Genomic DNA, 57,671 nt, shown 5'->3' on the forward strand with positions numbered 1-57,671 from the left:
CCTGTTTGGGGTTCGCCGGCCCCCCCCACGATCGCCTGCACCCGTTTACCGAGCGGGGCGAGGTCGAGATCGAGGTCACCGACCACCGTCACGCCGGTTTGCTGCTGGTATCCCGCCTTGAGCATGGCGCGGTAGGCACCCCACCGCAGCCGATGCCACACGCCCGGCTCTTCCAAGCCGACGCGCGGGAGGTGCCCCAGGAAGGCGGTCAGCACTTCGGACTCGATGTCGTGGCGCGCGGTGTTACTCGGTGTCGCGTATTCGCGTGCGGTTCGCGACAGCATCGGTGCGGCCAGTGCGGCGCACACCAGCATCGCGTCCTCGTCCTCGGCGCGGACTCGTTCAAGCAGCCACACCCAGATCGCGTCGACCTCATCCATCGGTGTCACCGGATCCCACAGCCGCTCGCGCAGCTGCGCCCACGTGCGCACCGGACCGGCGGCGGTGGCCTGCGCTGTTGGTACCGGGCGCGGATCGATGGGCAGCGCCTGCGCGGCGATCCGGTCGAAGCCCGCCCGGACTACTGCCAGCGGTGAGCCCGGCTTACCACCCGGTCCCGGATATTTCGCGACGTTCGAATTCGTCACCACAAATCTCCTTGCTCAATCGAAAACTTCCGACCTCGCAAGGACACCGGAGACCCATATCCAAAACGCACCCAAATCACCCCGAAACCACACCAGAAACACATCCGCATAACACCCAAAACGCACCCGCGCCGAGATGGCGAATATTTGGCTACCTGTCGCAACCCAATCACCACCTGAGTCGCCGCCGCCAAACGGAGGTGCATCTACCTGCGAATATGTATGCGCGGGTGTGGTTTGGGTGCGTTCCGGGTGTGGTTTGGGTGCGGCGCGGGTGCGGCTCGGATACACCTCCGTCCACCTTGGCAAACGGTCGTGAAAATTCTTGAAAAAAGTTTCGCCCAACCCTGATCCGGCGACCGTTTTCCGCTCAGGAAGTTCTCAGAAAATAATTGCTTTCGAGGTGTCCCGAAAACGGCTTTTTGGCGGAAGTAAGCGAGTACACACCGCTCTCTCGTCAGGAGGCCGTAATGACCCCCAGTTCCCGCCGACCCCGCTCCACCTCCGCGCCGGTGCGCGTCCCTTCGACCCTGTGGGCGCTCGGTCCCAAGCCGCTCGATCCCGACGACCGCTGGCCCGAACCGGTCCTGGCTCACACGATCGCCGAGTTCTCCGAGCCCGGTTCGCGGGTGATGCTGGTCGGTTGGCCTGCCCCCACCGCCCGAGGCAACCTCCGGGTGCTCGAGCCCGACACCGCTGCTGCTGTGGCCGAGATCGGTGATTTGGACCGCCACGGCCTCGACGCCCCCACCGACCGAAACCGGTCCGGGGAGCCGGTGGATCTGGTCATCGCGAGCCTGCTGGCCGAGCACTTCGACCCGATCGCCGCCGCCGAGCACGTCGCCGCACTCGCGACCGAGGTGATGGCGATGGGCGGTTTGCTCGTCGTTCTCTCCCGCTGCCGCCACAGCGACTCCGGAGTCCTGACCGACCCGGCCGGTTCGGTCGTGGCCGCCGCCCAGGCCGCCGACCTGCTTTACCTCCAGCACATCATCGCCGCGCCGGTCTCCGGGACCGCCGTCACCGCGCCGCCTGCCGACCCGGCTTCCTCCGGCACCGCGCCCCATGTCGTCGCGCACACCGACGTCTTCGTCTTCCTCCAGCCCGCCCATGGCTGAGCCGACACAACCCTCGCCCACCCGAACTCTCACGCGAAGGACGCCCGCATGACTCTCGATCCCGCCGCGACCAACACCACGAACCTCGACTCCGCGATTGCCCCACAGACCCCTCCGGCCGCGCGGCTGGTGTCGGTGTGGGCGACGGCCCAGAACGCCCCGGCCGCGCAGCGGCGGGGCCGCTATGTCCCCGACAGCGTCAAGCACCCGGCCAAGATGTTCCCGGCGATCGTGGCCCACGCCGTCGCCACCTACACCCGTCCCGGCGACCTCGTCCTGGATCCGATGTGCGGGATCGGCACCACTCTGGTCGAGGCCCTGCATCTAGGCCGCCGCGCGGTCGGCGTCGAATACGAGTCACGCTGGGCCGAGTTGGCCCGCGCCAACATCGCCCTGGCCCGTGACGCCGGGATCGATCTCGACGCGAACGTCTACCACGGAGACGCGCGCAAGCTGCCCGACTTGATCCCGGCCGAGTTGCGGGGCCGGGCGAGTCTGGTGATCACCTCTCCGCCCTACGGCGATTCCGTGCACGGCCACGTCCGCGCAAACCGCACGCAACCGGTGCTCAAGTCCAATCACCGCTACGGCGCGGTCCTGGACCGGGGCAATTTGGCCAACGTCGGACTCGGCCGCCTGCTCTCGGGATTCACCAAGATCCTCGCCGGGGCCGCCGAATACCTCGCCCCGGGCGGGTATGTCGTGGTCACCGCGCGGCCGTGGCGTCAGCACGCCGAGCTCGTGCCTTTACCCGCCCACTTGTTCACCTGCGCCGAGCTGGCCGGGTTGGTCCCGGTCGAGCGGTGCGTGGCGCTGCTCGGTCGCCTCAGCGAGGGCGAACTCGTCGCCCGCAGCTCGTTCTTCCAGCGCGACTTCATCGTCAAACAGCGCGCCGCCGGACTGCCGATGCACCTCATCGCCCACGAGGACGTCGTCATCCTGCGCAAGCCCGACACCACCGGTGTGGCTGAGCGGCGTCGCGCGAGCGGGGGGTTCCCCTTCGGCACCGTCGCGACGCTGCCGACCAGCGATGCCACCGGGACCGGATCGGTGGCCGCGTGAACACCACGCACAACCCCGAGCAGGGGTGGCTGGGCCGGGCGCTTCTCGCGCCCGGCACGGCCCTGCGCGATCTCACCGAGACGATCGAACACGCACTCGGGTCCGGCTCCGGGCTGGGCGTGATCGCGGCTGTGCTCGGGGTGCTCGCCGCGGTGCGGGTTCTGGCCCGGTGGCGTCGGCGCCGGCTGAGTGCGCGTGCTCGCCAGATCACCGTGCTCACCCCACCCGAGGTCGACGCCAAAGGCGCACTGGCCTTCTGGGCTCACCTGATCGGGCAGCTGCGCCCGGCCTGGGCCCGAACGCTGCTGGGACAGCCGCATCTCGGGTTCGAATACACCGTCACCCCGGAGGAGGGGGCCGCGATCCGGCTCTGGGTACCCGGCGCGATCCCACCCGGGCTCATCGAACGGGCCATCGCCTCGGCATGGCCGGGCGCGCACACCGACACCCTCGAACCCGCCCGACCTCCGCTACCGGCCCCAGTGAAGGGCGTGCGGCGGGTCGTGGCCGGAGGCGAGCTGCGACTCGGCCGCCGGGAGGGGTTGCCGTTGAGCACCGATCACTCCGGTGATCTCGTTCGGAACCTGATCACCGCCGCCGACGACCTCGCTCCCGGGCAGGCCGCGTGCGTGCAGATCCTCGCTCGCCCGGTCACCGGCCGCCGCGTCGCCCGAGCCACCCGCGCCGCGGCGAGCACCAGCACCCGGGCAGGCGTCGTGGCGGGGTTGCTGCGGGAGGCCCTGAATCTGCTCACTCCCGGCACGAGCACCGCCCGCGCCTCCCACACCGCCGCTGGTTTGGGAGGCGGGCGGGCCACCGACCGCCAAACCTCGCTGGAATACAGCGCCGCCGCCCGCGCGGCAGCGGCCAAAGCGCGTGGCGCGCACTGGGAAACGGTCGTGCGCTACGCCGCCTCGATCCCGGTCTCCACCGACCTTGACGACACCGACCCGAAAGCACAGGCGCGAGTCGTGGCACGCGGGCGCGCTGACGCGCTCGCCACCGTGTTCGGGGCGTGCACCGATCACAACTACTACCGGCGTCGGCGTCGCCTGCGCCTCGAGCGGTTGATCCGGCAGCGGCGTCTCGGGCGCGGGGATGTGCTGTCGGTGCCGGAGCTGGCGACGATCGCGCATCTGCCCACCGACGACGGGCTACCCGGCCTGCAACGCGCCGGGGCTCGCGCCTTGTCTCCCGCCCCGGAGATCCCTGTCGGCGGGGAGTTCACGAAACCATTGGGGATGGCCGACACCGGGACTCGCCGCCCGGTCGCGGTCAAGATCTCCGATGCCCGCCATCACCTGCACATTCTCGGCCCGACCGGTGTCGGCAAGTCGACATTGCTGGCTCGGACGATCCTCGATGATGCCGAGGCCGGGCGCGGGGTGATCGTGATCGACCCGAAGGGCGATCTCGTCACCGATGTGCTGTCGCGGTTGCCCTCGCGCATGGGTAAGCGGGTGGTGCTGTTCGACGCCGACTCTGCCGCCCCGCCGCCGTGCGTGAACCCCCTCGACATCGGCCGGATCGGTCGCGCGGGAATGGATCTCGCGGTCGACAACCTCGTGACGGTCTTTCACCGGATCTTTCACCAGTGGTGGGGGCCGCGCACCGACGACATCATGCGCGCCAGCCTGCTCACCCTGTGCGCCCAGCCAGGGACCGCAACCCTGGCCGATCTGCCCCGGCTGCTCACCGAGCCCGCGTTCCGGGCCCGGGTCACCCGCACTGCGAAAGACCCGGTCCTGCGGGGGTTCTGGGACAGCTACGAGACGCTGTCCGACACCGGCCGAGCTCAGCTCACCGGGCCGCTGCTGAACAAACTGCGGGCCTTCCTCTTGAGGCCGTTCGTGCGCTCGGCAATCGCGGGCGGCCCCTCGACGGTCGAGTTCGCCGACATCCTCGACAACGGCGGCATCTGCCTGGCCCGGCTGCCGAAAGGCTCACTCGGAGAGGAAACCTCGCGTCTGGTCGGGTCGCTGCTGGTGGCGCGGACGTGGCAGGCGGTGACCGCGCGGGCGCGGGTGCCCGCCGCCGACCGGCCCGACGCGGCACTCGTGCTCGACGAGGCGCAGAACTTCCTCAACCTGTCGACGCCGATCGAGGACATGCTCGCCGAAGCCCGAGGACTGCGCTTGTCGCTGCTGCTGGCGCACCAGAACCTCGGCCAGCTCTCCCGAGAGCTGCGCGACGGCATCTCGGCCAATGCCCGCAACAAGATCGTGTTCGCTGTCAGCCCTGATGACGCCCGGGACCTGGCCCGCCACACCGAGCCCTGGTTGTCCGAGCACGACCTGTCCCATCTCGACGCCTTCCACGCCGCCGCCCGCCTGCTAGTCGACGGCCGCAACGCACGCCCGTTCACCCTCACCACCCGTCCTCTGGACCCGCCGATCCCGGGTCGCGCCCGCGAGATCGCCGCCGCTGCACGCGCTCGCCTCACCACAGCACCGGGCAGCTCCCCGTCTCGTGGTGGCCCGTCCGACGACGACGGGCCGGACCCGGTCCGGCCGGATCCCCAGCTGCCCTAGCCCGAGATTTCCCGAGAAAGGTTCTTGCACCGATGATCTCCAATCCTGACCGGCAAGCCGACACCCGCACACCCCGCCCTGCCCGACCGCGAGACCCGAGCCCGGTAGTGCGGGGGTTGACCGGGCGTGATCGCTGGATTCTGCGGATGGTGCACGAGCACCGGGTCCTGACCACCGACCAGCTCGCCGCGCTGGCGTTCTCGACCGCCAAGATCGCGCGCCGCCGCCTGGCGATCCTGCACACCTACCGGCTCCTGGACCGGTTCCGGCCCCTGCGCATTCGGGGCAGCGCCCCCTACCACTGGACCCTCGCCCCCGCCGGAGCATCGATCCTTGCCGCCGAGGCCGGAACGAGCGTGCGCGAGCTCGGCTACAACCACCAAGCTGCGCTCTCGGTCGCCCACAGCCTGCACCTGACCCACACTCTCGGCGTCGCCGAATGGTTCACCGCCCTGGTCACCCACCCCCACGGCGGGCAGGTGTCGCGGTGGTGGTCCCAGACCCGATGCCAACGGCTCTGGGGCGACCTCGCACGTCCCGACGCCCACGGCCGCTACACCCACGGCGAGGACCTGCTCGACTTCTTCGTCGAATACGACCTCGGCACCACAGCCCTGTCCCGAGTCGCGGCCAAGCTGCACGGATTCGCCGAATTGGCCCGCACCACCGGGGTCATCACGCCGGTCCTGTTGTGGGTGCCGACGACCGCGCGAGAGGCCAACGCTCGCGCGGCTTTGCGCCGGACGTGGGAGCGGCTGCCCGATCCCGAGGCGGTGCCCGTCGCCACCGCCGCCGCCGAGTTCCTCGCCTCGGTCACCGCGGCGAGTCCGGCCGGTCAGGTGTGGCTGCCACTGGACACCGACTCCGGCCGCAGGCGCCTGCACGAACTCGCCGCCGTCTGGCCGAGGCGTACGCCGCCGTCCAGCGAGGTCGACCCGGAGCCGACCTGGGCACCGCTTAGCGGGGTCGTCGCCCTCGCCCCGCCCCCGCCCCAGCCACCGACCTCGGAATACCAGTGAGGTAGCGATGCTGGTCAAGGCACTCGGAGCGGGCTGCGCGGCGTTCGTGTTCTGCGTGGTCGTGATCGCGGCCGTGGTCAGCGCCGTCGTCGTGTTCGACCAAGCGCTCATCGCGCCCGCCCCGGGGACCTCGACCGGCACCGGCTCGACCCCGAGTGCCGAAGCGCAACAGGACATCCCGGCGGAGATGCTCGTGCTCTACCAGGCTGCCGCCGGGGACTGTCCCGGGCTGGACTGGTCGGTGCTCGCCGCGATCGGCAAGATCGAAACCGACCACGGCCGCTCCACCCTGCCCGGGGTGTCCTCCGGCGAGAACAGCTCCGGTGCTGGCGGTCCGATGCAGTTCCTGGCCTCGACCTTCGACTCGGTGACCGCGCGCCATCCTCTGCCTGCCGGTGGTGCGAGCCCGCCCTCGCGCTACAACCCCTCCGACGCGATCCACGCTGCCGCGTTCTACCTGTGCGACTCCGGCGCACCCGAGGACATGTACAGCGCGATCTTCGCCTACAACCACGCCGACTGGTATGTGCGTGACGTCCTGGACCAGGCGGCCCGCTACCGAGCCACCGACACCACCTCCGGCGGCGACTGCCACACCGCCTCACCACCGAACCCGACTGCCGCGCAAGTGATCTCCTTCGCCTGCGCCCAGCTCGGCCTGCCGTACGTGTGGGGCGGCAACGGACCCGAGGTCAACGGCGGCTGGGACTGCTCCGGGCTCACCCAAGCCGCCTACCGCGCCGCCGGAATCTCCATCCCCCGCACCACCTACGACCAAGTCCACACCGGCACACCGGTTTCCGAGGACCAGCTCGCCCCCGGAGACCTGCTGTTCTACGGCACCGATGCCGACGTCCACCACGTCGGCATCTACCTCGGCGGCGGCCAGATGGTGCACGCACCCACCTTCAACGAGCCCGTTCAGATCTCGTCCTACCGCTGGTCCGGCGACGACTACTACGCCGCCACCCGACCCACACCCGCCCAAAACGACTCCCGCGCCGCCCCGTGACCACCCGCCACGAGAACGGAGAAATCTCATGCACCGCAACCACACTCGAACCGCCCGCGCTCGGCGCGCCGCACACGCGGCACTGTGCGCGGCCATCGCCACCACCACCGTGACGGCCGGTGTCGCCGCCGCCGAACCCACCACCGGCCCGACCGGTACCCAGTGCCCGCGCTGGACCGCGCTGCTGGTACAGGGCACCTACGAGACAACTCCGACCACCGGCGAGGCTACCGCCGTGATCCTCACCCAGCTCGGGGAATCGCTGACCGCCCGCTACGGCAGCGACATCGAGGTCCGCACACTCGCCGCGCCGACCATAGGTGCCGGGTCCGTGAGCGGACAGGAGCTCACCGCGGCGGTCTCGGCGCTGTGCTCGGACACGCGAGTCGTTTTGGCCGGCTACGGCCAGGGCGCCGAGGTCGCCGGTGACCTCGCCACGAGCATCGGCAACAAGGCGGGCCCGATCCCGGCCTCGCGCGTCGTTGCCGTCGCGCTCGTCTCCGACCCTCGCCGAGACCCCGCCACCACCCAGCTCGGCACCCCGGTCTCGGGGCAGGGCGTCACCGGTCCGCGCCCGAAGAGCTTCGGCGACCTGACCGACCTGGTTCGTACGCTCTGCGCCGAGGGCGACAGCTACTGCTCGACCACCGCGGAGTCGTCTCCGGTGCTCGCCGCGGTGAGCCGCGCTCTCGCCACCGCCACCTCCGCCTCGGCCACATCCACCCCGGCCCCGACGCGGGCCTCGACCACGACCGCAGCCCCCACGACCTCGGCGAAGGTCCCCACCGCCACGACGAGCGCACCGGCCACGACCACCAGCACAACCTCGACCGGGCAGCTCAGTGCTTCGCAGGTTCTCGCGCAGGTGGTCACCGTGCTCAACGGGCTGGCCAGCTTCACCGCGAACGTGCCCGCGATCGTGGCCGACCTCGCCCAGCTGCCGGGCCTGCTCACCGCTGGGGACCTGCGTGGCCTGCACCGCGTCTCGGGCGACCTGAACAACCAGTTCGCCCCGCTGGTGCAGTTGGCGGCCGGACTCGACCTGCGCCTGGTGGCTCGCGCGCTGACGATCGCGGCCCCGCTGGACAGCTCCGGGGTCGCCACGATCGCCGCCGAGATCGTCGGTGTCCTGGCCGGTCTCGACATCACCCGCATCGCCACCGACATCGGCCACGCGCAGGAGATCGCCTGGACCGCCGCCGAAACCCTCGCCTACGGCGACCCCGTCGCCGCCGTCCTGGCGCTGACCGGACTGGCACCGATCGCCGCCGATCTCCTTTCGGCCACCGCCAGCGCGTTCACCGGCACCCAGTTCCCGATCCTCACCCAGACCTACAACACCGCCACCACCGCCGGGGCGGGCACCACCACGGGCACAGGCGTTGCTGCCCCGCAGAACGGCGACACGGCCGTGTTCCCGGCCACCGGCTACGACACCGCCGCGCCCGTGCTGACCCACTGGATCGTCGGGGCCATCGACCGCACGAAGTAGCCGCCGCACCGCCCCCGTACAGCGCACAGCGCACAGCGAAACGGCCGGTGGTGCCGAGCAATTCGCTCGGCACCACCGGCCGTTTCAGTGCGTGGGCGGGCTAGGAGATGAGCGGGGGCACGGTGGACCGGAACCGCCACGACGGCAACACCTTCCGCACCGCGTCGGTGTCGTCACTGGTGTCGCCCTCGGCGCGTCCGGTCACCGGGGCCGGGGTCGCGGCGACGACCGCGCGGGCGGCGGCATCGGGATCGGAGAACGAGGTGCCGGTCAGCGCCCCCGTCAGGATCCGCACCGAACCGGTGTAGGGGAAGAACTCGCCCTCGGTCCGGTGGAGCCGGTAGCGCAGCATCACCGGCACCCACGGCATCAGCGCCGGGGGAACGGGCATGCTGAGCTCACGCACGGCCACGTCGGCGATCTCGAGCCACAATGCGAGGCTGTCGGGTGCGTATGTGGAGTTGGCGAACACCTTGTGCAGGGACGAGGCCAGGATGGCCGGGGTGGGAGTGGAGTACATGGTCGGGCACCTTTCTCAGGAGATAGATTGAGTGGCGCGGTGTCGGACTCCCCGGAGGTAAGAGCTCCGGGGATTCCGGCATCGCCCCGTCGTCAGGACGCGAGGGTGAATTTCTTGGGGGCCGTGCTGGTCTGGTGAGCGGTCCCCTGCTTGGTCAGGGTGACCAGGGCGTTGTGGACCGCGCCGCTGGACCGGTCGAGGGCCTTGCCGATCTGGTGCGGGGTGAACTCCTTTCCGGGGTTGTCGCGCAGGAAATCCTCGACCTGTCCCCGCAACGCCCCGGCGGGCAACCGCTCCACCGCCGACTCCGCCTTGGCCGCTGCCGCGTCGTCGTCCGGGACCGGTGCCGCCGGGACAGGGTCGGCGGAATCGTCGCCCGTGGGGGCAGCTACCGCCGTCTCCGGCGCACTGTCCGGCACGGGGTCGGCCGGTGCCGCCTCCTCGGCGGAGGCGGCCGGTTCGGGCGAAACGGGTTCCGGCGCGGCGGGATCAGCCGGGGCGGGTTCCGGGGTGGCCGGTTCCGGTTCGGCGGGTTCGGGCGCGGCCGGTTCGGCGGCGGGTTCGGGGGCGGCGGATCCGGCGGTCCAGGTTTTCGCCGCCCGGGGCGATGCGGGGTCGGTGGCCGACCGCGCGGCCCCCGCGGTTTCCCACCCCGCCAGCACGCGCCGGGCAGTCGACACCCCGATGCCCGCCGCGTCGGCCAGCGCGGCGGGGTTGCTGCCGGGGTTGCTGCCCAGCGCCGCCCACAACGCCCGGTCTGTGTCGGTGCGCAGCACGGGCACACGCGCCGCCCCCGAACCGCTGTCCGGGGCAGCAGGGGCGGCATCCGGGGCGGGCGCGGCCGGTGCCGGGGGCGCGGTGGTGGTGTTCTTCTTTTTGGACATGGCGGATCCTTCCAACAATGGGTTTCGGTGAATTCGGTGATGTCCCGGTCGGGACGGAAACCACACCGATCGGGGCGTTTCCCCCGGGGGGTCGGTGCCGTTCCGGGTTCCATGGACGCTCGATACGGTGTGCGATGTCAAGCGGAACGTAGAAACAAATTCCGGCCCCGAATTCCTCTCGTCGAATTCCGGAATGCGAACAGCACGAGAGGAATTCGACTCGCGGGCAATTGTTGCGACAGTGCGAGGGCGACTCACGCCGGGCGGCCTCGCCGCGGGTCACGGCGGGCGAGCACACCGCGCAGAACGAGGGCGGTCGGTGGCGGTGTGCCGATCTGGTTCTGGCACACCGCCACCTCTCGCGCGGGTTGTGCCTGCCACGAGTCGGCCTCGGCGGTGTCGGCCTCGGCGGGCTGGGTACCGCCGGTGTCGGTTTCGGCGGTGTCGGCGATGGCGGGCGGTGTGTCGAGGGCTTTGCGCAGCCGTCGTCCGCCGCCGGTGAGGTCGTAGTGGACGTGGTGGTCGAGTTCCCAGCTGTCGGCGCACTCGACGCAGATGGTGTAGCCGTGGTTGCAGCGGTGGGGGTTCCACACCAGCAGGATCCGGCCGTAGGGGTCGTCGGTGTCGCGCAGCGTCACCATGACGTAGGCGTTGCCGCTGAGTTGGGCGTCGGGTTTGATCACGCCGTCCTCGTCGTGACTCTTGGTGTTCTTCATCGGGCGCATGTGGTTCGCCTGTTCGCGGTCCGGGTTCGAGTTCGGGTTCGGTTGTGTCGCTGGCGGGTTCATCGGGTCAGGTGCTCGTGGAGGGGGCCGGTGGTGCGGTCGAGCCACACGCTCACCGCGTGCCCGTGCCCGCCCCGGCGCATCCGGTCGACGGCACCGGTGGCGTAGGCGGCGATGTCGTCGGGGTGCACGAGGTGAATGCGCGGGGCGGTGTAACCGCCCGTGCCGCCGGTCACGTGGGCAACGGTGTACATGCCGCGCTCGTCGTGGGGGCCGGGGGCGTAGATGACGAACTGGTCGCCGGTTATGGCGTTGGCGATCACGTAGATCGAGTCGAGGGCGGCCGTGGTGGCGATCGGGTAGGCGGTGCCGGTCATGGTGTCGTTTCCTGTCGTTGCTGCCCCGGGTGGGGCGGGCAGTGGTGTTCGGTCCGGGTGCCGCCCCTCGCCGGTGGCCCGGGGCGGCACCCGGGGGGCTAGGAGGCGCGTACGGCGGCGGTGGCAGCGCGGCCGATGGCGGCGGCGGTGGCGGCCGGGTCGGTAACCAAGTGCAGGGTCACTCCGTCCAGCGGCTCCGGCTTTCTGTTGGCCGGTGCCAGCCACAGCACCGCGCATCCGGCCGCGCGCAGCGCGTTCACGCGGGCCTGGGCACGGCGACGGTTGCGGCCCCGGTATTGGCCGTCGGAGATGATCACCAACAGCCGGGTCGCGTCGGGCCGGGCCAGGTCGAGGGCACCGTCGAGGGCCTCGACAGCGGTATCGATGGCGTGGAGGTAGTCCGGGCAACTGAATTCGGTGACCCTCTTGGGCGCGGTGCCGGGGTAGGTGATCGGTTTGACCGAGGCCCCGAATGTCACGGTCGCGGTCGTAGCGGGCATGGTGGCCAGCTCGGCCGCGCGGGCGATGATCCACGCGGCCGAGGTCACCGGGGCGGCGTAGCTGCCCATCGAGGAGGACACGTCACACGCGACACCGACTCGCAACGGCGGCACCGGAGGGGTTTTGCGGGTGGTGCGGGTGAACGGTTCGGCGGTGGGGATCGCCCCGGCGGCGCGTTGGGCCTCCCGGGCCAGCGCGCCGCGCATCCGCAACCGGCCCGGCGGCAGCGCGGAAGTCGTTTTCACGGCGGTCCGTTCGCGGGTGGCGGCGGTGTTGAGGGCGCGGGCGAGCACCCGCGCGGCGGTGTGCTCCTCCGGGCGGGCGGTGCGTGTCCGTCGCGTGCTCGCGGTCCGGCCTCGGCCCGACCCGTCGCCGAACACCTTTCGTGCTTGCGTGGCAGCGTCTTTGGCGTCGCGTTCGGCGGCCCGCCGGGCGGCGGCGGCGATCTCGGCCGGGTCGGGGTCCACCGGCGAGGCGGCGACCGCGTTGCCGATGTTGGTCACGGTGTCGCCGATCGCGGCCCCCAGCGGCGAGGACGGCACGGGGTCGGTGTGGGGGTCGGGGCCGACGATATCGAGCCAGCGTTGCCCGAGCTCGAGCATGGCGGCGGCGTCGGTGTCGGCCAAGGTGTGGGCCTCGCGCCAGATGGCTCGCAACTGGTCGAGGGTGTCGGTGCCGAGGATGGCCTCGATCGCGGTGGCGGCGGGCGCGACCTCGGTCGCGTCGAGGATGCCGCCGTCGTGCCGTGCCAGGATGAGCGCGGCGTTGAGGGCGGCGTTGTAGGGAGTCGGGGGGATCTGGGCGGCGGCGATCGCGCCGCCGTTGTCCCCGATCACGATCTCGGTGGCGCTGGCGCGCAACCAGTGCCGGTCGTCGGGGCGGCGGCGAATCTGGGCGGCCTCGATGCGGGACTCCTCGAGCAGCATCGCGGCATCGACCACCTCCGGGTGCGCCACCGGCGGCGGGTCCCACGTCGAGTGCTTGGCGTGCGCGCATTCGTGTACCAGCGCGCCCCACACCGCCGGGTAGCGGTTGCGGTCGCTGTTGCGTTCGGGGTGGGCGGTGGCGGGGTCGATTTTCAGGCGGGTGCCGTCGATTTCGATGGCCGCGCGGCCCGGCATGAACACCGCCGGGTTCCCGAAAGCAGCGCCGGGGGCGATCATCACGGTCAAGTCCTCGCGGTCGGCGATCGGCGGGGCCTCGGCGGTCATGGCAGCCGAGAGCGTGGCCCACCCATCGGTGACAGGCACAGAGGCCGAGGCGGGGGTGGTCGTCGGGGCGGCGGGGGCCGGGGTGGTGATCACGTGGCCGGTCATGGCGGGTGGTCCCTTTCGTAGCGGGGTGGGTGCTCAGATGCGGGGGCCGAGGGCCAGCGGGGCGTGGTTGGTGCCGTACACGGTGCGCACCACGGCGGCCACGATGTCGCGGTCGTCCTCGGGTGCGGCCCCGATCAAATTGGCGGTGGCGGTGGCGGAGTCGGTGGCGGCGGCGATCTTGCGGAACGCCAACAGCTCGCGCAGCTGCGGTGCCCACCCGACCTCGCCTTTGGCCTGTCGGGCGGCCAGCTCCCGCGCCACCTTCACCGCCCCCCGTTCCACTCCGAGCTGGGCGGCGAGGTCGTAGTCGCTGCCCACCTGCACCTGGAACGCGAACCGGCTCGCCAACGCATCGGACAGGATCGCCCCGTGCACCCCCGGGTTGTGCCCGGCCACCACGAAAAACCCGGGCGCGGCTTTCACGATCTCGCTGCCGTGGGCTTTGATCACGATCTCGCGGCGGCCGTCCATGGCCGGGTACACCACCGACAGCACGGTCGGCGGGATGAGGGTCGCGTCATCGATGAACAGCACCCGGCCCTCACGCATGGCCCGGACCAGCGGGCCGTGCACGAAAACGAAAGTGCCGTCCGGGTTCTGGGTGTACTCGCCCACCAGATCGGCGACCGTGGTGTCCCCGTCGCCCTGCACGGTCAGCAGGTCACCGTAGGCGGCCTCGATGAGCGAGGTCTTCCCGGTACCGGGCGGGCCGTACAGCAGCACCGGCACCTCGGCCGCGCGCATGGTCTGCAACACATCGACATCGGCGCGCCCGGCCAACTTCCGCACGTGGTAGTCCTGTCCGTTCGGGCGGGCCACCGTGTTGCCGGTGCGCGCCGGGGCGGCCGGGGCGGTGGCCGCTTTCGGTGCCCGGCGGCGGCGCGGGGCCGGGTTCGCCGCCGTACCGGCCGCCGGGACCGCCGGGGCCGGGGCGGCGGTGGCGGCCGGGGCGGTGGCGGCGGTGGCGGTGGCGGCGTTGGCGCGGTAGCGGCGGGGGGAGGCCGAGGTGCGGTCGGCGTGCCCGGCGGCGGTCAGCGCCTCGAGGGCGTTGCCGACCGCACCGGACGAACGCACGAGGGTTTTCGCGATCTCCCGGGGGGACAGCTCCCGGCCCGCATTGGCGGCCAATTCGGCGGCCACCATGCGCCGCAATTCACCATTGCCCAAACGGGCACCGGACAAGGTCACCGGGGAAGTGCTGTTTGCCATTTCATCTCCTGAAACTACGAACCCAAAACGCAAAACCACGGCGGATCGTGGCATACGTGCGGCGAGGCTGCCAATGGGAATTCGGGGAATGTCCCGGCGATTTCCGGGAACGGCTCGACGCTAGCTCGACCGACAACGACCTCTCAACCCAATTCGCCGAAATTCCCCGAATTCGCCGCGAGTCCGCCTCGCGCGACAAGACAAGGCAGAAATGAAATGCGCACGACCCCGCCGAATTCACCTCGGCCTGGCACGCGACCAGCCGAAGCGTGAAGACAATTCAAAGAAATAGAAAGAGGAGAAAGAGGGGAACGGAACGATGGGGAGATAATGAAGCCGGAGCGAATGCCGAGTGAGACGATCGACCAGGACAACCGGCGGCGACGCATGTCTATATAGCTTTGTATATAGACAATCCTGGATGACACCCGGTCATGGGTGTGCCTTCCTAGCTGCGGGTATGCCTGGGTGCGGTGGGGCCTTTTGAGCGCCCCACGGATGGCCCTACACGTTTCCCCACAGAAAACCCCACGGATTGACCACGCCGAGATAGCCAACCGCCATCCGGCCGAAATAGAAGAGCACTCCGCACACTTCTCGATACGATTCGAGCCTCGCGGACATATTCATCGGAGACCGAGTAATTCGCATCGCCCGCCCGTGAATATCGCTGGCCGAATACGAATATTACCAGCAATGAAATGCATCGAATCCGATAACGCTGGCGATTTAGTTGCATTTCTCCACCGGGCGCGGTCAGGGGCCTGGCCGGGGAGTATTGCGGTCTTCTCCTCGGCGTAGGTATTCGAGGAGTTGGCGTGTTTCTCGGCTCGGGGTTTCGCCGATCTCGCCGAGTTTGCGGGTCAGGAGAGTGTAGGTGCGGGCGAGGGCGGCGTATTCGCCCAGGCGTGCGTGCTGGCGGAGGATGTCACGCCAGAGCGCTTCGTTGTAGGGGTCGGTTTGGGCGGTGGTCTCGAGGAGTTCGAGGGTGGCGCGGGGGTCGTGGTCGGCGTCGTGGGTGGCCAGCCATTGCAGGGCGTTGTGGGTGTCGCGGCGTGCCGATTCGCGTACCGGTTCGGTCCAGGAGTCGGTGAGGTCGGCGGCCAGGTCCGTGGTGGCGATCGCGGCGATCGCCCGGCACGCGGCGGTTCGCTCGCTGTCGTTGCTGGCGCGACGGCGCGCGGTGACGGCGGCGTTGAACTCCCAATAGTCGACACTCACCGCGGTCACGGACAGGCGGTAGTGCGCTCGGTCGTCGGCGAGGAGTTCGGTGATCTGGCCGCCGGTGGCCGCACCGAGGGAGGTGCGCAGTCGGCTCAGGGTGTTGGTGAGCACGCCTGATGCCCGCTCGATCGGGCGCTCGCCCCACAGCAGCTCGGTCAGCTGGCCTCGCGACAGCCCGTCCGGATGCAAGGCGAGCACCGCGACGAGTTCGCGGATGCGGGGCTGCAACTGCGAGGTGATCTCCACGCTCTCATCGGTTTCGGGCTCACGCCAGAAGATCCGTGTCGGCCCGAATACCCGCAATGCCAGGGCAGGTCCAGCCTGCTCCGGCATCGGGGCCGTTGGGGAGCCCGCGATCTCGGTCTCGGGGCGGAGGCTGGGCTCGGGCGCCGCAGCGAGGCCGCCCTCGCCGGGTTGGCCGGCATCCTCGGCCTCCACCACGAGCACAGGCTCAGAGGCGGGAGGCGGCGGGACGGGCTCTGCGGCTTCCACAACCACGGGCTCCGGTGTGCGAGGGCGTGGTGTGGGGACAGGCGGCTGCTCGATGCGGTAGATCCTGGGCCCGCCCTCGTCACGGCGTCTTGGGCGGTCCTGGCGGGCAGCGCGGGGTGTGGAGGGCTGGGCGAGGCGTTCGTGGCGGCCGTCGGCGCGGAGCTGGATTTCCACGGCGGTGGTGATGCGGCGGGCGGGCTGGGTCAGGTGCCGTCGTGCGCGGCGGCCCGTCAGCAGTGCCTGGGCTCCGGCGCGGGTGGCGGGCAGGGTGCCCACTACCGGGAACTTGATCGCGGCGACGTAGGCGCGGCTGCCGCCGATGACCACGATGCCCCGGGGGCGTCTGCGGCGGGTGAGGTCGAGGATGCGCTGTGCGGCGGGCTCGGGGTCGATGTGCTCGGCGCGCACGACGAACAGGGCGGCGTCGGCGGCGGCGATGACTGGATGTGCGGGCGAGTCCGGCTCGGGGACACCGCAATCGGCGAACACGGTCGCGCCGAGGGCTCGCCAGCCCGCGTGTGGATCGGTGAGCAGTTCGGCGGCCGGGAGGGCTTGCGTGGGGTCGTGGTGGGGTGGGGCGGCCAGAAGTGCCTCGCCTCCGGGTAGGTGCTGAACATGCTGGGCGAGCAGGTTCGGGGTGATGGGCTGGCCGGGGGTGGTCCGCCGGGCCAGGCTCGCCAGCCCGAGGTGGGGGTCCGCGCCGACCATGTCGGCGAGCTGTCCGCCTGCGGAGTCGGCTTCCACGATCAGGGCGGCTTCCGGGCCTGGCCAGGCGTGGGCGAGTGCAACGGTGGTCGTGGTGGTACCGGCGCGGGGACTCAGTCCGGCGACGGCGATCAGAAACGGCGCCTGCGAGCCTGTCCTCATCCTGATTCCTATCCCTGCTTCTGGAAGTTGGAGATCAGCAACGCGCTACCGGTATCGGCGGGGCGGGTGTTGATCAGCTGGAGGTAGTCGATCCGCTTGAGGTCCGGACGCACTTCGGCGATATGGACGTTCGCCGTGGTCGGGGTGATCGGGGTGATCGCCACGCAGTGCCGGGTGCCCGGCGGGATGGTCGCGATGCCCGCGGCGAGGCCCTCGGCGGTGATCCCGGTCTCGGGCGCAACCAACAACATCGCCTTCGAAGCGTCGCGGTCGATGTAGTAGGCCGCCTCGAAAGAAGCGATCACCCCGGCCAGGGTGGCGGGGTCCCCGGCGCGGTCGGTGACCACGGTGCCCGAGAGCCCGGCACACGGGCCCTGGGCTGTGGCGGTCGAGTTGGGTGGCGCGGCGGTGGCCTGCACATGCTGGGCGGTGCCGCCGGTGTCATCGGCGGCGACCACCACGACACCGATCAGGATGGAGATGGTGGCCCCCAGTGCGGCCCAGGCCCCGCCCGGCATCCGGTATCGGATACTGACCCACCATCGGGAGGGTGTGTCGGTGACGGACGTGTGGGGAGGCTCGGGGAACTGGAAGATCCAGTCGTCCTCGGGCGAGGGCGACTGGTCGGGATCGTTGACGTCGGGGCCGGTGCTGTGACCGAGGACGACCTGAAGGTCCGGCCGAGTCTGCGGCAGGTCAACCCATGCTTCGGCGTCGTCGTCATCGGACGGGTTGTTGTGGGGTACCTCGCCATTCATCTCGCCTCGGATCGGGTTGTCTCCGGGCCTGCCCGCACCCCGAGGGGGAAGGTGGGGGAGTCGCGGGGTGCGGGCAGGTTCCCCCGGAGGGGTCAGGGGTGGCTCACGCGCCCGGCCTCACCTCGGCGTCGGCTGACGCCGAGGTGGGTTGGGACACGGGGCCGTTGGCGATGTCCTCGGTGAGCCGGGCCAGGACATCGGAGAGGGCCCAGTGCGCGGTGCTGCGGTGATCGCCGTCGTACTCGTGCCAGTCGACCTTCGTGCCGCGTTGGCGGTAGGCGATGAGGGTGCGACGTCCCGCCGACACGGGAACGATGGTGTCGAGCCCGCCGTGGTAGAGGTGCAGCGGCATCCCGGGGCGGGTGTGGGCGAGGGTCTCCATCGCCAGTACCCGCCGCCACCAGTGATCGTTCCAGGGCTCGGGACGACGGCACCAGTGCGCCACCGGCTGCGGGAACTGTTGCAGCAGTTCGGCGGCGGTGAGGTGCTGGGCCTGCTCGACGGCGCGCGCCCCGTCCTCGGACAGCACCTGGCGCAGCGGCAGGTGCTCATAAGCGTGGGAGAGGCCGACCATGGCGGCGAGCCCGAGGCCGGTGGCCTCGCCGCGGTTGAACGCCGGTGCCAGGGCGGCGAGGTCGGAAGCCACGGCTCCGGCAGCGATACCGCACAAGTCCAGCTCCGGCGCATACCAGGGATGCAGCTCCCCGGCGGCGGCGACCGCCCGCCCGCCATCGGCGTATCCCCAGGCCACCACCGGTGCGACCGCGACACCGAGGTTCGCGCCCCGATACACCGCTCGCGCGAGGTCCAGCGCCACCCGGCCCCCGGCGCGCGCGGCGAGGAAGGTGTGCGGTCCGCCTCCGATGATGCCCAGGCCCTCCCCGTCGGGGATCGCCACCACCCACCCTCGCCGCAATGCGGCCTCGATCGCGGTGGTGTCGGGTTCGGCACCGATCGCCAGCAGTTGCGAGGGCGCACAGACACCGCCCAGGCCGCGAAACCCGGGGCAGTACACCAGGATCGCGGTCGTGCCCGGGGCGGCGACCGCCTCGGGGATTAGCACGATCCCCGAGGCGGCGATGGGTTCGGAGCGGGAATTGGCCGAGACGTAGACGACCTGCCACGCCCCCCGCGCCTGGCTCAGCTGGGCAACGAACACCGGCCGTGTGCGCACCAGGTCTCCGGGGCGGTGGCCGTCGAGGGTCGGCGGGTGGTAGAAGTCGCTGGTCATGGTTGGCTCCCGGCGAGGTCGTGGGCTAGTGCGGTCAGCCACGCGATGCCGCTGGCGAGTTGACCGGTGGCGGCGTAGCTGGTGTGGCGGCCGTTTATGTCGGCGTAGTTAAGCCACACAACGGGATTGGTCAGATCGGCGTTGTCGGCCATCAGCTGCCCCCAGGCACCCGAGAGTTGCCCGGCCAGTTTCGGCAAATGCCCGACCGGGTCGGAGGCCACGATCGCGGTGATCTGCCCCCACCGCGCTGAGGCGGCAGCGGTGGCGTCCGGGCCGGGTGGCGGGGTGCGGGGGTCGGAGGCGTCGATGAGGCGCTCGGCCAGACTCGCCGCGGGCGCGTAATCGACGAACCCGGCCCCGATCTGAAAGTCGTTGTTGACCACTGTGGTCCACGCCTCACCCAGCGCTCCCGACAGCAGGGTCTGGATCGAGCCGAGTGCGGCGATCGGATCACGTAGATCGGCTTGGGCGGCGAGCTGCGCGGCCATCCGGAGCAGGGCGGCGCGTTCGGGTGCCGCGCAGCTGAGGTCGCCTTCGACGCAGACGTCGGTCACCCGGCCGGTCAGCGCCCCGTACTCGACACCCGAACTGGTGGCGATCCCGCCGCCGGAGGCCGGGGCGGTGGTGATCGCCACCCCCGACACCGCCGCCCCGGACGTGCCCGGGGCCGGGTCGGGACTGAGTTGGCCTGGGCGGCCGGGGATCACCGGTGAGCCCGGGGCGCGGTCGGGATCGGAGTAGAGGGCGATCCCCGCTACCCGCTCGGGCGTGACGGGTCCCTCGCCCGCGCCGACAGCACGGGCGAATTCCGAGACCACCTGCGCGCCCTGGGAATACCCGACCACCGCCAACGCCGTGTCGGGGCAGTCAGCGGCGACCCTCTCCGCGGTCGCCTCCAGTGCGGCCAGGCCCTCGCCGACCGAGGACGTGTACGGGGCGCTGCCGCCGCCGGTGCCTACCGCGCCACCGAATGCTGCCGAGTACGGAATGTAGGTGCGTTGCACCAGATTCGGCACCGCCGCGACCACCGGGCCGAGTATCGCGCCCAGCATTCCGGTGTCGGCGGTCTCGGACGCGGCGGGGGAGGACTCGCCGGTGCCCTGCACCCCGAGGACCCACAACACCGGGCAGTCCGGCCCGGCCGGTGGTTGCGCCGACCCCGTGCCGGGCGCGCAGAGCGCGCTCATGCAGGCGGTCAGGACAGCGGCGGTCAAGACGTGGATGCGGATTCCGGTCACGGCTGACCCACCCCCACCCCGGCCCCGAAGCCCGCGCCCACGGTGCCACCGGCGAGCGCGCCGACCACGGCGGCGGGGACACCGGCGACCAATGCGCCCGCGACGGCACCGGCCGCTGCGCCGATCGCGGTTCCGGCGACACCGGAGGTGATCGTGCCGATGACCGGCACCGCCACCACCGTGCCGATCGCGGCACCGGCGATACCGCCGATCGTGCCCCCGGCCAGCCCGCCCACCACGGCACCGGCTGCCGCTGCCGGGGCACCCGCGAGCGCGCCGCCGATCGCGCCACCGGCCCCGGCCCCGGCGATCGTGGAACCGGCGACCCGGTCCGAGCGCCCGGCTGGGATCCCGACCGAGTCCAGGAACGTCGCCGCTTGGGCCTCGGCGTCGGCGGCGACGTCGTTGATGGTGTCGCGGACCTCCGGCGGGACCCAGTCCGGCGAGGGTGTCTGCCATTGGCCGATCCGGATCGTGTTGGGGGGTGGCTCGATCGGCGCGACCGGGGGCACGGGCTCCGGTGAGTGCAGCTCGATCACCTGGATCGAGGGGGCGGGACCCGGCTGGGGGGCCGGGCGCGGGGCCGGGCCGTTGCGGACCTCGGGCGGCTGCACCGCATACTCAGGCGGCTCGGGCGGCGGTGGGTCCGGTGGCGGGGGCGGGGCAGGAGCGGCGGTGCCGGGCTGGACCGGGGCGGTGACCCCGGGCTGGTCGGCGATCGGATCCAGCGTCACCGCAACGGCTTCGGGTGTGGTGATCATCATCACCACCGGTAGGACACCGGTAGCCAACATGCGGCCACCCCACAGCAGCCTCCCGCCGCACACCTGGCGGGAGTGACGGGTGTCTGGGCCGCAACCTCGCCCCGAAAGTGGGGCGGTCCGGGGTAGTTTCCCGTTTTCGGGCATGACGAATAACCCTTCGATCGAAGGAGAAAAAGGTGGGAGAGAAAGAGTCGGGGAATGCGCGTGAATATGTGTGAGAAATGCTGGGCGTCCCCGGCTGCCCGACCTCAGCCGGGGACCCGTGACCCTATTCCTCATCTGGAGAGGAATGGTGTGAGGTGTCAGAGGTAGGTCAGGACCAGACCCAGTCCCTGCGAGACGATCGTCAGCACGTTCGAGACCAGCGAGGCCCCGGCATCGAGTAGCGACAGAATGTTGTAGATATCCATGGGTTTGCCTTTCGGAGCAGGTGTGATTGCTCCACCATCACAGCCCCGAAAACCGCTGCCGCGCTACCCCTTCGAGGGGTAAGGATTGTGCTATCACTTTTCTTACCCCTCCGAATCGGTGCAGTGGCCTGCGCCTATGCGTGGAAGGGGTAAAGAAAGTGCTAGTCGAGAAAGTCTGCGGGTGCGTGTCCCCTCCGGCGGGCGAGCGCAGCGAATACTCCGCGCCGCCACCTTCGATGCCTTCGGCTATTCGTCGGCTAGCTCACGGAAAACGCTGTTTGCCGGGATGATCTCTCTCTGGTAGGAACGAATCATCTAGGGGGAGTGAACCTTTCACCGTACCCCACCCGGAGGGGGATACGGAATACCGTAGTAGGAGGGGATTTGGATGAACCCGACGACGAACCCGGCCCGCCGTCCACGACGACGCCGCCAGGACCGCACCGGGCCGGAGATACCCGACCTGGGCGGCTGGGCACGCCGGATCCGTGAGCGCCGCAAGCTTTCTCGCCCGCGCGCCGCCGCCCACCTCCACATCAGCAAGGAGCTGCTCAAGATGATCGAGCGCGGCGACGCCGGATGCACGGCGACAGTTCTGAACAACCTCGTCGCCACCTACCACCTCGATCGTGCTCAGGAACGCTACACCCGCGACCTCGCCCGCCCGCCGGTCCCGCTCTCACCGCTCGAGGAGCTGCGCGCCCGCACCCTCACCCCCGATCGCCGGGCGAAACTTGCTCGCCTGGACGACCGCGACGTCGCCGCCGCCTACATCGATCCCCTGTGGAACCTCGTGCTCGCGAACCAGCGTTTCCGCGCGGCTCTGCCCGGTGTCGAGCAGTTCGGCGACAACATCTGCTTGTGGTTCTTCCACCCCGAATCCGCCGCCCCGACCGCCGAACACCTCGTCGTCGACCACCACAGCGCCGCCACCTACCTCGTCGCGACCCTGCGCGGTGCACTCGGGCGCCACCGCGAGACCCCGCACGCCCGCACCCTCTTCCGGGATTTGCGCGGTTCAGCCCTGTTCAGCCAGATGTGGGACACCAGCATCGCGATCGCCTACGGCCGCCGCCCCGATGACCCCATCCACCTGCGCGACCCCACCACCGGCGAGCCTTACACCGCACGCATCCAACTCGGCGACGCCCCAGGCTCACCCGACGCCCGATTCTGCCTGTGCTACCGACAGCCCTACACCGGGCCTGAATCGCCCTGACCGCCCCGTCCCGATCCCCCAACCCGCACCACCGACAAGGAGTCCCCGATGCCAAGCAGTCCCCCCGAACACACCCGCCACCGCGACGTCGAACCGGCAGCTCGTCGTTCGCACGCTGGACAGATCGCACACGCGCTACCTCCGCACAGACGGGAAAGGTGAGATGCAGGAAGCACCCATCCTGGACGGGATGCCCGACTTCCACGACACGCTGGAATTCCTGCGCCTGCGCGATCGCCGCTCCCGCGCCGACGTCGCCAGAGTCGCCGACATCAGCACTTCCCACCTGGACAAGCTCGTCGCGAATCGAATCACCCCCGGCCCCACCAGCTTCGACAAGCTGACACATGCCTTCGACCTCGACCCCGACCAGCGCCGACACCTGCGCGAACTGTGGCAACCCTCCCGCGGCCTGCCACACGCCCACGAGCTACGCCAGCGCCTCACCAGCCAGAGCGTCCAAACCTACCTCGACGACCTCGACACCCGCGATGTCCTCGCCGTCTGCTTCGATCCCCTCCGGACCGTGCTGCAGGGCAACCAGATCTTCCACCGCACCGTGCCCGGCCTCGCCGAAGCCGACAACAACTACACCCTGTGGATGTTCTCCCCCGCCGCCCGCGACAACATCGACAACTGGGAGACCGAAATCCCTTACACCGTCGCCATCTTGCGCGGCACGCTCGGGCGATACCGAGACCTCCCCCGAGCACGATCGCTGTTCCGGAAACTGCGCGCCACCCCCGAATTCCCCCGCATCTGGGACTCCACCCCCATGCAGGTCGCCTACGAGTGCCGCCGCCTGGCCCCGATCAACCTGCACGCACCCTGGACCAACCAACCCCGCTCACTGAGCCTCGGGATCAGCGAATATGGCGAATCCCCCGACGTTCTCATCGGGTACGGCGTCTCCGACACACCCGCCATCGCCTGCTGAGAACACCACCCCCGGAACACAACCAAGACCAGGCCAGTCGCGGTGAGACCTGTGGGTTACGTATCCGAACGGTCTCACCGCACGACGCCGACGTCGACAAGGTCGTCGGCCGCACGGGGCGTGATCAGTAGGCTGAGCCGCGCCGCATAGTGCCGTGTCTCGCCGCCGCCTCGTTGCTGCCCCGGTGATTCTCGGATCCCACCAGTACCCGCACGCCGAGCCCACGCCGCACGGTGCACCTTCCCGACGCCTCCGGGGAGCCAGTTCGTCAAGCAGCCCTCCAGCTCACTGCCGAGGGCTGCATCTGTCAGTCCTGCCACACCGGATGGACACCTGCCCTGGAGGGGGCTGCCGGATTCCAGCGGCGGGTGTCCTGGAATGAACAGCCGGAGCCGGATCTAGCGGGGCGGATCCCGCCACAGCCATGGCGGCAGCGTGTACTGCTCGACCGCCTCGTCATCAGTCAGTTCCCCGTTGGGGCCGCGATATTCCGGCCTGTCGAGCATGATTGCCCGCAGCAGGCGCGCGAGCAACGTGCGGGTGCGGGCCAATACTGTTGGCTGCGAGGTCATTTGCCCTCCCCGCGCTGGGCGAGCCGCTGGTAATCGCGGAGCCTGTCGGCCAGCTGGACATCGAGTTCGCCGAACTCTGCCGCCGAAGACACGTCGGTGGCGGGCGGGTAGCCGTAGGCATCGTCGAGGGTGTCCAGAGCCCGGCCCTGGACCTGACATCGGGGTGGGCAGGCGTGATGCAGGCTCACTGCCGTGATCGCGGCGTCGGTGGTGAGTTCACCGGGATCGGTGAGGCAGTCGCCGAAGCCGGTCACCTCGTCGGGCTCTCGCGGGTGCCGGTGGGTCATGACACCACCTGCCCTACGCGGTCGTCTACGATTCGCCATCCACTCCATGGGCAGGGGCGGGCGTCCCAGGTCAGGTGTTCACGAATTCTGTTGTCGGCCACTGTGACCGACCCGCACAGCACGGCCGGGCATGCCACCGCAATCAGCCGGTCGGCGTCATCGAATCGCGCGCGTCCGCAATCGGCATACAGCCGCAGCCAGCTGGTCGCAGGCGGCAGCGCGGTGGCGGGGTCCGGGTGCGTGGGTGTGTTGAGCCAACGTCGCCAGTTCACGCGCGCACCGCCTCGTGCATCCAGTCGAGGAACCCGTCGTAGTCGACCTCGACGGACACCTCGATCGGTCGACCGTTGGGGTCGCGGTGCAGGCGGGCGTCGCGGCCGATGCGGATCGGTTCGCGGCCGAAGGTGACGAACGGCATTCCGAGGGCGGCGCTGAGGGTGAGCGGGTCGTGCATCCACGACCCGGGTCGGCGGGTGGACCACATGCGAAAGTGGGCCGCCAGCAGGCTCGCCCATGTCGGTGCGGTCGGTGCGGTCGGTGCGGACAGGCGGCGCACCAGCGCCCACTCGGGGGTGACGTGGATGAGTGGGGAGTTGGTGTGCTCGGACAGGACCAGCCGAGGCGCTGCCAGCATGCGCAGGGCGAGTCCCGCTGAGGTGGGGTCGGTGTGGAAGTTGTGCGAGGCGCGTGTCTGGTCGCGGTAGTGATCCAGCCATCCGCCCATCTGCGTCACCGTCAGACGCTCGGCCATGTCGGGGACATGGGAAAGGACGGCGTTGAGGTTGGACATCGGGCCCATCCCAACCCAGCGGATCGAGCCGGTCGCGGTCGTGCACAGTCGCGCGATGTCGTCGGTGAGCTGATCGATCCGGTCGTTGCGCTCCTCGCCCGTCGTGTCGGAATAGCGCGGGATTCCCGCACCATGATCGGCCAGGAACCGATGCTCGCCGCCGAGGTCGAGCCCGGCGATGACCGGGACATCGGTGCGGTCGAGCAGGTCCAACAGGTGGCGGGCCAACCGGGCTCGGCGTCCACGGGTCTCATCGGCGGTGACGACCGCGAGGTTGGTCACCGTGCGGGCCGCGATCACCACAGCCACCAAATCGTCAGGGTCGTAACCGATGTCGGTGTCCAGGATCACCAGAGCATCGGCCGAGTCGGTGTCAGACGGTGTGCGTTGTTCCGGTGGCTGAATACCGGGAATGTTCGTGTCATCGAACATGCGGTGCGTGCTCCATTTTCGCGCGATGTGTTCGGCCCAGCACAGGGGTGTGCCCGGTGGCTCAGTGCCCCATCCAGTGCCATGTGGAGTGAAATGTGTAGACAGCGAGCGGGTGTCGGGTTAACCGTTGGGGTGGCTGGTGGCCGAAGTCGTTCCGTCCCGGTGCCAGCTGTCGGGGTCGCAGTCCGGGAAGATCTGCCGGATTCCGCCGCGCGGGTCGGGCACGTCGTCGTGCCAGCGCGGGATGATGTGCAGGTGTAGGTGGGCGATGCTGCGCCCGGCGGCGGCACCGTCGTTGACGCCGATGGTGTAGCCGTCGGGGCGTAGGAGTTGCAGGTGTTCGCGCATGTCCTTGGCCAGGCGGTGCAGGTCGCGGACTTCGCGTGCGGTCAACTCGAAGAAGGACTCGACGTGCCGGAACGGGACGAGTTCGAGGTGGCCGGGGCTGGCGGGGAAGTTGTCCCAGCGGGCATATATCGACCTGCGGTGTTGAATCACCGTGTTCACCAGCGGGTCCGAAGGTCGGCAGAAGATACACGCGGAATCCGCCTGCTGCCGCCGCCCGCCCGGATAAGGGAGCCTTCGTCTCAGTTGCGTGAGAAGTGTTGGTGGAGAATTAGTTTGCCTGTTCATGCCATCAGCGGGTTGTGGCGTGCCGGGCACGCGGGTTGGGTCGGACATTGATCGTTGGCTCCGTTTCGGTGATGCGGGCACGGGGAGGGTCTATTCCCTGTGGCCCTGTGGCACTGCTCATGGGAAGGTCGTGGTCACGGGTAGTCGGCGGATGCCTTGGGCGAGTTCCTCGGCCAGGTCCTCATATCCGTCGGCGAGTTCTGCGAGGAAGTCGGTGGAGTCGTAGAACACCTCGTCGTGCGCGGCCGACAGCGCGGTATAGGTGAGGACGGTCAGCTGGGCGAGGCGGTCGATCACCTGTCCCATCGTGTGGGTATGCACTCGTGCCGCCGCGAACGGCACCGGCGTCACCATCCGCACCCAGCAATCGATGCTCGACATCAACCTCCCGCGATGCCCGTCGATGGCTTCCAGTTCGCAGATGGGGGTGTGCTCGCGAGTCCGATGCAGCACCGCCAGCTCGGCGGCGGCGTCGAGGATCGGGTCGTCTTCGATCGGCGGGAAGCCCCGGCAGGCGGCCAGGATCGCGTCCTTACTGGGAAGTCTCGACCCCATCAGTGATCGGCTCCCAGCGCGGGAAGCCGCCGCGCCCGCCGCATCACCTCGGTGGTCAGGTCGGTGTAGCCGTCGACCAACTCGGCCAGCCGATACCAGGCCGCATGCACCCGTGCATCGGCCGGATCGATCGTCATCAACAGGTGATACGCACGCACCTGCGCTTCGGCGAGCCGGTCGATCACCGTGCCGAGGGTTTCGGTGTGCAGCGTCGCGGCCGGATGCGGGTGTGGCAGATGCTCACCCACCCACACATCGACAGCGAGGATGAGTTCGGTTCTGCAGCAACGACACTCACGACCCGCACCGAGCAGCAGCCATTGCTGCATTCGCCCGAACTGACGCGCCAGCCGCGTCAGTGGGTGGCGCCCGAGGTGATGCCCGCGTATCGCCGACAACAACGCCTCCCCCGAAGGGAACAGCGTCTCCGGTGCCAGCCGGTCGCCGGTATCACTGGACTGGGGTGGGGTATCCATCGGTCAAACCCACGCCAAGGACATCCGTCGGCGTTCGAGCAGTCCACGAGCAGCGGAAATCAGCGTGGTACGCGCGGGAACCAGCTTCGCGTCCTGCGGCGGCGACACCCAAAACCACCCCGTCTGGTTATCGGTCATCGGAAGCCAGATCCGCTGACCGGACTCCAAGACCCGCACCCCGTGGTTCTCGAGGTCGGCAACCCGACGCGCGCGACCTGGCGAGAGCGGGCGGCCCCAGGCCGGGCCGACCAGGAACACCCACTCACGACGAGCCCGCGCATAACTCAGGATCGGCATCCCCTCGCTCCAGTCCTGCTCCTCCGCCAAGACCTCGCACACCTGCTTACCCAGCTCGGCAGGCATCGCCACCGCACCGAACCTGTCGTCGGCGACCAATGAAACCCGGTCGTGCGCGCACGACACCGCGAACCCCAACCGGCGATACACATACGCCACCTCAGTGACGGAATGGCAGCTCTCGAACATCACGGCTCCTTCCGGTGACGCCCACCAGACCCCGGCAGCGCCCGCAGAGGAGATATGGACGTCTGTCGCGACTCCGCCGCCGCGCGACGACCGCGTGCCGCGCCAGCACTGAACAACACGATCGTGCGAGCCCGAGCCAACGCCTGCTGATCGGTCACCTCGCAACCCCCAGCCACGAGGCAACGCGCGCGCCGAACCCACCTGCGGATGGTCGCGGGTTCAGCTCGTCGGAATGTCTCATGCGCGGGCCTCCCTGGTGACGCTTCCAACAACGAGGGGCGTCCGGCGGCTTTGCCACGGATTCCCCGAAAACGGGTTCTGGTTCAGATCGTGGCCCGCCAACAGCATTGGCAGGAACCGCACAGGGGTGGGGTGCCGTAGGCGTACCGTAGGTATTTCCCAGGTCAGGCACTGGAAGATAGGGGGCGGCGGTGATACGAGGGCGGGAATGGACCGGGTTCGAAGCTGCTGCGTTGCAAGAGGCAATGCGTGAGTCGATCCGAAAGTTCGCCGCACTGCTGGGCGTCGAGACGACCACAGCCAACAGTTGGCGCTCGGGCCTGAGCAGGTCAAACCCCGCGCTGTGACGCAAGCAATCCTCGACACGACCCACTCGACGTGCTGCTGAGGGCCGAAAGCATTGCGCCAGAGCACGTCCGGAACACGGATAGGGTGCAAGAGGTGGTCGGACAGAAGATGCGCAAAGCCAAACGCGGCCTCACGGCTGGCGATCTGGGCAAATGCGCTCAGCGTGTAGGTGTAATGGTGGCTTAGCTCGGGACAGATCCTGAGCAAGACTGCCATGATCGCACTGGCCCAAGCGGGGCAGGCAGCGCCTCACCACCCAAACACCTGCAGCCCGGCCGCCTACGAAGTATTGAATCCGTAAGACTTCCCGCGCGTCGAAGCTGGGCGCACCACTCGGGGGCGCGCGGGAGATGGGAGAGGAGTCCGGCCGCTGCAACCCGTGTCCGTGGGGCCGGACTCCTCTTTCCAAGCAGCTCGGATGTCGTTGCCCCGTTGGCCCATTCACACCTGGGCACTCTCGACCACCTCGCCTATCACTCGCGGGCCGGCGAGGGCCGAATGGGCGAGGCCAGCGGTGCCCACCGAGTCACGTTGTGCGTGCGGTGATTTACGTGGTGCACGGTTGCCATTGGTGCGCGCGATCGCGTACCGGTCAGGTAGTGTCGGGGTAACGCGCGTCATTACCAAGGTCAGGCGGCTAATGGTGAGGTAGAGGCATGGTCAGAGGGCGGGCATGGACCGGGTTCGAAGCGGCAGTTCTTCAAGAAGCGATGCGAAAGTCTGTCCGGGACTTCGCAGCCCTACTCGGGGTGGAATCCACCACGGTTACAAACTGGCGAGCGGGTCTGAGTTCAGTCAGGCCGCGCTCAAACACGCAGGCCATACTCGACACGACCTTTGATCTACGGGCTACGCCGGATGATAAGGCGCGATTCGAGCAGATCGTGTCCGAAGGAGAGGCGGCGTGGCGGAAAAGACACCGGCCACAAACTCGAAAACCAGCTGCGGTGATTAACGATCCCGGCGACTCAATTTCGGATAGCTCGGATAACGCCGGTCGCGAGGGCAATATGTTTCATTTGCGGCGGGTACTCATGGGATGCATTCCGAATACACCACCGGGCGCCAAGCCAGAGTTCACCTCCTCGGTAATGCACGTGTGGGATTTGTTCTTTTCGGCCCAGTTCAGCGAAATGGAGCGGACGCTCCCGACCGTTCTAGTGAGCGCATACAACGCCATTGAGGACAGTGGGGGCGAGTTACGACGGCAGGCCAGCATTTCACTGGCCCAATTATTGCATGCTTCATCCAATCTGTTGGGCTACGCGGGGCAGACGGACCTGGCATCGTTGGCACTTCTCCGCGCCGATATTCTTGCAGCGGAAAGCGGCGATGAACTGACCCGAGCCGCGATAAAAGGTTCGCAGTCATGGCTTTTGGCGAAAAATAGCATGTACGACGATGCGGCAGCATGCGCCGAAAATGCGGCTGCCGAAATAGAACCGCGTTTGTCCACGGCTACACCACGCCAGGTCGCCATCTGGGGCGAACTTCTGTGCTACGCGGCGTTCGCCGCCTCTCGATCGGGCGACTACCACGAAGCGCAAAGATATCTGCGTCTATGCGACGCAGCCGGGACGCAGTTGGATGACGAGTATGTAGGTAGGCCCGAGGTATCTAACGTGTTCGGTCGCACCTCGGCCGCTAGCTTTGGCGTTATCAATGAGACCGTGGCCAGTCGGCCGCGTGAAGCCCTGAAACTCGCGGCTGTTGTCAGTGGTGGTGGTGCTGGAATTCCGCCCACGCTGCAAAGCCGCAGGCTCATCAATGTTGCCCAAGCGCAGATCCACAATCGAGACGATGCGGAAGCTGTTGACACACTCCGCGACGCGTACTCGATGGCACCGGAATTCGTTGGCCACATTCCCCTTTTTCACACGCTGACCCATGAGCTGTTGACCCGCCACGGTCGACAACGACTGGACGGGCTTGTCGATGTTGTCAAATATCTCGGTGCATCCATCCAACCCGTAGGAATCCAACCTTGATTGTCAACCCCACCGCCTTTACTGTCCTCTGCTTTGGCGACTCCAACACCTTCGGACAGCCCGACGAAGGGCGCGGCCGGTGGCCAGCCGACGTGCGATGGACGGGGCGGCTACAACAACTCCTCGGTACTGGATACGCCATTATCGAGGAAGGTTTAGGTGGTCGCACCACCGACTTGAACGACCCCGATCGCGACGACCGTAACGGCCGTAAATACTTTCAACCATGCCTGCGCAGCCACTCACCCCTGGACATGGTGGTCATCATGCTTGGGAACAATGATCTAAAAACGAAATTTGGTCGAGAAATAGATGATGTCGCCACAGCACTTGAGGGCTACATAGACAACATCGAGCGCACAGCGTGGACCCGCACCGGCGGAGTTCCTGCGGTACTGCTGGTCAGCCCGATCCATCTTGATGCAAGCCAGCCTGCGTTTGCAGAGCAGAGTTCCGAATACGACGCCGACTCCGTGCGCAAATCGCGCGCACTTGGTGATGCCATACGCCGCGTCGCTGGCAGGCGCGGAGCTTTGTTCGTCGACGCAGCGACAGTCGCGCACCCGGGAATCGACGGCGTACACCTCAGTCATGAGTCACACGAACGGCTTTCAAAGTTGATCGCCCAGACTATCGCAGGCTGAGAACAGTTCGGCGAACGCTAACCGACGCGTCGGGCGTCCCCTGATGCGCTGGCCCGCACCGGTCGTTTCGGCGTGTATACGGGCTAGGAGATGAGCGGGGACACAGCGGACGGTGTCTGCGCCGGGCCGACTTTCTCATCGCCTGTTGCAGCGCGGAAGCTTCGACGCCGGTCCGTTCCCGCGCGCTCATATCATGCCGCGCCCTACTTTCCAGCGCCTGACCTGGGAAATGCCGACGGTACGCCTACGGTATGCCACCACTGTGCCGTTCCTGCCGATGCTGTTTGCGGGCCAAGATTTTCACCAGAACCCGTCTTCGGGGGAAGCCATGGCGAAGCCGCCGGACCGGCTTTCCCTCGTTGTTGGAAGTGTCATCTTGGAGGCCCGCGCAGAGACATCTCAACGAGCTGAACTCGCACCCGTCCGCGGCGGGGCGTAACCAGCCCGGCGACGAAGGCCAAACGGCCCGCGCCCGAGTGGTCTCCGCGCGCCGACCACCCGAGTAGCGCCACGACGTGGTGGCGCATCGATTGGCAATAGTTCGACCCCGTGCGGTCATCCGGTCGTTCGTCCCGGACCGACGGCGAGCATGATCGTGGCGCACAACTGATCTCGCCTCCCGCGCAGGGTCTCGCCCGGCTCTCGAGACTTCCAGTGGTAACTGAAATCGAAAGGTTGGAATCCATGATCCCCATGACCCTCGCCGAGGTCGCCCGCGCGGTTCGCGGTCGGCTCGACGGTGTCGATGATGCCCAGGTGACCGTCACCGCCCCGACTGCGTTCGATTCCCGCCAAGTCGAGCACGGCGGCCTGTTCGCCGCGCTGTCCGGCAACCGAGTCGACGGCCACGACTTCGCCACCGCCGCGATCGAGGCAGGCGCGATCGCGGTCCTCGCCTCGCGCCCGACCGGCACCCCAGCAGTCATCGTTGAGAACGTGGTGACCGCGATGAGCGATCTCGCCCACGCCGTAGCCACCAGCTACACCGGCCGGGTGCTGGCGATCACGGGGTCGGCGGGCAAGACTTCCACCAAGGACCTGCTCACTCAGATCCTGTCCCGCGAGGGCAGTGTCGTGGCCACCCAGCGGTCGTTCAACAACGAGATCGGGTTTCCGCACACCGTGATGCGGGTCCAGGCCGACACCGACTACCTCGTGCTGGAAATGGGTGCACGCGGACGCGGCCACATCGCCCACCTCACCGCCATCGCCCGCCCGCAGATCGGCGCGGTCCTGGGCATCGGCTCGGCCCACCTCGGCGAGTTCGGCAGCCGCGAGGCGATCGCGGTCGCCAAACGCGAACTCGTCGAAGCTCTCGACACTGCGGGTATCGCGGTCCTCAACGCCGACGACCCGCTGGTCTCGGCCATGGCAGGACACACCCGCGCCCAGGTCCTGCGATTCGGCACCGGCCCGGAGGGCGATGTGCGCGCCACCAACATCACCCTCGACGCCAGCGCCCGCGCGCAGTTCATCCTGCGCCACGGTGACGACGCCGCACAGGTCACCCTCGGCGTGGTGGGCGAGCACCATGTGACCAACGCCCTCGCCGCGGCTGCGCTGGCGTTGAGCGCCGGTGTCGGATTCGCCACCGTCGCCGAAGGACTCAACGGCGCGGCGCTGGTGTCGGGCAGCCGGATGGAGGTCACCGAACGCCCCGACGGGGTGACCGTGATCAACGACGCGTTCAACGCCTCACCGGAAAGCGTCGACGCCGCACTCCGGTCACTGGCCACCATCGCCGCCGCAACACGGCCCACCGTCGCGGTGCTCGGAGAGATGCGTGAACTCGGCACCACCGCACCGGCCCTGCACGCCAGGATCGGGCGTCGCGTCGCCGACCTCGGCATTGACACCCTGATCACCGTCGGCGGCCACCACGCCGAACTCATGGCCGCCGCCGCTCGCGAGGCGGGCTCCGCGCAGGTCACCCACGTCGAGACCAAGGACCAGGTGCTCGCGCTGATCAACGAGGGTCTGCGCGGGCGCGATGTCGTCCTGATCAAGGGCGCGAACTCCGCTGGCCTGTTCGAGACCGCCGCTGCCCTGGCCACCGGTCATTGACCCGAAGAAGCGAAACACCATGAGAAGCAAAGACATCGTGGCCCTGGCCCGAGCGGCCTGTACCCAGGCCGAGGTTCCCGCTGCCCGGATCGACCCGATCCGGTTGCGCGACAACGCCATGCTGCGCACCGACTCCGCCACCATCATCCGCGTGCACCAACGCGGGGAACTGGCCACTGCGGTCCGCGAGCTGCGCGCGGCGGACTGGCTGCGCTCTCACCACGTCCGCGCACCCGAACCCCTGGTCCCCGACCCGGTCGTGGTGGCCGAACGGCCGGTCACCTTCTGGGAAGACCTCGGATCCGGCGGGCCGGCAGAGGCCGCCGAAACCGGGACGATGCTCGCGCGGCTGCACTCACTGCGAGTACCCACCCACCTCGGGCTGCCGCGCTTCAGCATGCCCGACTTCACCGGCCGTATCGACCAATGCCTCACCGGCGACTCCGAGAAGGACTGGTTGCGTCACTACGCCGAAAACCTCGCGGAACGGTGGGACGCGCTGGATTGGCCGAGCCCGTGGTGCGTCATCCACGGCGACCCGTCACCGGCCAACACCATTGCCGCCGCAACCGGCGGTCACGTTGTGGACCTGGAACGCTGCTGCATCGGTCCACCGCAATGGGATCAGGCCACCGTCGCGTTCCAGTCCGACACCCTTTCGGACCCACCAGCACGGTGGGAGCAGTTCGCCGACGCCTACGGCTCCGACGTCACCGAGTGGCAGGGCTATCCGGTGATCCGCGATGTCCGCTCCTTCGAGCTGTGTCTGTTCGCACTACGCCATGCGGCCGTCTCCGACCACGCCCGCCGCCAGGCTGACTACCGGCTGGCCTGCCTGCACGGGCAACGGGGCGAACGGCCGTGGGGATGGGTCGCGCCCTGAAACGAGCAAACCGGGTCCGGTCCAAGTTGGAACCGGTCTCGGGTCCTCGAGACGACCACGCGGCACAACAGACCCACGCCCGCCCGCGCCGAGTTCGACACCGCGAATCGGCTGATCGCAGTGGCGTGCCCAGCGGTGCTGTACGGGTCGGTCTCCATGGCCGAGAACAGAATTCGTGAACACAAGGTTCGCAGAACGGGATCACCACCTCGCCGACTGGCTCCGCGAATATCACCGGCTCGCGGAGCGCGGAGGAAGCAAATGACCTCGCAGCCAACAACATTGGGGCGCACACGAAGGCTGCTCACACGCCTGCTTCAAGCCATCGTGCTCGACAGGCCGGAATACCGAGGCCCACGCGGCGAGTTCGCCGACGACGACGAGACCGCTCGGCACACGCTGCCCCCTAGTCTGTGGCCGGACGCTCCTGGGTGAGACCGACTCCAAAACCTAGTCCAGACCCCGAAAGCTGGCATCACAGCGCCGCAACGACGACTGGGCGGTACCCCTCGTTATCCGGTGTTATCTACCGCTCGACTCCATCGAGACAACCCTCGAGTCAGGAAACTATGCGAACGCCTTTGCCCTCGAAAGACATGGTCTTGAGCGCCTGCGCCGGGACCATCATCCTCGCCCACCCGATTCTGCATGCCGCTGAGCAGTTGGCCAGTCTGCACGAGGCACGAGACCGTTCAAACGCTGGCGTGCGCGACCGTGAGCGTGCGCGACTGGTGTCGCTGATCGATGAATGGGTGGCCGCCGAGAAGCCACCCGCCTTCGGTGCCGCGTACCTGCACTCCGAGACCGTCGGCATGATCATCGATCGCCTCGCCCAACTTTCCGTCGACGCCCGCGAGGCCGCCCAAGGGACGATCTCGGGGTCGGGGCTCCGTCATGCCCGGCATCGACTTACCGAACTTGCAAACGCCTACAGTGACCTCGCTTTCGAGATCGCGAGGGGAACTCGTCGACTGCCGGAGTTCTCACACCGACCGTTGCCAAATCCGCCATCGCAGTGACCGCCCAGCCTGGCCTGGACCGGGCTGGATGACGATGTCGCCGCTCAACGAGATCTCCGCCCCGCCGCCGATGGCGTAGCGATGCACCTGGGTGATGATCGGCACCCGGCATTCACGCATCGCGACGGCCACGCGCTGCATGCGTTCTAGCCTCGGTGCTGCTACGAACGAACAGAACCGTAGTGTCTGGTCCTGCCAGGCCGTATCCAGAATGGCTCGATGAGAGGTTGCCCAACAATCAGCCTCATCAGTGAGGCTCTGGGCGCATTGGTTCGAGCTACCGGTCCCGAACTGACTGGCTGATACCCTCGTTCAAGCACACTGGATTGGGGGTTCTCGATGGCACTAACCCAGCTCGACTACGGCGAAGCCGAGATCGCGGCATTCAACGAGGCGGCGCGCGCCGGGCTGATCCACTATGAGGAAGCGGCCGTCCGTGAAGCTGTCGGACTGTATGACGCAGCGATCCAATCTCTGCTGAAGGTGCAGGAACGAATACGAGCCGCGACCCAAGCCACAGGATTTGGGGGGTTTCAGTCAGGCAAAGAGCTCAACGATGGCTTCTCCAGGAAGGCCGAAGAGGGAATCGAGGTGATCAATCAACTCGTGCAGGGAGCGATGCGTCTGCAAGAGGCATACTTGCGTGCTGGAAACTTGATCACCGAGGCCGACCAGACGAATGCCGCCGCTATTCGATTCGCTACTCAGAACGCCGGATTGGATGACCCCCGCCCATGATCAGGAAACAGGCAGCGATTCAGATCGTTGCGGCCGTTCTGGCGCTCAGCGCTTGCGGAACCGACGCTTCCGTCAATCAGCCGACGACAACCGCAGCAACGCCGACAAGTCGGCCAAGCCTCGCTGTCTCGATATCGCCAGCGCCGACTCAAATAAATCGAGGCCGGCAACCAGTAACCTACGATCCATGCACTGAGATCGACGACGAGACAGTAGCTGAACTCGGGTACGATCCAAAGAGTCGCGAACGTGCGGACTTCATTTTCGAAACGTATTCATTTATTGGATGCAGATTCGCACGAAATGCCCAGGTCCGAAGCAAGCCAACAACGATAGGCTATCTGACTATATCGTCAACAAACATAGCTCTTGACGACTTCAAGATTCGGGACGGTGTCGAGTCAAAACAGATCACGATCAATGGACGCGATGCGCTCACCCGGGTTCAGCCGTCGGCCAGTGCATGCTATGTAACCGTCGGGAATACCGGTGGAGCCGTAGACATCTCCAAAACTGTGAGCGCAGTTTACTCGGACGAGCAGCCTTGCGAAGGTATTAATCGAATAGCCGAGACAATCGAATCCAAACTTCCTCAGCGTTAGTGGACGGAGCTGGACCAGCCCAGCCCTACAAGATATCTCCGCCGCCGGGATGCACGTGCGCCATTCAACCGTGCTGTCGAGCAACGATTCGCGGCGGTGAGCGGTCGCTGTCGCCGGTCGGGTCGATGGACCGGCATGGATCGAATCCAAGCCCGTCCAGTCCCCCAGCGGTAAGTCACGGCGAAGGCTCCAGCTCGTCCCGACATGCTGTTTGCGCTTCACATTCTGAAACCAAAAGGACCACTCACTTTCAGCTATCCGATGTCACCAATGTCACGCGCCCGAACAAATAGCAGCTTCGGACTACTTCCACGCTCCGGAGGAGCGGATCAGCTCGATGAGGAACTCGATACAAGCCTTGACCGCTTCGTCAGTTATCAAAATCGGGCCGCTTGGAGTGACCAAACCGTCGGCGTTTAAGGCCAAAGAGCCATGCCATCCATCTATTACAGCCCTAAACTGCCTTTCCGGGAGACTGATCCTCTCCCACACAGGCACCGAGAATCCCCGCACCACATTCCAGCCTGCGGGCTGAGCGACCGGCACGTCAGGGTCGAAATCCGGCAAACGTCGAAGCTCCGCTATCAGCGCCATGCCTTTGCCGCCGTCCGGTAGAGGGCGACTGACGACACAGTACGCTCTATCTCGGATCGGACGCTCGTCATCCTCGCCCTTAGATCGCGTAAGGTCGAGAGCGCCAAGGTTATCCCGGCCGAACGCAAGGACGCTGTCGCAGACGTCCTTTCCAGTCCGACTGGACTCGACTGGAGCCGGTACGCCTTCATCAGCGTTGCATCCGGCCACTAGAAGAACAACTCCGACGGCAGCCGCGGCGAGTCGTGCAGTATAAGGCGGCATCAGTTACCTCCGCCTGCTCCAGGCGTGTACTTGCCATCGAGGAAAGAATTCAACACGTCCTCGCCGGTAAAGAACTTATCCTCCGCCTGCTCTCCGTACGAAAGTGCAAAGGCATCATCGAAAAATGAAAATCCTCGGTCCTGGAATATCTCATTGGCCTGCGCTTGGCTACTAGCAGTAAGTGCCGTCCACGGCAACGGTCGTCCATCTTGCCCCAACAAACCGGGTGGCAGAGTACCGGTCGCCTGCCATTCGGCGGATAGGATTTGCGACTTCATGTTCTCGACTTGCGTGTTCCGGAGGTCTTCCCAGTTCTGGACCGCGACTGCTTTGTAGTCGGGTTCCTTGATGACGCTGTTTATTAGTGCATCAGCAGCTTCGCCGACGGCGATCGGGCCTGCAATCTCTCCTGCTGGCCCTAGACGTCTGAAGGGAATTGCTTCCTGGATAAGCTCGGATGCAATCTCGGCGCCCTTCATCTTGCTTTCGTATGAGGACGCCAAGCGGCCGTTCTCGTCAAGAATCCTCATGTGTTCCTGATAGAGCAGCGCGTTGTTCATTCCCGCGTCCACTCGCCCAGATAGCGTTCCGAGGTAGGTACCCACTTGCTGGTTGTAGCTCGAGTCGCCACTCAGCGCGTTGTTGATCATCTCCTGCTGCATCAGGTTCACTGCTGTCTGCAGACCGACGCGACCTTCTTCGCTTTGATTGGCAAGCATCAGCAGCCGGTCTGCCTCACTTGCCTGGAGCGTGACACGATCGGGTGCACCGGCTTCTGGAACGACATCGGTTATGGAGTACCCGTTCGGATTGTTGATATCTCCGAGCGCACCGAGGTTGCCTTGCAGCGCCTTGCTAAGCGCAGTCGCCAGTTCCGGGTTCTTCGCGAAGTTCTCGTTGTACTCCCGGAAGTCTTCCGTGAGCACGTTGTTCTCTTCTGGAGCAAGAAGCCCCGGCAGCTGCTCCAGCGCGGCACGTGCGCGGTCGGCCTGTAGTTCGTCCGTGCTGTGTGAGTCGGTGCCGATCCAGTCGAGCAACTGTGATGCGCCATGTCCCTGGTCGACGTTGCTCCAGTCGTTGCCGAGCAGGGCACTGACGGCCTTTTCGGGTTTGTAGTCGTCGGGCATGCCGTCCCCGGTCAGGATCTGGTACGCGGACTCCTCGTTGCGTCCGCCGACATCGACGAGACGCGCGGCGGTTGACTCGAACTGCTTTGAGACGTCACCAACGTACGGCACGCCCTTGAGGTCATCCTTGACATCCGACATCAGATACGCGGACTGCTCGATCATCTCGGTGCCCATCTTGGTCCCGGGCTGGTATCCCGGATTCGATTGACCGAGTAGATCCGATAGCGATGCGATCTCACCGAGGCGGGCTGATTCTGCTGGCTGCCGGTACGGCCGCGGGCCGTTCCGCGGATCTGCGTCGTCGTTCTCGGAGACTGGGAATCGTGTCTCGATCAGATCGCGTACCGGCTTGGGTACGTTCTCATAGCCACCGGGTGAGCGCAGTGTCCCGTCAGGGTTTCGGCCTGTTCCGATCTTCTCGTTCGATACCACAAGCAAGCCGTTGGCCAGCGCATCTCGCCGACCTGCGGCGAGTGGATTGCCGGGTTCTTCCTGTTTGCGTAGGTGCTCGTTCATCGCCAGAAGGCCGTCTTTACCAGCGTTCTGATAGAACTCGCGGTAGTAGTCCTGCACCGAGGCAGGCAATGTGGAGACCTCGCCGCCCTCAGCGAGAATCTTGAGATCGTTCTCACTGAGAATGCCCGCGGGTAGTTGACTGGCGATGCGATCCAGAACGGCTCTGTCGACAGTGCCATTCGGGTTGAGTGCGTCAGCGACGGCTTTACCGTCCTCGGCACCGAGCCTCCCGGCCTCACTGAAGTCGGTTGCCGGAGCGTCGATTCCGTTTGCCAGTTGATCACCACGGACACGGATCTCCTGCGAGGCCGCAGTGACGCTGGTCGCCGCCTCGCTGGCGGCGTTGACAAGGCTGTAGTAGGCCGCGTTGATCAGACCCTGGTGATGGTCGATCCTCTCCCTGACCTTTACGAGATCTTCCTCGCTGACGTTGCCTACGAAGACCAGGGTGCTCTCGACAACCCAGTTATCAGCGACCCGCAGTGTCAGTGGCGATGTCGTGTCTGCCTCGGCATCCGCGACCCTCCCGAGTAGCGCATTGCGCTCTACCGCGAGGCGAGCATCGGCCGCCCGCAGTGCCGTTGCGACATCGAGGATTTCTTGGGTAAGCCGTCGCCCCTGGTCGTGCTCTTCAGAGAATCGATCGGATGCGGCGTCTTTCGCCTTGCCGGACCAGGCGGTGTTGGTGAAGTGGACGAGCATGCGCCCCAGCTGGGCTTCATAGAGCTGGGTGGATTTCTCCAGCTCGCCGGCCCACTCCGACAGCTTCCCGAGCTGCCAGTCGTTGACCTGCGTGCGTGTCGGCATCAGAGCTCACCTCGAACCTGGAAGTCCATAGCCTTCAGGCGGAGTTCGAACTCCTCATCGGTCGTCTGGAAGACGGTGGTACTCAAGTTGACGATCGAGGAGAGTCGTTGCAGGCGTTCGGAAATCCGCATCCATGCGCCTTCGATGAACTCGCCCGATTGCACACATACCGGCCCGAGCGCACATCCGGGAAGAGCCTCCGGGATCTTGTTGCCATTGGTTCGGACATCGATCTTGTCGATCTCAGCCGCGACGCTGTCAACCGTGCTGACCAGCCAGCGCAGCTGCTGGATATCGGCTTCGAACATGATGCGCTTAATCCCCCTGAGGCGGTGCAAACTCCCGGCAGCGGGAGTGGCAGGCAACTGACGCCCGGGAGCAGCGGCTCGGGCTGCGGCCGATTCTGCCACACCGTCCACATTGGAGGCTTCCGGGTAGTGGACCAGTTGACCACCTGCGCTGCCGACGCCGGAAGTGGTTGCGCTGCAACGGAAACGCGCAAAGCCCTGGAAGGAACCGAAGAGCTCCTTCGACCGGGAGTGATAGGCTCGCCGAATCGAAGTCTGCGATTTTTCGAGGGGGATCCGGTGGGCGGAGCCAACGAGCCGACAGCGCCAACACTACCCGGGCAGGTGACGCTGCCACCCGGTCTCGCGGCCGTCGGACTTCAGGACACTACGGCAGCGCTGAACTCCCAGCAGGCGCAGCAGCGTGCGAACGACGCACAGACCCGCATCCAGAACACCGACGATCACCTCGATGACCTCGGATACGGATCCGACCCGGACTTCGCGAAGACCGAGGATCGCTTCGAGGGAATGACCCATGAGCAGCTGTATGCCGCGGTGCATGGCGAGGGCGGGTTGGACCCTGCGGGTCTCCAGACTCTTCGTAGAGTCTGGATAGACAGCTACTCCGATTTGGTGAACATTTCCACCGTGACATTGGGAATGGGCATGAGCCGAATCTTCGGCAACGGTCTCTGGAAGGGTGCCAGCGCCGACGCAGCCCAAGTTGCCTCCGAACAGTTCAAGCGCGTCACCAACCAGGTCGGGCAGGTGTTCAATTCGGTAGGGAATCGACTGGACGCGGCCGCATGGGCGGCCGAAGCGGTGCGGCTTGCGGTGCAGGCGCCGCCCGCCTCGGTAACGGACGTGACGCCTGATCCGGACAACCAGGTCGAGTCGATTCTGCCAGGACTGATCAACCCGGCGTTCGCCGATCAGGTCGCGACCGAGCGAGAACGCGCTCGGCAGGAGGCCATTCAGGCCCTGAACACCGTGTACAAAGGATCGATACCTCCCCAAGGATCCGGTGTCCCCAGCTATGCAGATGTCCCTCAATCGACCGGCGACAACGGCGTTCCGCCGACCGGCGATCGTCCTGTCTCGAGCGGACCAGGAACGAATTCGCCTACTGAGAACGGCCCGCAACCCCAGGATCCAACCGCCCCAGGAAACGGTCCAGACGACACCACCCCCGCCAGCTCTGCGCCGACCGCGACGACCCCGCCCGGCCTCGCGGGGCAACCTCCCACCACAAACACATCTCCTGTCACCACATCGACGACACCTTCGGCGACGAATACCGGTCCAGGCGGCCCAAGCCTGACCTCGCCCGGCCCGAGGCTCGGCGATGGGTCGAATGGGCCCGGCAACATCGGTTCACGCCCCGGTGGTCCGGGTTCATCCATCCCTGGTCTTCCCGGATCCGGCTTGCCCGGCGTCAACAGCCCGAATGCGACCGGTCCCGGTGCTCGCGGGGGGATGGGCGCTCGGGCAGGGATGGGCGGCTCGATGGGACCGATGGCTCCAGGTGCGGGTGCTCAGCGACGCAAGGAAGACGAGTCCGAACATCGTGCGCCCGACTACCTTCGCAGGGTGCACTCCGACTGGACCGACAACCTCGAGGTTCCAGTCGGAGTTGTCGGCGACGATCAGGTTCCTGGAGCCGACAACCCGTTCCCATCCGTCGGCTCGGCTACCTCACCTGCACCCAACGCTGTCGCGCCAGCCCGGTACGCGCATCAGTACGCCGACGATTACGCCACGCCCAGTTCGGCGAACTCATCGTCTGCACCTGCGGCGGAACCGAGCCGTCCAGTGCCTGTGATGTATCCAGGCAGCGCACAACCCGCACCATCGAATTCCGGCCTGCCGGAAGTCCGGCAACAGGGAGGTGCCGCCGACTCCCCCGGCCAGCACGGTCAGAACGACTCGGCCGGCACTTCGCACGGACCGCGACCGGCGGCGCTCAGCGGCAACGGACCCACGATGGACGACACCCCCGAGACAACCGAGAACACTACCGAGTCCCAGCCCATCAGGCTGTCGGGCACCGGACCAATCATGGACGACGACCCAGCCACGCCCGACAGCAGCAACCAGCCTCAGCCCGTGAGACTGTCAGGCACCGGACCAATCATGGACGACGATCCAGCGGCGGGCACCGGCCGGTGAAAACTCAAACCGTGTGGGAGTTCACTCCCGACGAGTTCGCATGGGTGTGGTCGGAAACCGGACTCGACACTTACCCATACCCCATCAGCATCATCGAAACTCCTACTACCGGAGACGAATACGCCCAGTTGCGCACCGAGATCAGCGCACGCTATCCACACGGAAGCAACCCTGATCTGACCGGCCCACTTCGCGTGCTTGCGAACCCAGACCTGCGTATCGTCTGCGCCGGACAGTTCCACAACTCCGTCAGGCGCCTTCGCTCCCTCGCAGCCGCCATCGGCGACCTCGGAGTTATCCTGTTCCAAAAATCCGGCGCCACAGCAGATTTCGGCGGTTCGATCAAGCTCGTCGTGACGCAACGCCACAGTCTCGGCAAACATATCGCCGCCACCATGCCAAACGTGTCGGCAGGCGCCGCCGGACACATGGTCGGCTACACACCACGAGTCCGCGGCGAACAGCCACCCAGCTCCTGGAAAACCGCGAATACCGGGCAGCAGCCGAGCGAGGAACGAATCCGAACGCTGCTGCGGCTACCGCGAACCGCCGAGGGATACTTTCGTATCGAGCAGTACCTCCACGACCGACGCCCCTACCCTCCAGCCCATGTGAGCTGGATCGACGTCACCGATGCCAATCCCGCCGCCGCCGGTCGGTACTTGATCGACGTCACCCACCACGACACGACGGTTACCCCCGCCTCCGCCGAAGTCATCGCACGGGAGTTGGAACGCCGTGCCGAATTGAACCACCTCTCGTGAATCCAATCCGAACATCAGCTGTGGCTATCTTTCGCACCGACGTCCCGTCGGCGCGGCCGATTTGACTGTGCGGTCAGCTCTCCCGGTACCGTGTGTTTCACCACCCGGACGAATGCATCGTGCATTCGGCGAGGGGACGCATGCAACCGAACGTGCAGCTCCAGCAGCGACGGGAAGCAACACCGTCGCGGGTGGCACCTGGTCAGGTGATGGGCCGCGCCGAGCTAACCAAGGCCGTCAACGCATACATCTGGCGCCAGTTCGGTCAGCGGCGCGAACTCGACGCCCGCACTATCGCCCGTTACGAACGCGGGACCGTCCGCTGGCCCAACAAGCTTTACCGGGAAGCCTTCCGCGCCTGTCGACGTTCACGATATTCCCGGCGCGTTCGTTCACGGAGTTGGGCAGGTGATGGGGTCCTGGGTGATGTTCTACCCGACCTCTTTCTTCGGTGTCTTGGATTCGTCTGCGCCGCCGGGGCGCTTGTTTGGCCGGTAGGACGGCCCGTTCATGAACACCTGATGACTGGTGTTGATCAACCGGTCCAACAGTGACTCTGCGACATCGGGATTCGGGACAGCGGATACCAGTCGACCGGTGATCTGTTCGAGGTCAGGATCAGCGATCCGCCCGAGGTCGACCGTTTGGAGATCAGCTCGTAGAGGTCATCGGCCTGGGTCGCGGTCAACTCCCGCATGCCAAAGTCGTCGAGGATCAACACCGGCGGGTGCACGAATTCACGCAACCGTTTGTCCCAGGTGCGATCGGCGTAACCACCGGCCAACATCGCCAGCAGCCGACTGGTCTTGGTGGACCTCACCTCAGCACCCTGACGGATCGCCAGATGTCCAAGTCCTTGCGCCACATGGGTTCTGCGTACTCCGACCAGGCCATACAGGACTACCGACTCGCCGACCGGCAGCCACCGCAGCGCCGCGAGATCACGGATCTGCGCCGCCGGGAGTTTCGGGCTGGCGGCGAAGTCGAATTCCTCCAACGTGACTTGCTGTTCGAAATGGGCGCGGCGGATCCGGCGGGCGATCGCTTGGGACTCGCGGCGGGCGATCTCGTCGTGACAGAGCACTTGCAGGAACTCGATATGCCCGAGGTCGCCGGTTGCGGCGACGTCGCTGCGTTTGACGATCTCGATGGTGTAACCGAGTGTGTGTTGGGCACGGGTCACGAGTTTGCCGGTTTCGAAGTTATCCCACGCAGGTGGGTGGTCGAGCGCACACTGGCCTGGATCTTCCAGCACCGCCGCTGTGTTCGCGACTACGAACGCCTGCCTGAACACCACGAAGCCATGGTCCAGTGGGCCATGATCATCCTCGGCCGTCGCCGATCATCACCAGCAGACACAGTTTCTCCTGCTCCAGACGGACTTGGTGTGGATGCCGTCGACTCATAGATGGACATAGTCCGTGCCCGACAGATCCCGGGCCGCGAAGGCACCGGCCTCGTCCTGCCACTGGCCGCTCATCCGGGTAATCGACGCCGCCGACAGCCCGGCACCCGAGCCCAGGAACTGTTCCAAGGCCGGGCCGAAGTCGCCGGTCGAGCGCCCGTGCAGATACAACAGCGACAGCACCTCGCTGATCTGCGGCGATTTGCGTGCCAGGCGGGCAGGATCGCCGAGGAAAACCGTTTACGCTCACCGGTTTCCGCGTCGGTGCGCTTGTCGTTCACGCGCGGCGCGCGGACGGTGACCGCGCCGGGCGGCGGTGAACACCTGCCGTTCGCCGTGGTAGCCGTTGCGCACCACCAGCCGGTGCCCGTTCGGGCGACGGTAGCCACAGCGGGTACACAACCGCCCAGGTGGCACCAGGCCGAACAGAATCCAGAACCAAAACGGGGGGTAAACGGGGGGCCCGACACAAAAACAGGTCAGGCCCGGTCTGAGACCGGGCCTGACCTGCTATTTCTGTGGAGCTAAGGGGACTCGAACCCCTGACCCCCACTCAGCAGTTCGGGTATCTCATGATCACCGCTGGACCAGCCTACAGTTGATAGTCGGCTTCGATCCTCAGCTGACCGCGCGAAAAACGCAGGTCGTCCCCGTTCCCATCTTCGATGTGCCCCGCCGAGGGCACCAACCCGCGCATCATTTGCGCAGGTCAGGGCAATGCAAGCGGAGTTTAGGTAACTGGACCTCACAAGAAACCCCAGGTCACGCGTCGCAGGTTCGAGCCCTAGGCGCGCACGACACACCGACCAAACTGCCATGACACGCCGATCAACCAAATCGCCTGCCTGGCCAGCACCGCCCGGATTCAGCTCACACCGCCGCCGTCTCCATGATCGCGGAGCCAGACCAACAGCTCGGCAATCGCCTTGGCCTGCACCGCGGCGAGGCGCTCTCCTTCCGCGCCGTCGACATAGCGAATCTCGAACGACGCCGAGACGCCACCGTGCGCACCAGGTAGCTCGCCCAGACAACCACGACTGACATCCTGGCCTTCCGCTCTTGTGGTACCAGCCAACCCCTGACTCGGCGATACTTCCGACCCCGATGTCGTCGAGTCGGCGGGATCGACCTGTTCCTCGCCAGCCATACCGACAATTGTCGGCCATCCACGCACCGAGCGCGGGCAACTACACGAACGTTCTCGCCGACAAGCTCACACAACGCGGTCCGACTACCCACACTTCGCGACGGCAGCCGATGACCGTCGTGAACCCGGCTCCATGCAAGTAACCGAACTCGACGCTGTGCTGAATGCCTGGAGTAGACCAGGCTTTCGACGCTCGCGGCCATCCACCGAAGGCCCTACGATCAGCGGCACGGGTTGCGTGCCGCTTCGCCTGTGGCAGGCGAACCAGGGATGCACGAGGGGAGCCCACTGTGGAGAACATCGACATCGAAGCCCTGCGGTCGGCATTCCGGAGCACCGTTGGTGACGAGGCAGATCCGGTGCTATTTGCCGCAGCAGCGATCGCTCAACGGGCGTGGCGCAACTCCGAGGTCGAGCTCGCTCACGCCAGTGGCGGATTCAACCGGATCGGCGACGGCGAGATGTTCGCCGCGAACGTCGTGATGTTCCGGATCGTGCGTGATCATCTGGGCATGCCCGGGAGTGAGTGGTCAGAGCTGGCATTGGAATTGATTCGGACAGACAGAGTGATCGCTGGCCGCACGGTCGCCGACCTCCTCGGCACCCTCTACGAGCCTTGGACCCACACCGTCACCAGCGTGTTCGACACCTGTTCGCAGATCGAGTGCCAGCACGGACGCGACTACTTGATCGCTATGAACGCCGCGCTGGCGTCCGTCAGCGTCCGTGACACGGACTGGGGGATGCCGCGATGGCCCGCTGTGGTCGAGGCTTTCGTCAACGACCTCGACAGTACGCCGCCAGTGAACACTGAGGATCTCCGTCGCGGGTTACTGACGGCTCCTGACACGCTTGGAGGCACAGTTCTTCAGTGGTGTATCGACAAAGGAATCGGATTCACCCGTACCTGAGACCCGCGCGGGGCACTCACATCTTCGGCGCAGTGAACCCGCGCGCCGATGCGCGCGCTTCGGGCAGATGGTGCGGGCCTTGCGGATTCCCCTTGACGACTGGCAATTCTGCCTCCGAACGGCGCCGCCTGGGGCATCGGCTCGGGGTGCAGCAGCGTTTCGCGGTGAGCAAGTGCCCTTTTCGGGCTCGTACGGCTCAGTCATGGCGAACTCCTGAAAAGGGGATCCAGGGAGGGAGGCACTCAGGCGACGTCGGTGTTGACCATGCCCAAGGGCGTCGGCCCGGCGCTGATGGTGAGGGCGGTGACCGCTTCGGCGAGCACCAATTCGACCTCGGTCGCGAAGTCGGTCACGGTCTTGTCGATCTTGGTGGCCTCACGCCGAATCAGGTCGGCGGATTTCTTTGCGATAGCGAGCTTTTCAAGCTTGGACAGTGCGCTCTGCACCTTCTCGGCAGCGGTCGCCAACTGTTCGCCGCCACTGCGCGCGACCACCGTCACGCTCGCTGTGCGCATCAGCAACACACACGCGCGCAACAGGTCCGGCTCGTCCGTGTCGGGATCGAAGGCGAGCACCACCCGACGCGGGCCGAGCACCCGCAGCGTCTCGCCGCCGTTCTGTTCCGGCGACCGCACGATGCCCAGGGATGCGGCGGCCTGGCGGTTGCGTTCGGCTTCGACGAGGTAGTCGCTCCAGCCCGACCGCAGGGAGTCGGTCATCTCGACCACCACGCGCGCGCCCTCGGCGGTGGTCAGCAGGCCATCGCCCTTCTTGCAGCGCGGCAGCGCTCCGACCATCGCGCCGGTGTCGTAGTACTCGTCACCGAGACCGGCCGCGATGGGTTCCATGAACCGGTGAATTCCCGCGGCGAACGAGTCGCCCTTACGCGGGGTCATCGAGATGAGAGCCGCTTTCGCCTCCCGCACCTTCAGCGCGGCTGTCATCTCCTCGAACCGCTTGGCCAGGTCGGCGTGGTTGGCCATCAGCAGATCGCTCATCTGGAGCTGGCGAGCATCGAGCGCGGCCGTGTGCTTGGCGATCGGCGAAGTCGGGTCATTCAAGTCGAACTGCTTGGTCGCGGTCGTGATCAGTTCCTGAGTGCCGACGGCGGCTTTCATCGTCAGATCGGCGCTGAACTGCTTGAGTACCGGTTCCAGGCGAGCAACCAACTCCGGATCCGACCCGCCAAAGAGCCGATTGACCTGATCGGTGATGTTGGCGGTGGCTGAGTTGACGGTTGCCACCATCTCCTTGCGGCAGTTCGCATCAGCCTCGGCCAACGCCTTCTTGGCGGAATCGACTGTCTTGGTCATCACCGCCGAGGCGTCCTTGGCGGCCTGGCCGGTCAACTCCGCCGCCCTGGCCGCCGATGCGGCGGCTTTCTCACCCACCTCGGCGATCATCCGTTCGAGTTCCTTGGCATCGCTGGCCTGACCGGTGGCGGCGAGCGCGACGGCTCCGCATTTGACCACCTCGGTGATGAACGCCGACAGGTCGGCGGCGGCCAGGGTCTCGGTGTCGTCGACGATCGGACCGCGATGCCCGCTCGTCCAGCGCTGAGCCTCACGCAGGACGTCTCGATCACGCAGGATCAGCTGCTCGATGGCCAGGGCGGTGTTGTTGTCGGTGAAGTGCGCGTTGTGGTTCATGGTTCTCCTCGCGAGGGCGCGTTGGGGAGCGGCGCGACTGGTTGTCGCACCGCACGGTGATAAGCGGGCTTCTCGATCTAGGACAGGCCGAGGGTGAATGTTGTTCTTAGACTGAATCTTCCGTCGCTGCTGCCTGACCATGGCGGTCCTGGCTGGTGAGATGCCAGCCCTGACACAGCGGGCACGGATAGACCCGCTGTTCGCGCCGGTTTGGGTTCGATGCGTCGATCCCGGCGAGCGCGAGGTCGGCGTCGGCGAAGGTGAAGTACTTCAGCTTCCCCGACCCACATCGAGCGATCCGGACCAGCGGCGGCAGCTGCGCCAGATCCGCGCCGGTGTGCAGGTCGAGCTTTCGGCGCACCGCCGCCAATCGGGGCGGGTACTGCCGACAGGGACGGTATGCGCGATGTCCGCTCATGGTGACCTCCTCGCTCGGTGTGCGGTGTGAGATCACCATCAGCTGGCCCACAACAATTGTCGATGCATTTCACTGATAAGCCCATTTATCAGCGCTATAGCTCGATACCGTTCATTGCAGAGGCGTAGTTTCGGTGCCGATCCACGAGGAAGTGAGGGGTACCCATGGACCAGCCGACCACCGAACCAACGCTCACGCTGCAAGACATCGCCGACCTGGCAAAAGTCGAGCGGGCTGTGGTGTCGATGTGGCGTAACCGGGAGTCGGTTCGTGGGCAGCTCATCCCGTTTCCGCAGCCGGTTGCCGAGGTCGGCGGCATCGCTCGCTTCGACCGATCCGAGGTGGTCGACTATCTCGAACGCACTGGCCGGGGCAAGAACGCCGAAGCCCGCTTGGACGCCGCGACTGTCGGCGCTCCCGAAGGCTGGTCCTTGGAAGACCTGGTGACGTTGCTGTGCGTGCGACACCTGGTCGGCGACCTGGCCCACCTGACCGACGAGGAATGCGTCGACCTCGCCCAGGAGCTCGATCCCGCCGACGAGTCATTCGCCAGCGAGATCGCGGCCCTCGCCGACACCGGCGCGGCACGGGTGTTCATCGACGGCTTGATGGCGGCGAGCTTCGGTGGGGTGGACGCCCTCGCCAAGCTCGAATCCTCCCGTGCCGGACGTGAACTCGCGCTTCGGGACCTCACCTCGGACACGATCGAACTGCTTGGCACCATTATCGGCGCGTGTCGAACCGAACTGGGTACCGACGGTGTGCACCTGGTCTCCGGCGGTGACGCACCGACGATGGTACTGGCTCTGTCCGACGCGGACCCCGAACTTGAGATCCACGCGATCGGCGACAGTCACGACGCACGTGCTTTGCGACGCCGCATGGTGATTCGCGAACAGGAACACACCATCGAGGTCGGTCCCCGAGTCCGGTTGCTGTCGGTGGTCGGCACCGAGTCAGCTCAGGCCATCGACGACGTCGACTACACGCTCCTTGGGCTCGAGTACGATGAGATCGCGGTGATCATCGGCTCGGCCGCAGTATTGTGCGACGCGATTCCGCGCGTCGGGAAACGGCAGAACACCCTGGAGGGTAAGCGGGCGGAAACCCTAGGTTCTGGTGGCCTGATCGCCGCGTTCAAGCTGCCCCGCGGGCTGTGGAAGGAGGCTCACCGGCAAGCACTCGGCGTCTGGGTATTCCACGGTGGCGCCAAGACCAGCCTTCCCACCGTCGCCGACCTCAGCACCGTGCGGCCAACTGAGCTCGACCACGACGCTCTCGCCGCTGACTTGGCCGCAGCGTTCGGCGATCGCACCGACCGGGAAGCGCGTGCCTACCGTTACGGCAAGGAAGTCCCGCTCAGCGACATCCGAGCCGGACACGCGGTGGTGGCACCGGGTGCTTTGGCGGGGCGACTGCGCGCGCCTGAGACGATCGACGACCTGAACCGCGTCTATACCGCCACCTTGGTCACCTCCGAACCCGATCCGGGTTTCGACGTGCACGCCCGCGCCGCGGCGAGCTCACGCGAGATCGTCCAGCGACCACTCAGTGAGCTGTCGAGACTTGGACTGGTACACCTTCGCACCGGCAATCGGATCGACCCGTCACACGGCAGCCCGGAAGGCACTATGACAGTGTTGTCAGCACACAACGGCGTCGAAGCGTTCCGGCTCGACCCGTTGGATGCGCAACGTCTCTATCCGCGCGCGAACCGCACCGAACCCGGCGATGTCGTCTTCAGCGATCACCCGCCGCGCGCGATCGTCGACCCTACTGGCGGAAGTCGGGTGCTGTCACCGTCGCGGATCCTCCGACTGGCACCGGGGGCCGGGATCGGGCCGTATACCTTGGCCGCGCTCATCAACGATGTGCCAGCCCACCACACCGACTGGCGTGCCTGGGCGGTGCCACGTCTGCCCGACGAGGAATCCGAGCGTCTGGAGTCGGTGCTCGCCGAGGCCGCCGATTACACCAGACGCCTGCGCGCGCGGCAGGATGCGATGGAGGATCTGTGCCGCGCCCTGATCAGCGGGATCGGCGCTGGCACGGTGAGCCTGGATGTCCCGGCAACAAAGGCTGGAACCCGGGCATGAAAGACATTGTCGGACAACGAGGAGAGGAGTCCCGGGTGCCCCCGAGGACGAGGAAAACCGATGTGGCGCAAGCACCGTCGACCATGAAGGAGCTCAAGGACACGCTATGGAAGGCGGCCGACAAGCTCCGCGGGTCGCTGTCGGCGGCGCAGTACAAAGACGTGATCCTCGGTCTGGTGTTCCTCAAGTACGTCTCCGACGCCTACGACGAACGTCGTGAGGTCCTGCGTACCGAACTCGGCGGCGACAATGCCGATCCCGTACAACTCGAGATGGACCTCGACGACCCCGACGAATACCAGGGCTACGGGGTGTTCCTGGTGCCCGACAACGCGCACTGGGACTACCTGTCGAAGTACGCGAAGGGCCGCAACGAGCCCGGCGAGTCGCCGAAGTCGATCGGCCTGCTCATCGACGAGGCCATGGACGCGATCATGGGAGCCAACGAGTCGCTGCTCGGCACCCTCCCCCGCATCTACAACCGCGACAACATCGACCAGCGACGCCTGGGCGAGCTGGTCGACCTGTTCAACAGCGCCAAATTCAGCCGCCACGGCGACCAGAAGGCCCGCGACCTGATGGGCGAGGTATATGAGTACTTCCTCGGCAACTTCGCCCGCGCCGAAGGCAAACGCGGCGGCGAGTTCTTCACCCCACCCAGCGTGGTCCGCACCATCGTGGAAGTACTCGAACCGAGCAGTGGCCGCATCTACGACCCGTGCTGCGGATCGGGCGGCATGTTCGTGCAGTCGGAGAAATTCGTCGAATACCACGAGGGCGACGCCCAAGACCTCGCCGTCTACGGCCAGGAAGCCATCGAGGAAACCTGGCGACTGGCGAAAATGAACCTCGCCATCCACGGCATGGACAACAAGGGCCTCGGCGCCCGCTGGGGCGACACCTTCGCCCGCGACCAACACCCCGGCGTAGCCATGGACTACGTCATGACCAACCCCCCGTTCAACATCAAGGACTGGACCCGCAATATCGAAGACCCCCGCTGGGTCTTCGGCGTGCCACCAGCCAATAACGCCAACTACGCCTGGATCCAACACGTGCTCTACAAGCTCGCCCCGAATGGGTCCGCCGGCGTGGTGATGGCGAACGGGTCGATGTCGTCGAACTCGAACGGAGAGGGCGACATTCGCGCTCGCATCATCGAAGCCGATCTAGTGTCGTGCATGGTCGCCATGCCAACCCAGCTGTTCCGGTCGACCGGGATTCCGGTGTGCGTGTGGTTCTTCGCCAAGGACAAGAAGGCGGGGCGTAGCGGGGCCGTGGATCGGCGCGGGGAGGTGCTGTTCATCGACGCCAGGGAGCTCGGGTACATGGTGGACCGGGCCGAGCGGGCGTTGTCGGAGGAGGACATCGCGAAGATCGCGGATACGTATCACGCTTGGCGCGGGACGCAGTCGGCGATAACCAAAGGCCTGACGTACGAGGATGTGCCGGGGCTCTGCAAGTCGGTGACGACCGACGACATCAAAACCGCCGAGTACACCTTGACTCCCGGACGGTACATCGACGTCGCCGACGATTCAGCTGATGGCGAGCTGATTGACGTGAAGATCGACCGCCTGAAGCGCGAACTAATCACCGCACTGGATCACTCCGAAACGATTTCTGGTGCTATTCGTGATCAGTTGGAGCGTATCGATGCCTGATCGATCAGTTCGCCTTTCTGAACTGGCACAAAAGAACTGGATTGAAGTTGGCGCAGGTCGGCCTAGGTCAGCTGTTCTGGATGGATACTCACTACCGATACTTCGGGTTGCGGATGTCCTTGACGGCACTATAGCTGCGACCCTCCGAGGCGCGGAAGACATACCTGAAGAACGGCTGAGCAATCCGAAGATTTCCCGCCCAGGCGATGTCGTTTTGACCGTCAAAGGAACTGTGGGCAGGGTTGCTATCATGCCCGCTGAAGGCGTGCATTTTGCTTACAGTCCGCAACTATGCTACTTCCGCCCATCGAATGACGGGCCGTTGATAGCGCGGTACCTGTACTACTGGTTCAAGAGCACTGAATTCTGGAAACAGGCCAACGCATTAAAGGGGCAGACTGATATGGCGGACTATATCAGCCTGTCGGATATTCTGTCACTAAAGATTTCGCTCCCGAACATTTCGGAGCAGCGGGCGATTGCGGAGGTGTTGGGGGCGCTCGATGACAAGATTGTCGTCAACAATCGCACTTCCGGCATCGCATCCGATCTAGCTGCATCCCTGTTCCAATCGACGATCGGCGAGCCGGATGCCACCACGCAGTCCAGCATCCGCGCACTTGCCACCGAGGGATTGCTGACTTACGGCGATGGCTACCGCACGAAACGACCCGAACATGGCCAGCCGGGAATGCAGATTATTCGTGCTGGCGACGTCCGCGATGGACGTTTAGTTCTCAGTGGTGACGACTTCGTCAGTAACGACTATTCGGACAAGGTCCGAGCAAAGATATGCCATCCCGGCGATATTGTTCTGACAACCAAGGGAACAGTTGGACGCGTCGCTACCGTGCAGGACAATATTCGCCCCAGCGTGTACAGTCCTCAGCTCTGCTACTTCCGAGTTGCCAAAGATCATAGCTGGCTACAGCCGTGGCTTGCGGAGTGGTTTCGCAGCGCTGACAGGGTTCGCCAGACCGATATCGCGATGCACAAGAGCGACATGGCTCCGTACGTCAACCTTCAGGATGTCGGCTCTCTTCAAGTCCCAATGCCCGCTGAGGGTCCCCATGAGCCAGTAATCGAGCGGCTGAGTTCCCTGCAAAGCCTGGGTCACGTTATCGCGCGAGAAAATGAAGTCCTCGCGACCACTCGCGATGAACTCCTCCCCCTACTCATGTCCGGAAAACTCCGCGTCAAGGATGCGGAAAAGAAAGTGGAAGCGATAGCCTAATGACCGAAAATGTCGGTGTCAGTGAGAACCAGCTCGAGCAGATGATGGTCGAGCGGTTGGGGGATATACACGGGTGGCAGCCGTTGGCTGGCACCGACATTGCCCCGGGTAAAGATTTGGGCCGGGAATCCTGGCAGGATCTCGTGCTGCAGGGTCGACTGTTGGAGCGGATGCGGCTGCTGAATCCTGGTGTGCCGGTCGAGTTTCTGGAGCAGGCGCGGTCGGAGGTGTTGGCACCGAAGTCGCAGGGGGCGATCGAGGAGAACTTCCGGCTGCATCAGATCCTGATCAACGGGTACACCGGGATCAGCTATGTCGATCATCGTGGGGTGGAACAGAATCCGACCATCCACTTCATCGGTGGGCAGGTCGAAGACAACGAGTTCCTCGCGGTCCGGCAGGTCGATGTGCGGTCGCGTGAGCACCGGCGGCGATTTGACGTGGTGCTCTACCTCAACGGTCTGCCGGTGGTGATCGTCGAGTTGAAGAACCCCGGTGCGCAGGCGGCCGACCTGGCGTCCGCGCACGCCCAGCTGGCGACCTATCTCGACGAGTTCCCGATGGCGTTCCGGTTCACTGTGCTCACCGTGATCAGCGACGGTGTCACCGCCCGCTACGGCACCCCGTTCACCCCGTTGAACCACTATTCGCCGTGGAATGTCGACGACAGCGGGGAGCCATTGGCATTCGGCACGCGCATCGAGGACGAGGACGCGGGCATCCAATTGGAGTACCTTGTCGACGGGGTGCTGCAGACCGAACGGTTCCTGCAATTGCAGCGCGACTACGTCGCCTTCGACAAGACCCCGCAGGGCCTGCTGAAGCGAATTGCCAAGCCGCACCAGTACTTCGCGGTTTCCAAGGCTGTCGGCTGCACCATCGAGGCGATGCGCAGCAACGGCAAGGCCGGGGTCGTGTGGCATACGCAGGGCTCGGGCAAGTCGATGGAGATGGAGCTCTACACCCATCTCGTCGGCACCAAGCCACCGTTGAAGAATCCGACCATCGTGTTGGTCACCGACCGCACCGAACTCGACGGTCAGCTTTTCGCCGCGTTCTCGAAATCCGCACTGTTGCAAGAGGAACCGAAGCAGATCAGCAGCCGGGCGGAATTGCGGACCGCGCTGGCGGACCGGCAGACCGGCGGAATCCTGTTCACGACCTTGCAGAAGTTCGGGTTGTCCAAGCAGGAGAAGGAATCCGGGCTCGAGCACCCGCTGCTCTCGGACCGACGCAACGTCATCGTGATCGTCGATGAAGCCCACCGCAGCCACTACGACGACCTCGACGGGTACGCCGCGCACCTGAAGTCGGCGCTGCCCAACACGACGCTGATCGCGTTCACCGGCACCCCGATCTCGTTCGAGGACCGCAACACTCGCCATGTCTTCGGCGAGTACATCGACATCTACGACCTCGCCCGCGCCGTCGACGACGGTGCGACAGTGCGGGTTATCTTCGAACCACGGCTGCCCGAGGTGAAAGTTGCTGCCGAGGTCACCGATGCCGAGATCGACGGTGCCGCCGACGCCGCGGTGGTCGGCTTGGACGACATCGAACGCCGACGCATCGAACAGTCGGTGACCGTGCTCAACGCCCTCTACGGGGCACCCGAACGGTTGAAGAAGGTCGCCAAAGACCTCGTCGAGCACTGGAAGAACCGCCGCGCGGTCATGGACGAGTACATCGGCGGCAACGGCAAAGCGCTGATCGTGTGCGCTACCCGTGAGATCGCGGCGAATCTCTACGAGGAGATCGTCGCGCTCGAACCCGAGTGGGAATCCGACGCGCTGGACCAGGGCGTGATCAAGGTCGTGTACTCCGGCAGCGCCAAGGACCCGCAACCGATCCAGAAGCACGTGCGGCGCGAGTCGCAGAACAAGGCGATCACCAACCGACTCAAAGACGAGAACGACCCCCTCGAGCTGGTGATCGTGCAGAACATGCTGCTCACCGGTTTCGACGCCCCGCCCCTGCACACCCTCTACCTCGACCGGCCGATCCAAGGCGCGCTACTCATGCAGACCCTGGCCCGGGTCAACCGAACCTTCGCCGGAAAACAGGACGGCCTAGTCGTCGCCTACGCGCCAATCGCCGACAATCTGGAAGCCGCGCTCAAGGAGTACACCCGCACCGCAGGCCGCGAACAGCCCGTTCAGTCGACACCCGATCAAGTCGTCGAACTCACCCGGCAACTAGTCGCCCAAATGGACGCTCTGTGCGCCGGTTACCCGTGGTGGACGAAACTCGTCGAAAAGCCCGGACAATTCATGCGCGTCGTCACCAGCACTCTCGAGTACCTTCGATCCCCCACCACACCTGGCAACCAGGTCCCCGCCGGTGACCCGACCCTCGCCGACCGGTTCCGCGATCTCGCCAACCAACTCGGCCGCGCCTGGGCGGTGAGCCGAGGCTCGGAAACCCTGACCGACCTGCGACCCAAAATCCAGTTCTACGAACAGGTTCGGGTCTGGATGGCCAAATACGATGCCGAACAACGCAAAGCCGAAGGCCGACCGTTGCCCGCCGACATCAAACGCGCCCTCGACAAGCTGCTCGCCGACTCGACCGCCTCCGGCCAGATCATCGACATCTACGCAGCGGCGGGCATGCCAAAACCGTCGCTCACCGACCTCACCATCGACTTCGAGCAGCAGGCACGCGAAGCCGAACATCCCCACCTGGCTATCGAGGCTCTCCGCGACGCTCTGACCGCTGAGGTCGGCCACAGCACCCGCAACAACCTGGTCCGACAGAAGGCTTTCTCCGAACGCCTGCGCGAACTGATGAACAAGTACACCAACCAGCAACTCACCTCCGCTCAGGTCATCTCCGCGCTGATCGAGCTGGCCCGGGAAGCGGCGAAAGAGCGCGACCGCGGGGCGACCTTCAACCCACGCCTGGACGAAGACGAACTCGCCTTCTACGACGCCGTCCACGAAAACGAGTCCGCTGTCATCGAATTGGGCGACGATGTTCTTGGCGATATCGCCCGAGAACTGGTCGCCGTGATGAAGCGTGACGTGAAGACCGACTGGACCGTCCGCGACGACGTCCGCGCCAAACTCCGCTCGACCATCAAACGCCTACTCCGCAAGTACGGCTACCCGCCGGACAAGCAGCCCGCCGCCATTCGCCAGGTCATCGACCAAATGGAAGTACTGGCACCGAAGTACGTCGAGGACAAGCGCCTGGCGACGCCATGAGGACCCAAGAGCGCGGCGGGTCAGCGGGCGTGATGACCTCAAGGCTGCGGACGACGATCACGGCGCGTAACAACTACGCCTGTAGGCACTGCTCCATCTCGCTCGCAATCGAGTCTCACCTACTGCTCGAGGTTGACCACATCATGCCGTGTCCAAAGGCGGATTGACTGCGCCCGACAACCCTCCAGCCACTGTGCTGGCGGTGCAACCGCAGCAAGTCGAACAAGGTCATCGCCAGCTGATCATTGACCGACGCGGCAAGCTATCGCGCACCGCTCGACAGAGTGCCACGCAAGGCCCTTCTCGCTGCTGGTGACACCATGACGTGCCGTGCAGGGGTCGATTTCATATCGATGATCGCCGGTAACGTGCTGTACTGATCACTCGATGGGCTTGACGAACGGCGCGATGTCTACCGAGCGCCTCATCCGACCGGGGGGAGGTTACTGCCGATGTCTCAGGGCACAGCCACAACGGCCGAAGCGTCACCCGCTGGAGTGCCTGCTGGCGAGGCACGCATCAACTTCGCTGCACATCAGGTTCGAGCAAACACGCATGGTGCCCGGCAGGACTTCGAGGAGATGATCGGTCAGCTCGTCAAAGCAGTCCGGCCGGGGGTGGTAGCGCCGCCCAGGGTTGTTGCGGCGAATCCAGGCGACTGGGGCGTCGATGTCTTCGTCGGGGATCTTGGCGGGGCGGTGACGGTGTGGCAGTCGAAGTACTTTTTCCCCGAAACGACCAAAAACCATCAAACGCAGATCCGTGAATCCTTCAGCTCGGTAATAAAAAACGCCGCCAAGGAGGGGTTCACCCTGACACAGTGGATCCTGTGCGTTCCATCGAGCATGGATGCTCCCACCACGAAATGGTGGGACACCTGGAAGAAAAAGCAGGAACGCGCGTTTCAGATCGTGATCGAGTTGTGGGACGAAACCGAGTTGCGCAGTTTGCTGATCTCGCCCGATGCCAATGCGGTGCGCAGGTATTACTACGAGCCAGCTCAGCTGGCGCGGCCCTGTGCTGAAGTCATTGGCCTTGCTGACGAGGATGCTGATCGGTTGGAGACGGCTCTGTTCGTCCGCCAGCTGCGGGAAGCTGGCCACGTTGAGGTCACGACGTCCAAGCAACAGTTCTTCAACGCCGAACTCATGGCACGG

48 protein-coding genes and 3 pseudogenes (1 of these 51 running past the window's edge) are annotated in these 57,671 nt (G+C 66.3%); 24 read left to right on the forward strand and 27 right to left on the reverse strand.

Annotation, left to right across the window (positions count from 1 at the left end; translation table 11 throughout):
* Positions 1-587: hypothetical protein (locus ACRWNM_RS19960; protein WP_431969551.1), on the reverse strand; the 587-nt coding region annotated here is incomplete at its 3' end.
* 470 nt (positions 588-1,057) lie between these two features.
* Between ACRWNM_RS19960 and ACRWNM_RS19965 the strand changes: the two genes are divergently transcribed.
* Genes ACRWNM_RS19965 through ACRWNM_RS19990 form a run of 6 tightly spaced genes read left to right on the forward strand, consistent with a single transcriptional unit; the run spans position 1,058 to position 8,821 of the window.
* Positions 1,058-1,705 (forward strand): hypothetical protein, encoded by a 648-nt coding sequence (locus tag ACRWNM_RS19965; RefSeq protein WP_431969552.1) that lies wholly within the window; start codon positions 1,058-1,060, stop codon positions 1,703-1,705.
* 48 nt (positions 1,706-1,753) lie between these two features.
* Positions 1,754-2,767, forward strand: coding sequence for a TRM11 family SAM-dependent methyltransferase (locus tag ACRWNM_RS19970; protein WP_431969553.1), 1,014 nt, complete (start codon positions 1,754-1,756; stop codon positions 2,765-2,767).
* Positions 2,764-5,298 carry a helicase HerA domain-containing protein gene (locus ACRWNM_RS19975; RefSeq protein ID WP_431969554.1) on the forward strand — a complete coding sequence of 845 codons (2,535 nt, stop codon included), beginning with the start codon at positions 2,764-2,766 and terminating at the stop codon, positions 5,296-5,298. Before ACRWNM_RS19970 ends, ACRWNM_RS19975 begins: the two co-directional genes overlap by 4 nt.
* Before the next feature lie 32 nt (positions 5,299-5,330).
* Positions 5,331-6,317 (forward strand): replication-relaxation family protein, encoded by a 987-nt coding sequence (locus ACRWNM_RS19980; RefSeq protein WP_431969555.1) that lies wholly within the window; start codon positions 5,331-5,333, stop codon positions 6,315-6,317.
* A gap of 7 nt (positions 6,318-6,324) precedes the next feature.
* Positions 6,325-7,329, forward strand: a complete 1,005-nt coding sequence (locus ACRWNM_RS19985) for an NlpC/P60 family protein (RefSeq protein WP_431969556.1) — start codon at positions 6,325-6,327, stop codon at positions 7,327-7,329.
* Positions 7,330-7,357: 28 nt separating this feature from the next.
* Positions 7,358-8,821, forward strand: a complete 1,464-nt coding sequence (locus ACRWNM_RS19990; protein ID WP_431969557.1) for a cutinase family protein — start codon at positions 7,358-7,360, stop codon at positions 8,819-8,821.
* Between the two features lie 100 nt (positions 8,822-8,921).
* Here ACRWNM_RS19990 and ACRWNM_RS19995 read toward each other — a convergent pair whose 3' ends face one another.
* From ACRWNM_RS19995 to ACRWNM_RS20045, 11 genes are all read right to left on the reverse strand, one after another.
* On the reverse strand, positions 8,922-9,341 hold the full coding sequence (locus ACRWNM_RS19995; RefSeq protein WP_431969558.1) for a hypothetical protein: 420 nt from the start codon (positions 9,339-9,341) through the stop codon (positions 8,922-8,924).
* Between the two features lie 92 nt (positions 9,342-9,433).
* Positions 9,434-10,225, reverse strand: a complete 792-nt coding sequence (locus ACRWNM_RS20000; RefSeq protein WP_431969559.1) for a hypothetical protein — start codon at positions 10,223-10,225, stop codon at positions 9,434-9,436.
* Between the two features lie 254 nt (positions 10,226-10,479).
* A complete protein-coding gene (locus ACRWNM_RS20005; RefSeq protein WP_431969560.1) occupies positions 10,480-10,941 on the reverse strand; it encodes a hypothetical protein in 462 nt (153 codons plus the stop codon).
* Positions 10,942-11,009: 68 nt separating this feature from the next.
* Entirely contained in the window at positions 11,010-11,327 is a 318-nt protein-coding gene (locus ACRWNM_RS20010; RefSeq protein ID WP_431969561.1) for a hypothetical protein, read from the reverse strand.
* Between the two features lie 98 nt (positions 11,328-11,425).
* Complete coding sequence (locus ACRWNM_RS20015; RefSeq protein ID WP_431969562.1) at positions 11,426-13,144, reverse strand: VWA domain-containing protein; 1,719 nt, start codon at positions 13,142-13,144, stop codon at positions 11,426-11,428.
* A 33-nt stretch (positions 13,145-13,177) separates the two neighbouring features.
* On the reverse strand, positions 13,178-14,353 hold the full coding sequence (locus tag ACRWNM_RS20020; protein ID WP_431969563.1) for an AAA family ATPase: 1,176 nt from the start codon (positions 14,351-14,353) through the stop codon (positions 13,178-13,180).
* A gap of 756 nt (positions 14,354-15,109) precedes the next feature.
* On the reverse strand, positions 15,110-16,936 hold the full coding sequence (locus ACRWNM_RS20025) for a BTAD domain-containing putative transcriptional regulator (RefSeq protein ID WP_431969564.1): 1,827 nt from the start codon (positions 16,934-16,936) through the stop codon (positions 15,110-15,112).
* 8 nt (positions 16,937-16,944) lie between these two features.
* A complete protein-coding gene (locus ACRWNM_RS20030; protein WP_431969565.1) occupies positions 16,945-17,694 on the reverse strand; it encodes a hypothetical protein in 750 nt (249 codons plus the stop codon).
* Between the two features lie 103 nt (positions 17,695-17,797).
* Positions 17,798-18,925, reverse strand: coding sequence for a lipase family protein (locus ACRWNM_RS20035; protein ID WP_431969566.1), 1,128 nt, complete (start codon positions 18,923-18,925; stop codon positions 17,798-17,800).
* Complete coding sequence (locus ACRWNM_RS20040; RefSeq protein WP_431969567.1) at positions 18,922-20,163, reverse strand: cutinase family protein; 1,242 nt, start codon at positions 20,161-20,163, stop codon at positions 18,922-18,924. The genes ACRWNM_RS20035 and ACRWNM_RS20040 overlap by 4 nt, the downstream gene beginning before the upstream one ends.
* A complete protein-coding gene (locus ACRWNM_RS20045) occupies positions 20,160-20,957 on the reverse strand; it encodes a hypothetical protein (protein ID WP_431969568.1) in 798 nt (265 codons plus the stop codon). Before ACRWNM_RS20045 ends, ACRWNM_RS20040 begins: the two co-directional genes overlap by 4 nt.
* A 768-nt stretch (positions 20,958-21,725) precedes the next feature.
* On the opposite strand from ACRWNM_RS20045, the gene ACRWNM_RS20050 reads away from it, so the two are divergent.
* The 3 genes and pseudogenes from ACRWNM_RS20050 to ACRWNM_RS20060 all read left to right on the forward strand — a co-directional run.
* Positions 21,726-22,556, forward strand: coding sequence for a helix-turn-helix domain-containing protein (locus ACRWNM_RS20050; RefSeq protein WP_431969569.1), 831 nt, complete (start codon positions 21,726-21,728; stop codon positions 22,554-22,556).
* Between the two features lie 163 nt (positions 22,557-22,719).
* Positions 22,720-23,493, forward strand: coding sequence for a hypothetical protein (locus tag ACRWNM_RS20055; RefSeq protein WP_431969570.1), 774 nt, complete (start codon positions 22,720-22,722; stop codon positions 23,491-23,493).
* 233 nt (positions 23,494-23,726) lie between these two features.
* Positions 23,727-23,816, forward strand: a pseudogene (locus tag ACRWNM_RS20060) (DUF7340 domain-containing protein); the annotation flags it as partial.
* A gap of 75 nt (positions 23,817-23,891) precedes the next feature.
* Here the strand turns inward: ACRWNM_RS20060 and ACRWNM_RS20065 are convergent.
* The 7 genes from ACRWNM_RS20065 to ACRWNM_RS20095 form a co-directional block, all read right to left on the reverse strand.
* Positions 23,892-24,065: a hypothetical protein gene (locus ACRWNM_RS20065; protein WP_431969805.1), complete on the reverse strand. Its 174-nt coding sequence runs from the start codon at positions 24,063-24,065 to the stop codon at positions 23,892-23,894.
* A complete protein-coding gene (locus ACRWNM_RS20070; RefSeq protein WP_431969571.1) occupies positions 24,062-24,352 on the reverse strand; it encodes a hypothetical protein in 291 nt (96 codons plus the stop codon). Before ACRWNM_RS20070 ends, ACRWNM_RS20065 begins: the two co-directional genes overlap by 4 nt.
* 268 nt (positions 24,353-24,620) lie before the next feature.
* Positions 24,621-25,574, reverse strand: a complete 954-nt coding sequence (locus ACRWNM_RS20075) for a nucleoside hydrolase (protein WP_431969572.1) — start codon at positions 25,572-25,574, stop codon at positions 24,621-24,623.
* Positions 25,575-25,694: 120 nt separating this feature from the next.
* A complete protein-coding gene (locus ACRWNM_RS20080) occupies positions 25,695-26,255 on the reverse strand; it encodes an HIT family protein (RefSeq protein WP_431969573.1) in 561 nt (186 codons plus the stop codon).
* A gap of 69 nt (positions 26,256-26,324) precedes the next feature.
* Complete coding sequence (locus ACRWNM_RS20085) at positions 26,325-26,762, reverse strand: DUF4254 domain-containing protein (protein WP_431969574.1); 438 nt, start codon at positions 26,760-26,762, stop codon at positions 26,325-26,327.
* Positions 26,762-27,238: a DUF4254 domain-containing protein gene (locus ACRWNM_RS20090; protein WP_431969575.1), complete on the reverse strand. Its 477-nt coding sequence runs from the start codon at positions 27,236-27,238 to the stop codon at positions 26,762-26,764. Before ACRWNM_RS20090 ends, ACRWNM_RS20085 begins: the two co-directional genes overlap by 1 nt.
* Positions 27,239-27,241: 3 nt before the next feature.
* Positions 27,242-27,724 (reverse strand): hypothetical protein, encoded by a 483-nt coding sequence (locus ACRWNM_RS20095; RefSeq protein WP_431969576.1) that lies wholly within the window; start codon positions 27,722-27,724, stop codon positions 27,242-27,244.
* A gap of 1,535 nt (positions 27,725-29,259) precedes the next feature.
* Here ACRWNM_RS20095 and ACRWNM_RS20100 point away from each other — a divergent pair.
* The 7 genes from ACRWNM_RS20100 to ACRWNM_RS20130 all read left to right on the forward strand — a co-directional run bounded on the left by ACRWNM_RS20100 (position 29,260) and on the right by ACRWNM_RS20130 (position 36,250).
* On the forward strand, positions 29,260-30,300 hold the full coding sequence (locus ACRWNM_RS20100) for a hypothetical protein (RefSeq protein WP_431969577.1): 1,041 nt from the start codon (positions 29,260-29,262) through the stop codon (positions 30,298-30,300).
* A complete protein-coding gene (locus ACRWNM_RS20105; RefSeq protein ID WP_431969578.1) occupies positions 30,297-30,944 on the forward strand; it encodes a GDSL-type esterase/lipase family protein in 648 nt (215 codons plus the stop codon). The genes ACRWNM_RS20100 and ACRWNM_RS20105 overlap by 4 nt, the downstream gene beginning before the upstream one ends.
* Before the next feature lie 684 nt (positions 30,945-31,628).
* Positions 31,629-33,008 (forward strand): UDP-N-acetylmuramoyl-tripeptide--D-alanyl-D-alanine ligase, encoded by a 1,380-nt coding sequence (locus ACRWNM_RS20110; protein ID WP_431969579.1) that lies wholly within the window; start codon positions 31,629-31,631, stop codon positions 33,006-33,008.
* A gap of 19 nt (positions 33,009-33,027) precedes the next feature.
* The gene (locus ACRWNM_RS20115) at positions 33,028-33,891 is read left to right on the forward strand and encodes a phosphotransferase enzyme family protein (RefSeq protein WP_431969580.1); all 864 of its coding nucleotides are present in this window, start codon (positions 33,028-33,030) and stop codon (positions 33,889-33,891) included.
* 596 nt (positions 33,892-34,487) lie between these two features.
* A complete protein-coding gene (locus ACRWNM_RS20120; protein WP_431969581.1) occupies positions 34,488-34,910 on the forward strand; it encodes a DUF4254 domain-containing protein in 423 nt (140 codons plus the stop codon).
* Positions 34,911-35,249: 339 nt separating this feature from the next.
* The gene (locus ACRWNM_RS20125; protein WP_431969582.1) at positions 35,250-35,648 is read left to right on the forward strand and encodes a hypothetical protein; all 399 of its coding nucleotides are present in this window, start codon (positions 35,250-35,252) and stop codon (positions 35,646-35,648) included.
* Positions 35,645-36,250 carry a DUF3558 domain-containing protein gene (locus ACRWNM_RS20130; RefSeq protein WP_431969583.1) on the forward strand — a complete coding sequence of 202 codons (606 nt, stop codon included), beginning with the start codon at positions 35,645-35,647 and terminating at the stop codon, positions 36,248-36,250. Before ACRWNM_RS20125 ends, ACRWNM_RS20130 begins: the two co-directional genes overlap by 4 nt.
* A 303-nt stretch (positions 36,251-36,553) precedes the next feature.
* Here the strand turns inward: ACRWNM_RS20130 and ACRWNM_RS20135 are convergent, their stop codons facing one another.
* The 3 genes from ACRWNM_RS20135 to ACRWNM_RS20145 all read right to left on the reverse strand — a co-directional run bounded on the left by ACRWNM_RS20135 (position 36,554) and on the right by ACRWNM_RS20145 (position 39,869).
* A complete protein-coding gene (locus ACRWNM_RS20135) occupies positions 36,554-36,844 on the reverse strand; it encodes a hypothetical protein (RefSeq protein WP_431969584.1) in 291 nt (96 codons plus the stop codon).
* A gap of 263 nt (positions 36,845-37,107) precedes the next feature.
* Complete coding sequence (locus ACRWNM_RS20140) at positions 37,108-39,561, reverse strand: hypothetical protein (protein ID WP_431969585.1); 2,454 nt, start codon at positions 39,559-39,561, stop codon at positions 37,108-37,110.
* On the reverse strand, positions 39,561-39,869 hold the full coding sequence (locus ACRWNM_RS20145) for a hypothetical protein (protein WP_431969586.1): 309 nt from the start codon (positions 39,867-39,869) through the stop codon (positions 39,561-39,563). Before ACRWNM_RS20145 ends, ACRWNM_RS20140 begins: the two co-directional genes overlap by 1 nt.
* Positions 39,870-40,193: 324 nt before the next feature.
* Here ACRWNM_RS20145 and ACRWNM_RS20150 point away from each other — a divergent pair, with 324 nt between their 5' ends.
* Together ACRWNM_RS20150 and ACRWNM_RS20155 are read left to right on the forward strand one after the other, a co-directional pair.
* Positions 40,194-42,020 (forward strand): hypothetical protein, encoded by a 1,827-nt coding sequence (locus ACRWNM_RS20150; protein WP_431969587.1) that lies wholly within the window; start codon positions 40,194-40,196, stop codon positions 42,018-42,020.
* 11 nt (positions 42,021-42,031) lie between these two features.
* On the forward strand, positions 42,032-42,784 hold the full coding sequence (locus tag ACRWNM_RS20155) for an ESX secretion-associated protein EspG (RefSeq protein ID WP_431969588.1): 753 nt from the start codon (positions 42,032-42,034) through the stop codon (positions 42,782-42,784).
* Positions 42,785-43,215: 431 nt separating this feature from the next.
* Here the strand turns inward: ACRWNM_RS20155 and ACRWNM_RS20160 are convergent.
* The 3 genes and pseudogenes from ACRWNM_RS20160 to ACRWNM_RS20170 all read right to left on the reverse strand — a co-directional run.
* Positions 43,216-43,898, reverse strand: a pseudogene (locus tag ACRWNM_RS20160) (ATP-binding protein); the annotation flags it as partial.
* Between the two features lie 214 nt (positions 43,899-44,112).
* Positions 44,113-44,561: pseudogene (locus ACRWNM_RS20165) on the reverse strand (transposase); the annotation flags it as partial.
* 493 nt (positions 44,562-45,054) lie between these two features.
* Positions 45,055-45,336 (reverse strand): hypothetical protein, encoded by a 282-nt coding sequence (locus ACRWNM_RS20170; RefSeq protein ID WP_431969589.1) that lies wholly within the window; start codon positions 45,334-45,336, stop codon positions 45,055-45,057.
* A 290-nt stretch (positions 45,337-45,626) separates the two neighbouring features.
* Between ACRWNM_RS20170 and ACRWNM_RS20175 the strand changes: the two genes are divergently transcribed.
* The gene (locus ACRWNM_RS20175; protein ID WP_431969590.1) at positions 45,627-46,247 is read left to right on the forward strand and encodes a hypothetical protein; all 621 of its coding nucleotides are present in this window, start codon (positions 45,627-45,629) and stop codon (positions 46,245-46,247) included.
* A gap of 242 nt (positions 46,248-46,489) precedes the next feature.
* Here the strand turns inward: ACRWNM_RS20175 and ACRWNM_RS20180 are convergent, their stop codons facing one another.
* Together ACRWNM_RS20180 and ACRWNM_RS20185 are read right to left on the reverse strand one after the other, a co-directional pair.
* Positions 46,490-48,037 carry a Fis family transcriptional regulator gene (locus ACRWNM_RS20180; RefSeq protein WP_431969591.1) on the reverse strand — a complete coding sequence of 516 codons (1,548 nt, stop codon included), beginning with the start codon at positions 48,035-48,037 and terminating at the stop codon, positions 46,490-46,492.
* Positions 48,003-48,266, reverse strand: a complete 264-nt coding sequence (locus ACRWNM_RS20185; RefSeq protein WP_431969592.1) for a hypothetical protein — start codon at positions 48,264-48,266, stop codon at positions 48,003-48,005. The genes ACRWNM_RS20180 and ACRWNM_RS20185 overlap by 35 nt, the downstream gene beginning before the upstream one ends.
* Before the next feature lie 479 nt (positions 48,267-48,745).
* Between ACRWNM_RS20185 and ACRWNM_RS20190 the strand changes: the two genes are divergently transcribed.
* From ACRWNM_RS20190 to ACRWNM_RS20210, 5 genes are all read left to right on the forward strand, one after another.
* Positions 48,746-50,410, forward strand: a complete 1,665-nt coding sequence (locus ACRWNM_RS20190; protein WP_431969593.1) for a hypothetical protein — start codon at positions 48,746-48,748, stop codon at positions 50,408-50,410.
* 35 nt (positions 50,411-50,445) lie between these two features.
* Positions 50,446-52,074, forward strand: a complete 1,629-nt coding sequence (locus tag ACRWNM_RS20195; protein WP_431969594.1) for a type I restriction-modification system subunit M — start codon at positions 50,446-50,448, stop codon at positions 52,072-52,074.
* Entirely contained in the window at positions 52,067-53,308 is a 1,242-nt protein-coding gene (locus ACRWNM_RS20200; protein ID WP_431969595.1) for a restriction endonuclease subunit S, read from the forward strand. The genes ACRWNM_RS20195 and ACRWNM_RS20200 overlap by 8 nt, the downstream gene beginning before the upstream one ends.
* Positions 53,308-56,514, forward strand: a complete 3,207-nt coding sequence (locus tag ACRWNM_RS20205; protein WP_431969596.1) for a type I restriction endonuclease subunit R — start codon at positions 53,308-53,310, stop codon at positions 56,512-56,514. The genes ACRWNM_RS20200 and ACRWNM_RS20205 overlap by 1 nt, the downstream gene beginning before the upstream one ends.
* Before the next feature lie 452 nt (positions 56,515-56,966).
* Positions 56,967-57,671, forward strand: the 5' portion of a protein-coding gene (locus tag ACRWNM_RS20210) for a hypothetical protein (RefSeq protein ID WP_431969597.1). The gene runs 363 nt beyond the window's last position; the window shows 705 of its 1,068 coding nt (coding positions 1-705); the start codon lies at positions 56,967-56,969; its stop codon lies off the right edge, out of view.

Source organism: Nocardia sp. bgisy134 (genome assembly GCF_965341865.1).
Taxonomy (GTDB): Bacteria; Actinomycetota; Actinomycetes; order Mycobacteriales; family Mycobacteriaceae; genus Nocardia.

Coding starts and splice junctions, on each gene's coding strand:
- ACRWNM_RS19965 (WP_431969552.1), top strand. CDS start 1,058: ATGACCCCCAGTTCCCGCCGACCCCGCTCCACCTCCGCGCCGGTGCGC.
- ACRWNM_RS19970 (WP_431969553.1), top strand. CDS start 1,754: ATGACTCTCGATCCCGCCGCGACCAACACCACGAACCTCGACTCCGCG.
- ACRWNM_RS19980 (WP_431969555.1), top strand. CDS start 5,331: ATGATCTCCAATCCTGACCGGCAAGCCGACACCCGCACACCCCGCCCT.
- ACRWNM_RS19985 (WP_431969556.1), top strand. CDS start 6,325: ATGCTGGTCAAGGCACTCGGAGCGGGCTGCGCGGCGTTCGTGTTCTGC.
- ACRWNM_RS19990 (WP_431969557.1), top strand. CDS start 7,358: ATGCACCGCAACCACACTCGAACCGCCCGCGCTCGGCGCGCCGCACAC.
- ACRWNM_RS19995 (WP_431969558.1), bottom strand. CDS start 9,341: ATGTACTCCACTCCCACCCCGGCCATCCTGGCCTCGTCCCTGCACAAG.
- ACRWNM_RS20000 (WP_431969559.1), bottom strand. CDS start 10,225: ATGTCCAAAAAGAAGAACACCACCACCGCGCCCCCGGCACCGGCCGCG.
- ACRWNM_RS20005 (WP_431969560.1), bottom strand. CDS start 10,941: ATGAAGAACACCAAGAGTCACGACGAGGACGGCGTGATCAAACCCGAC.
- ACRWNM_RS20010 (WP_431969561.1), bottom strand. CDS start 11,327: ATGACCGGCACCGCCTACCCGATCGCCACCACGGCCGCCCTCGACTCG.
- ACRWNM_RS20015 (WP_431969562.1), bottom strand. CDS start 13,144: ATGACCGGCCACGTGATCACCACCCCGGCCCCCGCCGCCCCGACGACC.
- ACRWNM_RS20020 (WP_431969563.1), bottom strand. CDS start 14,353: ATGGCAAACAGCACTTCCCCGGTGACCTTGTCCGGTGCCCGTTTGGGC.
- ACRWNM_RS20025 (WP_431969564.1), bottom strand. CDS start 16,936: ATGAGGACAGGCTCGCAGGCGCCGTTTCTGATCGCCGTCGCCGGACTG.
- ACRWNM_RS20030 (WP_431969565.1), bottom strand. CDS start 17,694: ATGAATGGCGAGGTACCCCACAACAACCCGTCCGATGACGACGACGCC.
- ACRWNM_RS20035 (WP_431969566.1), bottom strand. CDS start 18,925: ATGACCAGCGACTTCTACCACCCGCCGACCCTCGACGGCCACCGCCCC.
- ACRWNM_RS20045 (WP_431969568.1), bottom strand. CDS start 20,957: ATGTTGGCTACCGGTGTCCTACCGGTGGTGATGATGATCACCACACCC.
- ACRWNM_RS20050 (WP_431969569.1), top strand. CDS start 21,726: ATGAACCCGACGACGAACCCGGCCCGCCGTCCACGACGACGCCGCCAG.
- ACRWNM_RS20055 (WP_431969570.1), top strand. CDS start 22,720: ATGCAGGAAGCACCCATCCTGGACGGGATGCCCGACTTCCACGACACG.
- ACRWNM_RS20065 (WP_431969805.1), bottom strand. CDS start 24,065: ATGACCTCGCAGCCAACAGTATTGGCCCGCACCCGCACGTTGCTCGCG.
- ACRWNM_RS20070 (WP_431969571.1), bottom strand. CDS start 24,352: ATGACCCACCGGCACCCGCGAGAGCCCGACGAGGTGACCGGCTTCGGC.
- ACRWNM_RS20075 (WP_431969572.1), bottom strand. CDS start 25,574: ATGTTCGATGACACGAACATTCCCGGTATTCAGCCACCGGAACAACGC.
- ACRWNM_RS20080 (WP_431969573.1), bottom strand. CDS start 26,255: ATGTCCGACCCAACCCGCGTGCCCGGCACGCCACAACCCGCTGATGGC.
- ACRWNM_RS20085 (WP_431969574.1), bottom strand. CDS start 26,762: ATGGGGTCGAGACTTCCCAGTAAGGACGCGATCCTGGCCGCCTGCCGG.
- ACRWNM_RS20090 (WP_431969575.1), bottom strand. CDS start 27,238: ATGGATACCCCACCCCAGTCCAGTGATACCGGCGACCGGCTGGCACCG.
- ACRWNM_RS20095 (WP_431969576.1), bottom strand. CDS start 27,724: ATGTTCGAGAGCTGCCATTCCGTCACTGAGGTGGCGTATGTGTATCGC.
- ACRWNM_RS20110 (WP_431969579.1), top strand. CDS start 31,629: ATGATCCCCATGACCCTCGCCGAGGTCGCCCGCGCGGTTCGCGGTCGG.
- ACRWNM_RS20115 (WP_431969580.1), top strand. CDS start 33,028: ATGAGAAGCAAAGACATCGTGGCCCTGGCCCGAGCGGCCTGTACCCAG.
- ACRWNM_RS20120 (WP_431969581.1), top strand. CDS start 34,488: ATGGTCTTGAGCGCCTGCGCCGGGACCATCATCCTCGCCCACCCGATT.
- ACRWNM_RS20125 (WP_431969582.1), top strand. CDS start 35,250: ATGGCACTAACCCAGCTCGACTACGGCGAAGCCGAGATCGCGGCATTC.
- ACRWNM_RS20130 (WP_431969583.1), top strand. CDS start 35,645: ATGATCAGGAAACAGGCAGCGATTCAGATCGTTGCGGCCGTTCTGGCG.
- ACRWNM_RS20135 (WP_431969584.1), bottom strand. CDS start 36,844: ATGGCGCTGATAGCGGAGCTTCGACGTTTGCCGGATTTCGACCCTGAC.
- ACRWNM_RS20140 (WP_431969585.1), bottom strand. CDS start 39,561: ATGCCGACACGCACGCAGGTCAACGACTGGCAGCTCGGGAAGCTGTCG.
- ACRWNM_RS20145 (WP_431969586.1), bottom strand. CDS start 39,869: ATGTTCGAAGCCGATATCCAGCAGCTGCGCTGGCTGGTCAGCACGGTT.
- ACRWNM_RS20170 (WP_431969589.1), bottom strand. CDS start 45,336: ATGGCTGGCGAGGAACAGGTCGATCCCGCCGACTCGACGACATCGGGG.
- ACRWNM_RS20180 (WP_431969591.1), bottom strand. CDS start 48,037: ATGGTCAGGCAGCAGCGACGGAAGATTCAGTCTAAGAACAACATTCAC.
- ACRWNM_RS20200 (WP_431969595.1), top strand. CDS start 52,067: ATGCCTGATCGATCAGTTCGCCTTTCTGAACTGGCACAAAAGAACTGG.
- ACRWNM_RS20205 (WP_431969596.1), top strand. CDS start 53,308: ATGACCGAAAATGTCGGTGTCAGTGAGAACCAGCTCGAGCAGATGATG.